This is a genomic window from Klebsiella sp. 54 (genome assembly GCF_018223875.1).
Classification (GTDB): Bacteria; Pseudomonadota; Gammaproteobacteria; order Enterobacterales; family Enterobacteriaceae; genus Klebsiella; species Klebsiella quasipneumoniae.
Genome location: NZ_JAGRRA010000013.1, coordinates 165,336 through 212,413 on the forward strand (window position 1 = coordinate 165,336; position 47,078 = coordinate 212,413).

Consider the following 47,078-nt stretch of genomic DNA (forward strand, 5'->3'; position numbering starts at 1 on the left):
TAATAAACCCGGCGCTGGTATTAACCAGCGCGGCGGGAAATAATCAGAACTTCTCCGGAATAAAGCGGAAGGGGAAATTGGTCTGTTTCATTTTGCCAATTTTGCGCTTCGGCAGCGTGACATGCTCCACTGGCAAGGCTTCGTAGGGTATCTGCGACAGCAGGTGGGTGATGATATTCAGACGCACCCGCTTTTTATCCTCGGAGCGGGCGACGAACCACGGCGCCCAGGCGGTGTCGGTGGCGGCGAACATGGCGTCGCGGGCGGCGGTATATTCATCCCAGCGGTTGAAAGACTTGATGTCCATCGGCGAGAGCTTCCAGATCTTGCGCCCGTCGTCGATACGATCCCGCAGGCGCCGCTCCTGCTCCTGCGGGGAGACCTCCAGCCAGTACTTGAGCAGGATAATGCCCGACTCGACCATGCCGCGCTCCACCATCGGCGCGCCGTCGAGAAACTTCTGCACCTCCTCCGGGGTACAAAAGCCCATCACGCGTTCGACGCCGGCGCGGTTGTACCAGCTGCGATCGAAAATCACGATTTCCCCAGCCGCCGGGAGATGCTTGATATAGCGCTGAAAATAGAGCTGACTTTTCTCGCGTTCGGTGGGCGAGGGTAAGGCGACGACCCGGAAGATACGCGGGCTGACGCGCTCGGTGATCGCCTTAATGGTGCCGCCTTTGCCGGCGCCGTCCCGGCCTTCAAAGACGATGCACACCTTCAGCCCTTTATGCACCACCCAGCGCTGCAGTTTCACCAGCTCCACGTGGAGCTTGCGCAACGCCTTCTCATACGCTTTATTGTCAAGCGGGGCGATCTTCACCGCCGCGTCGACCGGATTACCGCTTTTCTTATTACCCATCGCCATGCTCCGTGTTGCCGAGGTATCCCTTTGAAGTGTAATCCTTCACCGGCGAGGCGGTGGAAAATATTCCGCCCGGGACGGGTTAGCGGGCGCTCCCCGCGGCGATGACTTCCAGTCCCACCCGCTGCCCCCACGACAGCTCAAGGGTGTTACCGTCCGGGTCGGCAAAGAAAGCGAAATAGCCTACCGGATCGCCCAACTGCTCCGGTTCCCGACGCAAAACGCCTTCCCGCCGCGCCTGAGCGACTTTCTCATCGATCTCCGCCTGGGTGGCGCAGGCGACGCCGAGATGGCCGAACGGACCCAGCGGCGTGTCGGCAGGGTCATCACTTTGCACCAGCACCAGGGCGAAAGGTCGGGTGCGATCGCTGAGCCACGCCACTTTACGCGCCGAGGGGAGGTCGGGTTCGCGCTGGTGAATAACGGTCATCGCCGTATAGCGGGTATAAAAATCGATGCTGCTGGCCAGACAGCGGACGGTAAAGGCGACATGGGTAAAGCCGACATCAACATTTTGCATGGATGATTCTCCCGAGGTGAACGATGTCTCGACTTTACAACCTCAAGTAAACTTGAGATCAATCCGCGATGTATCCCTGCGTGCCCACCAATTTTTACAGGGGATTATCCACCGCCAGGCGCCTCTGCCGTCGGCTGGAAAGCCAACAGTGGCGCTGGCGAGCGCATGAACGAATCAGGCCGTTGTATGGAGGATACTGCCGTCTGGCGTTTTTAGCTGGTGTGGCGAGGCGGGATGGTCAATAATGCCGGCCGTCTCTCAATACCCCTAAAAGATGTATGAAAAAAACGATTTTTTCACTGGCGCTGGGCACTTTCGGACTCGGCATGGCGGAATTTGGCATTATGGGCGTGCTGCCGGACATGGCGCGCGATGTCGGAATATCCATTCCCGCCGCCGGCAATATGATTGCCTGGTATGCCTTCGGCGTGGTGATCGGCGCACCGATCATGGCGTTGCTCTCCAGTCGGTTTTCGTTGAAATCGGTGATGCTGTTTCTCGCCGCCCTGTGCATTCTCGGCAATACCCTGTTTACCTTCTCCAGTAGCTACGCCATGCTGGCGCTAGGCCGGCTGGTTTCCGGGTTTCCCCACGGGGCGTTCTTTGGCGTCGGCGCGATTATCCTGTCGAAAATCGCGCCGCCAGGGAAGGTGACCGCCGCGGTGGCCGGGATGATTGGCGGCATGACGATCGCTAACCTGGTGGGCGTCCCCGGCGGCACCTGGCTTGGGCATCACTTTAGCTGGCGCTATACCTTCGCACTTATCGCGGTGTTTAACGTCGCGGTGTTTCTGGCCATCTGCTGCTGGGTGCCCACGCTGTATGACCGGGCCAGCACGCGGCTGCGCGAGCAGTTCCGTTTTCTGGCTTCCCCGGCGCCGTGGCTGATTTTTGCCGCCACCATGTTCGGTAACGCCGGGGTGTTCGCGTGGTTCAGCTATATCAAGCCCTTTATGCTCAACGTCTCCGGCTTTGCCGAAAGCCGGATGATGCTGATTATGATGCTGGCGGGGCTGGGTATGGTGGTTGGCAATCTGTTCAGCGGTAAAATTTCCGGGCGCTACAGTCCGCTGCGCATCGCGGCCATGACTGACGGGGCGATCGCCGTGACGCTGCTGCTGATCTTTGCCTTCGGGGAGCATAAAGTCGCTTCGCTGACGCTGGCGTTTTTCTGCTGTGCCGGGCTGTTTGCCCTGTCGGCGCCGCTGCAGATCCTGCTGCTGCAGAACGCCAAAGGCGGCGAGATGCTGGGGGCGGCAGGGGGGCAGATCGCCTTTAACCTCGGGAGCGCCATCGGCGCCTTCTGCGGCGGAATGATGATTGCCCAGGGGTTCGGCTGGAACAGCGTGGCGCTTCCCGCCGCCACGCTGTCGTTTCTGGCGATGAGCGCCTTGCTCATCTACGGTCGCCATCAGCGCCGACAGGCTTGCTAACGACGCTTACTCACGCCAGGGTTCGCCGAGCGTCAGCATCAGCCGGTTGGCCCAGGCGAAAAAGGCCGCTGACTGCAGCAGATCCAGCTGGGCCAGGGTATCTAAGCCCTGCTCATCAAGCGCAGCCAGATGGCTGGCTTTCAGCGCGGGCGGCGTCACCGACAGCGCGGCGGCGGCATCGATCTCCGCCTGCCAGCGCGGCGACTGCCCGCCGCGCAGATCGTCTCCCGGCGTCACCGCCAGCAGCGTGTCGACGGCGGTCTCGTCCTTCGCCAGCTGCGCCGCTTTGCGGGCATGTACCGAGGCGCAGTAAATACAGCCGTTGATTTTACTGGCCACCGTGGCGGCCAGTTCACGTTCGGCGCGCGGCAACCCCCCTGGGGTATAGAAAATGCCTTTATCAGTCAGCGTCCGCTGCTCCAGCACCGGCTGGTTGCGCGCCAGCAGGCGGAAGTAAGGCGAATCGCTATGGCCATATTTTGCCAGGATCGCCTGTTCTTCAGGGCTAAATTCCGCCAGCGGTTTATCCGCCAGCCAGGGTTCCCAATGCAGTTCATCACGGGTGAAACGCACCGGGGCCGCTTTGCCGCTCTGAGTTTGTGGGGTGGTGTGCCAGTACCCGGCCACCACCGGTGTGTCGGCGCTGACGATGGGCTGATGGTTGAGCGCCCGCAGGCCCAGCAGCAGGCGGCTTTGGAAGCCGATAAAGGCCACCAGCTGCGCCAGGGTGACGATGCCCCGCAGGCTCCAGCCTGCTTTTGTCAGAGCGTGCAGCGCGGCGGGGGTCGCTTCGACAGGAGTGAAGGTCAGCAGGCGGGCAAAGGCCAGCGCCGGAACCAGACGGTCCGTGGTCGGGTCGGCAAGGCCGAAGCCGGCATAGTGCGCCGCCAGCGCGTCCGCCTGGTGCAGTTTCGCCACCTTCGCGGCCACGGCGAAGCGTTCATCAAGAGGAAAGTCAGTATCCTGCTGGCTGAACAGCACTTCATAACTTCCCTGGGCGTGACGGGTGGCGGCGTCGCGGACTGCGCGCGCCTGATCGAGCGGGGAGCCGATGGCGATCTCCGCCAGTTCGGCCAGAATATCCTGACTCAGCGTCATGGTGACTCCTTATCTGATGTGGGGGGCAATATGCTGAGCGATCAGCTCAATGGAACGCAGCGTATCCCGGTGCGAAGGCTCCACCGAGTGCACCTGAAACGAAATATCGGTAGCGCGGGCCAGCACGCTGTCTTGCGCCAGGGAGGCGATAACATGCTCAGGATCGCCGACGTGGGCATCCAGCTGCTGCAGATAGTCGGTGACACTGTCACCTTCTATCCGATGACCCGCTTCCCGGTGCTGTGCCGCCTGTTTGCGCAGGCCGGGTTCGGCGACCTGCAGGGCGTGGGCGTGGCTGTCAGCGACAAAGGCGGTGCGCGAGGCGAGGATCCGCGGCGCAACGCCGTCCGGCAGCGCCGACAGATAGGCGTCGATGATCGGGTTCTGAATGGCGTCCAGCGGCAGGCGCGGCTCACCGGGCGGCCGGGGCTGCGTGCGGGACAGCATCAGCCCGTGTCCCGCCTGACCGGCACGGATGGCGCCCTCCACCGAGAAGGTGGCGATCCAGATTCGCGCCGCCAGCTGCGGCGCCGGCGGATAGAGATGGTTGTCAGGGTGGCTGAGGGTGTCGCCGCGCCAGGCGCTGTGGATCAGGTACAGATGGTCGGCAAACACCGCTCCGCGCTGCTCGCTGGTCAGGCCGAAGGGCAGAAATGAGGTTGGCGTGCCGCCGGAGCCAAACCCCACCTCCAGACGCCCGTCGGTGAGTAAATCCAGCACCGCCGCGTCTTCGGCGACGCGTAGCGGATTTTCCATCGGCAACGTGATAATCGCTGTACCGAGACGAATGCGGTCAGTCTGCGCCGCCACGTGGGCGAGAAACACCAGCGGGGAAGGCAGGCCGCCTTCCTGTTCATGAAAATGGTGTTGGGCAATCCATGCGCTGTCGAAGCCGACGCGCTCCGCGTGGCGGATCTGTTCGGCCGCCAGCCGGTACCGCGTTTGCGCAGAGCCCTGATCGAGCAGACGGGTAAAAAAGCCGAGGCGTTTAGGCATTATGCGTTCTCCGTATAGGGCTGCGCTAAGCGGGGGGAAACCTGGGGGATAGCGGCGATCAGCTCGCGGGTGTAGGCCTGCTGCGGGGCGGCGAACAGGCGGCCAACGTCGCCATGCTCCACCACCTGGCCGGCGCGCAGCACCGTGACGCTGTCGGCAATCCGCCTCACCGTCGCCAGATCGTGGGTAATGAACAGATAGCTCAGACCAAGCTGCTGCTGTAGCTGCTCTAGCAGGGCGAGGATCTGCGCCTGAACGGTGACGTCGAGCGCCGAGGTCGCTTCGTCAAGGACCAGGATCGCCGGCTCGAGGATCAGCGCCCGGGCAATCGCCACCCGCTGCCGCTGGCCGCCGGAAAGCTCCCGCGGCGTCCGCGACAGCAGCTCCGGGGCCAGTGCCACCCGCGCGGCGACGCTCTCCACACGCTGGCGACGCGTCGCCGCGCTGAGGCGCTCAAAGTTTTTTAATGGCTCTTCGATAATCGCGAACAGCGTCTGGCGCGGGTCGAGCGAAGCGAAGGGGTTCTGATAGACGAACTGGATTTTGCGCCGCAGCTGACGCTGCGCCTCGCGGCTAAGATGCCCGGCGTCAATACCGTCGATGGTCACCTGTCCGGCGTCGGCGCGCTCGAAGCCCAGCAGGATCCTCGCCAGGGTGGTTTTCCCGGAGCCGGACTCGCCCACCAGCGCATGGGTGCTGCCGCGCCTGACCTCAAAGCTGACGCTGTCGAGCGCCTGCAGCGCCTGTTTGCCCAGCGAGAAGCGTTTGCTGATCCCGTCGACGCGAATGGCCGGCGTGGCCAGCGGACGAGGACGATCCGCCGTCAGCCTCAGCGGCGCGTCCTGCAGATCGCGGAGCAGCTGGCGGGTGTAAGGGTGCTGCGGACGCCGGACAATCGTCTCGGTGGCGCCTTGTTCCTGAATCTCGCCCTGGCGAAACACCATGATCCGGTCGGCGCGTTCGGCGGCCAGCGCCAGATCGTGGGTGACAAACAGCACGGCGGTTCCCGACTCGCGACGCAGGATATCGAGCAGGTCGAGAATGCGCTTCTGCACCGTGACGTCAAGGGCGCTGGTAGGCTCGTCGGCAATAATCAGATCCGGCTGCAGGGCAATGGCGATGGCGATCAGCACCCGCTGCTTCATCCCGCCCGACAGCTGATGCGGGTACTGGTCAAGACGCTGTTCCGGGTGGCTGAGCCCGACTTTAGCGAGCAGGTTGAGGACCTGCTGCCGGCGTTCGGCGGCGGAGAGGGATTGATGCAGTTGCAGAATCTCTTCCACCTGCTGACCAATGGTTTTTACTGGGTTAAGCGAATTGCCTGGGTCCTGCGGCACCAGGCTGATGCTCACTCCGCGCAGGCGGTTCAGGCGTTTTGCCGACCAGTCGCTAATCACTTCGCCATTGAGAATAATTCGCCCGGCGTCGCGGCGGGCATTATCCGCCAGCAGGCCGATAATCGCCTGCGCGGTAGTGGTTTTCCCCGAGCCGGATTCTCCGACGAAGGCCAGCATTTCGCCGCGCTGAATGGAAAAGCTGACGTTATGCACCACTTCGCGCCATTCGCCCCGCGAGCGGTAGCTGATGCGCAGATCTTCAACAGACAGAACGTTCATGGGCGTACTCCACTCCACTGGCGGCTAAGACGATTGGCGGCAAGGACCACCGCGACCACGGCGAGGCCGGGGAAGGTGGTCAGCCACCAGGCGGTCGACAGGTAATTACGACCTTCGGCGATCAGTAATCCCCACTCCGGGACCGGCGGCGGGGTGCCGTAGCCGAGGAAGCTGAGGGTGGCCAGAGCCAGCATCGCCTGACCAAACTGCAGCGTTGCGAAGGCGAGCACCGCGGTGAGCGAGTTGGGCAGGATATGACGCCAGAAGATGGCGAGAAAGGTGCCGCCGCTGCCCCGGGCCGCTTCGACGTAATCGCTGTGGCGCACGCGCACCACTTCCGCCCGCGCCAGGCGCGCGAAGCTGGCGATAGCCGCGACGCCGACCGCCACCGCCGCATTCACCGTGCCAAAACCCAGCAGAATGATCACCGTCAGCTGCAGCAGCAGCGAGGGGATGGCCAGCAGGACATCCACCAGGCGCATGAGGGTGGATTCCACGCGTCCGGCCAATGCCCCGGCGAGGGTGCCAAGGGCGGTGCCGACCACCAGGCCGATGGCGACGGCGATTAGCGCCGCCGACAGAGAATGTACCGCGCCGTAAACCACCCGCGTCCACAGGTCGCGGCCCAGCTGGTCGGTGCCCAGCCAGTAGTGCGCCTGCGGCGCCAGGCGCTGAGCGCCGGGGATCCCTTCCAGCGGGTTAGCGGAGGTAAACCACTGTGGGGCAAGGGCCATTAACAGGGCGGTGATCATCACCGCCCACGCCAGCCACAGGCCTGGCTGCAGACGCACTCTGCGCCACTCCGGGCGGCGGCGAACCGCGATGGCATAGTCGACCAGGCTCATTTCACACCTCCGGTCTGTAATTGGAGTCGGGGATCCAGCCGCGGCATGACCAGGTCGACCAGCAGGTTGATCAGGACGAAACCGAGGGCGGAGATCATCACCACCGCCTGCAGCACAGCAATATCCTGGTTATTGACCGCCTGCTGGGTCAGCTGCCCGAGGCCGCTGCGGCCGAAGACGGTCTCGGTGATCAGCGCCCCGGCAATCAGCTCGCCCAGCAGCAGCCCGGCTATGTTCAGCGCAGGCAGCAGGGCGTTACCCATCACATGGCGCCAGAGGACGCCGGTTTCGCTCATTCCCTTGGCGCGGGCGACCGCGACGAAGGGCTGAACCGCCACCTGATCCATGCTGCGCATCAGGATCTGCGCCAGCGGGGCGGAGATGGGCAGCGCGACGGCGATAACCGGTAAAATCAGCCCTTCCAGCGGACCGGGGTTGATCACCGGGATCCAGCGCAACTGAAACGAAAAGAGCTGGATCAGGGCGATACCCAGCCAGAAGGTGGGCAGCGAGATAAACAGCACCGGCAACGACTGCAGGAGGTTGCTCAGCCAGCGCAGCCCCGGCAGACGCGAGGCGAAGGCGAGGGTGAACGCCAGGATCACGGCCAGCAGGAAGGCCGGCAGGGCGAGGCTTAAGGTATCCGGCAGGTTGCTGGCAATCAGGCTACTGACCGCCAGACCCGCCTGCAGGGAATAGCCAAAGTCGCCGTGCAGCATTGCCAGCAGCGTGTGCAGGTACTGGCGCCACAGCGGGCTGTCGGCGCCGTAGGCCAGCCGCATGTCGGCGATTTGCGCCGGGCTCAGACCGAGGTCCGGGTTCTGAAACTTGATCAGCACCGCATCCCCTGGCAGCACCTGCAGCAGGAAAAAGGTGAGGGTAAAGGCCGCCCACAGGACCAGCAGCCCCTGACCGAACCGTCGCAGAAGATAAGCGCTCATATCCGGCCTCTTAATGTTTATCCAGCCAGGCGCTGTAGAACGACGGACGACCGACGGCCTCGAAGCTGACGCCTTTCACCCAGGGCGCGCCGGCAAACACCTGCGGCTCTTCGAAAATCGGGATCACATAGGCGTTATCGATCAGATAGCGCTGGGCATCGCCGGTTAACTGCAGGCGCTGCTGTGGCTCCACCGCCGCGGAGATGCCGGTCAGCAGATCGTTCAGCTTATCATCGCGGAAGTGCTGTACTTTATCGCTGGAGCCGCCTTTCTGCAGCAGCGCGTCGCGGTTGTTGGGGAAAAACATGCTTTTTACCACATCCGGATCGGCGCGGCCCACTTCCGAAACGGTGAGCGGCGTTTTCTGCGGGTCGAGGTTGTCAAGCGTACGGCTGCCGGCATCCCCGGCTTTGACCGTTAACGCGACTCCCACCTGGCGCCATTGCTGGGCGATCAGCTGCAGCACCTCTTTATTCTGCGGCTGCGGGAGCGACTCATAGACCGTCAGCGCCAGCCGCTGCCCGTCTTTGCTGCGAATCCCGTCGGCGGCCGCTTTCCAGCCGGCCTCATCCAGCAACTGCCGGGCTTTGGCCTGGTCGAAGGTCAGTTTATCGCTCAGATTGACATAGCCGGCGGCAGAGCTGGCCAGCACGGAGGTGGCTTGCGGGTAGTTAGCGGAGAACAGCGTCTCCACCACCTGTTTGGCGTTGGTGGCATGGAGCAGGGCCTGGCGCACCCGCAGGTCGGCGACCAGAGGGTTATCCGGGCGGAAGCTCAGGCTGTCGTTGACCCCGCGGGTAGGGGCGGCGTAGACCTTAAATCCCTGATTGGTCGCCTGCTTTTCATCGTAGGCCTGCACCTGGCGAATAAAGCCCGCCTGGCCGGCCAGCAGCGCGCCGATGCGCACGCTGTCTTCCGGGGTCACAATATAGGTGATGCCGTCGAGGTTGGCGGGCCCCTGCTGGGCGATGTTTTTCGGCCCCCACTGATAATCCTTGCGCGCCACCAGCGTCAGCTCGCGGCCCGGTTTTTCATCCTGCACCACAAAGGGACCGGAGCCGATGATATGCCGGGCATCGCCCAGCTCCTCAAAATTGCGCTGCAGGGTGCTGAGGGACACCAGACCGGAGCCGATGGTGGCGGTCCCTTGCAGAAAGCCCGGCGACGGTTTGTTGAAGTAAAATTTCACCGTCAGCGGGTCGATCACTTCGCTGCGCTGGTAGTTATTGATCACCTCCGAGACAGGCAGGCGGTGGGCTTTATCGCCCAGCCCATAGGTGTCGAAGTTTTTGGCGACGGCGGCGGCATCCACCGGCGTACCGTCCGAGAAGGTGACCCCTTTGCGCAGGTGGAAAGTGTACTCGGTTTTATCGGCATTACTGGTCCAGCTCTCGGCGATCCACGGCTCAATCTCCAGCGTTTTCGGGTTCTGCCAGGTCAGCTTGTCGGTGATCTGATTGAGAATGCCGCCGTTTGGATAAAAGCCGCCGGCGGGTGGATAGAGATTGGTGTGCGGTTGCTGCTCCAGATAAATTAAGGTACCGCCTTTAACCGGCGTGTCGGCGGCCCAGACGGAAAAGGCGCCGGAAAGAAACAGCGCGGCCAGCGCGGGCAGGCGAAAATGACGATGCATGGTGAATTCCTTTGTTATCTATTGTGTTGCCATCATCGGGCGCGGCTAAAAACAAAGGAACCAAGGAATTGCGCTAAGCATTTGCGGAAATTGCATTTACTTTTCAAGGCGGGAAGCGAGGGGAAGCGCCTCTCCCGGGCGGGAGAGGCGCTGGCGATTAGCTACGCAGATCGATAACCATACGGCCGCGGATCTGACCCTGCTCCATCTCTTTAAAAATGGCGTTGATATCTTCCAGCGGGCGCAGGGTGACTTTCGGCACCACTTTGCCTTCGGCGGCGAACTGGAAGGCTTCCACCAGATCCTGACGGGTACCGACCAGCGAGCCGACCACTTCGATGCCGTCGAGCACCAGACGTGGAATATCGAGGCTCATTGCTTCCGGCGGCAGGCCTACCGCCACCACGCGGCCGCCGGCGCGAACGGCATCCACCGCCGAGTTAAAGGCCGCTTTAGCAACCGCGGTCACCACGGCAGCATGCGCGCCGCCGGTTTTTTCCTGAATCACTTTCGCCGCATCTTCATTGCGCGAGTTGATGGTCAGATCGGCGCCCATCGAGGCCGCCAGCTCCAGCTGGCCGTCGTTGACGTCGATGGCGATCACTTTGGCGTTAAAGACATTCTTGGCATACTGCAGCGCCAGGTTGCCCAGGCCGCCGAGGCCGTAGATAGCGATCCACTGGCCCGGTTTGATGTGGGAGACCTTAACGGCTTTGTAGGTGGTGACCCCGGCGCAGGTGATGCTGCTGGCGGCGGCGGAGTCGAGGCCGTCCGGGACTTTAACCGCGTAGTTGGCGGTGACGATGCACTCTTCCGCCATGCCGCCGTCGACGGTATAACCGGCGTTTTTCACCGAGCGGCACAGCGTCTCGTTGCCGCTGTTACAGTATTCGCAGTGGCCGCAGCCTTCGAAGAACCACGCCACGCTGGCGCGATCGCCCGGCTTCAGGGAGGTGACGCCAGGGCCGACTTTTTGTACTACCCCGATCCCTTCATGACCAAGAATAACGCCGGTTTTATCGCCAAAATCGCCGTTTTTCACGTGCAGGTCAGTATGACACACGCCGCAGCATTCCATTTTCAACAGCGCTTCGCCGTATTCCAGCGGGCGCAGCGTTTTTTCCGTAACGTTAACCTGATGGTCGTGGGTAACAACAGCTGCCTTCATGCCTGTCTCCTTGTGAGGGGAATGATTAATTTTATTAATGCAATACTACCTAATAAGGATTAGACGCTATGGGGAAAAAAACAAGGCGCTTTAGTACAGGATGTGGTTTTTTGCTACAACGATAGCACAAAATTCAGACAATACCTCTAATTTTGGTAGGTAATAATAGCGTCACTGAATGGTCATGTTTTCTTCATCACTCAACACTATTGTTTTGCGCATCAATTTCTTATAACAACAGAGTGATACAACAATGCATCTGGTCAAAACGCTCCTCACTGCCGGTCTGCTTTTTTCCGCCGCCGCACAGGCTCACAATGTGCTGGAATTCCCGCAGCCGGAAAACAATCCCGAAGAGTTTTACGCGGTTACCGAGATCCCGGCTGGCGGGATCATTAAGTATGAAACCGACGCCAAAACAGGATTTATCATCGCCGACCGCTTTCAGTCGATGCCGGTGGCTTACCCGGCAAACTACGGTTCATTAACCCAGTCGCTGGCCGGGGATGGCGACCCGCTGGACGTGGTGTTTTACACCCGCGCGCCAATGGCCCCGGGCACGCTGATTAAGCTGCGGCCGATAGGCGTCCTTAAGATGGTAGACGGCGGTGAGAAAGACGACAAAATCATCGCCGTGCCGGCCAGCAAAATTGATCCCACCTATGACGACATCAAGACCATCGCCGATCTGCCGAAAATCGAGCAGCAGCGGCTGGAGGCCTTCTTCCGGGTCTATAAAGAACTGCCGGAGGGGCGGAAAAAGGTCGAGCTGGCCGGGTTTAATGATGCCGCCGCCGCGAAGCAGGAGATCAAATCGGCCTGGGAAGCCTGGAAGGGGAAGAACCCGCAATAATATTCATCGCGGGCGCAGTCCGGCGCCCGCAGCATTCCATCATCCGATACGCTACCCAGCCGTACTGGAGGGTTTATCCTCTTGACGCGTCCTGCGATAGATGGTTGCATAATACAACTATATCTTGATCTGGACGCATCGCTATGGCTGACACCTCCTTAATCCAACAGATCCGTACCGCCTCACGGTTAATGGTGCGCGAGCTCGGTTTTATGAACACCACGCTGGCCGCCACCCACTATTCGCCGTCGGCGGTGCATACCCTGCTCGAAGTGTCGGTGAGAGGGGCGATGACCGCCGCCCAGCTGGTGACTTTGCTGGGCCTGGAAAAATCGAGCGTCAGCCGGATGGTTGCCCGTCTGCTGGCGGCCGGGGAGCTGGAGGAACGTCCCTGCGCGGAGGACGCGCGGTCTAAATCGCTGGCGCTGACCGCCAAGGGGCACGATACGGTGGCGATGATCAACGCGTGGGCTACCCGCCGGGTGGTGGAGGCGTTAGGCCATCTGGATGAGCCGCAGCAGCGGACCGTCGCCAGCGGACTGGCGGCCTATGCGCAGGCGCTGGCGCAGTGTCGGGATACTGCGCTGGCGGATACGACCCCGCAGATTTCGCTGGTGACCGGCTATCAGCCGGGGATGATCGGTCGGATAGCCCAGATGCACGGGGAGTATTACGCCCGGTACCATGACTTCGGCGCTTTTTTTGAAGGCAAGGTCGCCAGCGGCGTGGCGGAATTTGCCACCCGGCTTTCCTCGCCGGCCAACCAGATCTGGCTGGCGATGCGCGAGGGGAAGATTGTCGGTTCGGTGGCGATCGATGGCGAGGATCTCGGCCAGCAGCAGGCGCATCTACGCTGGTTCATTCTCGATGACAGCTGCCGGGGAACCGGCATTGGCAGGCGGCTCCTCAGTGAGGCGATGGCTTTCTGCGATAGTCGTCAGTTCAGCGCCGTTCAGCTGTGGACGTTTAAAGGTCTGGACGCGGCCCGCAAACTGTATGAGTCCTTTGGCTTCACGTTAACCCGCGAATGGCAGGGGGATCAGTGGGGAAAGGTGATGACCGAGCAGCAGTTTACCCGGCCAGGCAACGCCGGCTAAGGGCGGGGTGCCTTAGCCGGCGGGGGGGGCGAAGATTACCCCAGTTGATTAAGCAGCCGGGCGATCTCCTCTCGCCACTGCGCCTGCAGCGCAGGCTTTTGATGTTTCGGCTTACGGGCCATGTCGTCCGCCAGCCATTGCTCCAGAGCGATCAGGCGCGCCAGCAGCGCTTCTTCATCATCCGCCGCGAGTGACGGCTCCTGAGGTGAGGAGGCCACTGTCGGGGTGGAGGGCTGCGCCTGCAGACGGGCATAAACCTCTTCCAGACTGTGCCACTCCGTTAGCCCGGCGCTGTCGATCAGCCAGAAGCGGTTACAGCTTTCGCTAATAAGCTGGCGGTCATGACTAACCAGCAGCACGCCGCCGGGGTAGTCGCGGAGCGTCTGCGCCAGCGCCGCTTTGCCCTCCATATCAAGATGGTTGGTGGGTTCATCCAGCAACAGCAGGCTGTAGCGCGCCAGCGACAGGCCGACGAACAGCAACCGCGACCGCTCACCGCCGCTGAGGGTGTTGACCTTCTGACCATGCCTCGCCCAGCCAAATCCAGCGGCGATCAGCGCCCGTTTCCGGGTGTCCGCCGACGGGGCGAACGGCGTCAGGGCGTCAAGCAGGCTGGCATCGTCCGGCAACTGCGCCAGCGTCTGGTCGTAATACCCGGGGTGAAGCCGGGGGTGCAGACGCAGCCCCGGAAGAGGCGATGCGTCGTTCATCTGCTGCCACAGCAGGCGCAGCAAGGACGATTTACCGCCGCCGTTGCGCCCCATGATGGCCACGCGATCTCCGCTGCGCAGTCGCGCCACGCCGGTGGTAAACAGGGCCGGCAGTCCCGGCGCGGGGGCCACCGGCAGCCTGTCCATCTCCAGCAGGCGGTCCGCCGGCAGAGCGTCCCCTTGCAACACCAGGCGCCACGGCGGGCCGACGCTGAGCTCAGTCTGCTCGTCTTTCAGGCGGGCGACCTGCTTCTCCATCTGTTTGGCTTTGCGGGCGAGATCTTCGTTGTCATACACCCGACCCCAGGTGGCCAGCCGCCGAGCGCTGGCGCTGACCCGGTCGATCTCTTTTTGCTCGGCCTTATGACGTAATGCGGCGCTTTCATCCTGCTCCTGCAGTGCCTGACGGGCAGCGCTGCAGGGTAAGGCGAAGCTGTGCAGCGTCTGGTCGCGAAGGATCCAACTGGCATTAGTTACAGCATCCAGTAAGGTGTTGTCATGTGACACCAGCACGAAGCTCCCCTGCCAGGTTTGCAGAAAGCTTTCCAGCCACAGCAGGGTGGGCAGATCGAGATGGTTGCCGGGCTCATCCAGCAGCAGCAGGTCAGGCTGGCGGATCAGCGCCCGGGCCAGCAGCAGGCGCGTGTGCTGCCCGCCGCTTAGGGTGCTGGTTTGCTGCGCCATCACCGCCGGCGTGAATCCCATCTGCGCCAGCAGACGTTCGGCCAGCCAGCGCTGGGCTTCCCGGGCGTCGGCGGGTAACGGGGCCAGCACCGCCTGAAGCAGTGACTGCGAACGCAGCGCCTCCGGCAGATGCTGTTCAACGCGGGCCATCAGACACTGACCGGCGAGCGAGACGCTGCCCGAGGTGGGCGCGAGGGTGCCGTCCAGCACCTGCAGCAGGGTGCTTTTGCCGCAACCGTTATGGCCAATGAGACCGATACGGTCGCCTTTCTTCAGAGTGAAGGAGAGGGTGTTAAACAGCGGCCCAAAAGCCGTCTCCACGTGGAGCGCATGGGCAGTTAGTAATGTACTCATAGTCAACTTACTCAAGAGTTACAGGCATGCGAATGCCTCGTCAAAACTCGCTGACGATAACCCGGTAAGCCGGAGAGAAGGGATTCTGTGAAGGGTCTTCGCTCAAGCCAAAGTTATCGCAGCACGATACCGATAACGCTTGAGCTGGCGCCATTGCCTAAGGCATGTGAAACAATAAACATTTCACAATACAGCATGGGGGGCCTCCTTTTATATTCAGTTAGTGAATGGGTGATGGCAGTGTAGTGGGGAAAGGAAAAATGCGCCAGTGACAAAACTGGCAGGGGGCGAGCGCGGCGCCCCTCAGAGTTTAGCGTACAAAGGGAAACCAATACGCTTTTGCCAGTACCGCTTCGGTCAGGGTATTAGCGTCAGTTATTTTTTGGCACTGGGCTTCGAGGACATCAGGTTTACCCTTCGGGAACCAGCGTTGAGAAATGTAAAGCGTCAGGAAAACAGTTTCACGTGTTTGCTCACAGTGATAGGCATTTTTAATGTTATCAATTCTTCGGAATCCATATGGGTCTCTGTATTCTATGTAAGTTTCATAGTGGGATCTGGATTCAAAATAATTATCTGGTTCCATGCTTGCCCAGACAATACTGAGATAATGCTTATCATGAAGGAAGTAACGATAACGGGTTGTCTCTCCACCGGGAATAACGCCGGGGAACAATCCAAAAAAGATGAAAATCAGCAAAGATAGCATAACGGGAATAACCGGATGACGCAGTTTACGATGCGTTGATTTTCTCGTTGATAACAGCCAAATCAACGGTATAACGAGTGAGCAGAGAATAGCGACAAACGGTTTATAGAAGGTGTACAGACTATGTTCGATAAGATCACCAGCAACGGCATCATATGAACTGATTTCAAAGGGGGAATGCAGTGTTTCACCACTCAGTGAACATAAGCCATAGACTAACCCTGTTATTCCTGTCAGTGCTAAATATAAAATGATCATCCTATTCGTCATATTTTTTGTCGCAACCTGGTGGGGCATATTAACGTTCCTTGTTTGTCTTAGTAGTGAGAATCATTGAAAGTATTATCATTGATTTATTTAAAAAATAATGGGAAACCAGCGGGCGTGGTCGCGGGTATATTCCGTCATCGCCTGGGGATCCTTTATCGCCTGGCAGGGGGCGTCGAGAATATTCGGATACGCATCCGGATACCAATCTTCCTCGGTGGTTAAGGTAAAAAAGCGAGACTCCCGGTGGGTTTCACAGGTATAGGCGTTTTTAATATTGTCGGCTTTGCGATATCCCTTGGGATTGCGATATTCGATATACACTTTGTACTCAGAACGGGTACCCCGCCACGCGCCCGGCTCCGGTTTCTGCCAGCGGACCGTCTGGTAGTAGCGCTCCCGCTCGCCGTAGCGATAGACGGTGGTCTCCCCGCCGGGAATAAGGTCGGGCTTCAGGAAGAAGAACATCAGCCCCGCCAGCAGCAGTAACACCGGTGGGAGAGTGTGGGTCAGCAGCCGCGGCGCCCGACGGTTAACCAGCAGCAGCCACAGCAGCGGCGGGATCAGGCTGACGATAACAGCGAAGAGGATTTTCGCCGGCGTATAGAGTTCATGCACCGACACCTCGCCGGCTTTTGCCGCATAAAGCGCCTGCTTATCGCCGAAATACCAGTACTCGCCGTGAAAGGCGCTAATGGCGCTCACCAGCAGCAGCCCGCTAAACAGCCCCAGCCAGACCCGTAATAGCGGTTGCAGAACGATTTTTTGCTGGCTCATTTAGGCTGCCTCACCAGGGAGAGGGGCGATCGGGCGGGCAATCATGATTGCCGTGTCGCTGAGCGCGTTCAGATCGTTTACCGGAGCGCACTGGCGAGCCATGACCTGCGGATCGCGGTCCGGAAACCAGCCCTCATTGAATGACAGGGTGTAAAACTGGGTATGCCGCTGCACTTCACAGCGCCAGGCGCGGCGAAGATTGTTTCTGTCGATAGGCCAGCGGGGATCTTTCGCTTCAACAAAAATCTCATATTTAGAGGGCTGAGTGATACGTTGGTTAGAATTTGTCTTCATCCAGAAAATAGCAGTGTAATAAACGTTGTGTTTCCCGTACTGAATACTGGCATCCCGTCCGGGGGTGACCTCCGGATGGAGGAAAATAAAGGTCCCGGCGGTAATCAGTACCATCAGCGGGAATAGCGGATGCTGTATCGGCCGCCAGGGAATATTACGCACCGCCAACAGCCAGACCAGAGTCAGAAATAACACGTAGAGCAGGGCGAAGAAGAATTTACTCGGCGTATAGATGACGATATCCACCAGATCGCCGGTAGCGGGCTGATACTGCTCAGCGCGCGGGGTGAGCATCCACATATCGCCGCCAGAGAGGCACAGGCCGGCGATGATGGCGATACTACCCGTGAGGAGTAAGACAATCCGGATCAGAATAGCCTTCGCTTTATTCGCGTCAGGGGTTAATTTTTGCATTTCACATTCCGTTGTGAGGGGGTGAGAAACAACTATTTTGCACAGCGGAGGGCGCGCGGCAAATGCTATCCGTTTTCTATTTTTACGATAAATGAATATGGGCGGAAAAGGCGTTTCTGTGGTGGGAAATATTATCCGGACGCTATTAATAACCGGGCCGATCGTTCGGCCCGGTGAGCGCGATTAAATTGAGGTGCGGCGGTAATTACGATATTCCGGCAGCCAGAAATTATCGCTGATGGACTGCAGCAGCGCTTCTGCGGAGGTTTTCACCGCCACGCCCTGCTCCTGAGCCACCTTACCGACCGCGAAGGCGATCGCCCGCGAGACGGTCTGGATATCCTTCAGCTCCGGCAGCACCGGACCTTCACCGTTGTTCACCAGCGGCGAGTGTTTCGCCAGGGTTTCGCTGGCGGCCATCAGCATCTCGTCGGTGACCCGCGACGCGCCGGAGGCGATCACCCCCAGACCAATGCCCGGGAAGATATAGGAGTTGTTGCACTGGGCGATAGGGTACTGTTTGCCTTTGACGGTAACCGGGGCAAACGGACTGCCGGTGGCGACCAGCGCCTCGCCGTCGGTCCAGCTCAGGATATTCTGCGGCGTGGCTTCCACCCGTGACGTTGGGTTGGAGAGCGGCATCACGATTGGCCGCGGGCAATGCTTGTGCATCTCGCGGATAATCTCTTCCGTGAACAGCCCCGGCTGACCGGAAACGCCGATCAGGATGTTCGGTTTCACGTTGCGCACCACGTCGAGCAGGGAGAGCACATCGTTAGTGGTATCCCAGCCCTGCAGATGTTCGCGCTTCTGCACCAGCTTGTTCTGGAACGGCAGCAGATTAGGCATGCCGTCGGTTAACAGGCCAAAGCGGTCAACCATGAACACACGCTGGCGGGCCTCTTCTTCACTGAGTCCTTCGCGGACGATCTGGGCGATAATTTGCTCGGCGATGCCGCAGCCGGCGGAGCCCGCCCCGAGGAAGACAATTTTCTGTTCGCTCAGCTGGCTGCCGGCGCCGCGGCTGGCGGCGATCAGCGTCCCGACGGTCACCGCCGCAGTGCCCTGAATATCGTCGTTAAAGGAGCAGATCTCATTGCGGTAGCGGTTGAGCAGCGGCATGGCGTTCTTCTGCGCAAAGTCTTCAAACTGCAGCAGCACGTCCGGCCAGCGGGCCTTAATCGCCTGGATCACGTCGTCAACGAACTGGTAGTACTCGTCATCGGTAATACGCGGGTGGCGCCAGCCCATATACAGCGGATCGTCCAGCAACTGCTGGTTGTTTGTTCCGACGTCCAGCACGATGGGCAGGGTGTAAGCCGGGCTGATGCCGCCGCAAGTGGTGTACAGCGACAGTTTGCCGATCGGGATCCCCATCCCGCCGATGCCCTGGTCGCCGAGGCCGAGGATACGCTCGCCATCGGTCACCACAATCACTTTGACGTTATGGTTCGGGACGTTCTGCAGAATGTCGTCAAGATTATGGCGATTCTGGTAGGAGATAAAGACGCCGCGGGCGCGACGGTAAATCTCGGAGAAACGTTCGCAGGCGGCGCCTACCGTCGGGGTATAGATAACCGGCATCATCTCTTCGAGATGGTTGCCAATCAGGCGATAGAAAAGGGTCTCGTTGGTGTCCTGGATGTTACGCAGGTAAATGTGTTTGTCGATTTCTGTTTTGAATCCCTGATACTGGATCCATGCGCGTTCCGCTTGCTCTTCGATGGTTTCAACCACTTCCGGCAGCAGGCCAAGAAGGTTGAAACTGCTGCGCTCTTCCATACTGAAGGCGCTGCCCTTGTTGAGCAGGGGGAATTCAAGCAGAACGGGACCCGCGTAGGGGATGTACAGGGAACGGTTTTTCTTATGGGTAAATTGCATCGCACTAACTCCTTGATCGTGTCCACAGTCCCGGCGCGGCGATAAGCGAAGGGCGGGTGGAAAAGCAGCGGGCAGAGTATAGAGCAGAAGGTCTTCAAGCGGGTAAACAAGCCGTCAATTGCCATAAAAAAACACCATCCTGGCAACAGGACGGTGTTGTTTATCATCACTCAGGCTGAAAATTAACCACCGCGGCGTTTGCGGCCGGTAGCATGGATATGGTTGAGGGTGGTTGCTTCATCGCCTTCCAGCACCACTTTTTTCTGCTGGGAAAGCTTGTAGTTCAGACCGAGAAGATGACGTGCCTGATGGTTCGATTTCATTCTGACTCCTTTATCCTGTTCTGGTTTCAAGGGCAAACCCGGTGGTGACCGGATGAAATGTAACCCAAAGTTGGCCGCACGTTTTTTATGCGGCCACAGGTAGGGTGGTCCATTTTCAGGGCAATAGCAACCTCAGTGCGCCAGATTAAGAACAGTCTCCCTCGCGCAGCGCCGGCGTTACCACTTCATCTCGCCGGTATTAACTTTGGCGCTGAGCTCCAGCGAGCTGGTTTCCGCCAGCCCTGGCCACTGTGTCTCCATTGCCTTGATCACCCCGGCGGAATCCTTATGTGTCTGCAGCGCTTGCTCAAACTGCTGGAGGTAGGTTTTGGTAAAGCGCACCGCGCTGTCACCCTCCGGCGGCGTGCCGAGGTAATGTCCCGGGATCACCTGCTGCGGGTGCAGAGCAATCATCTGGTCCAGCGTAGTGCGCCACTGCTGTCGACTGGCCGGCGTCTGGGTGTCGGCGGTCCAGAGATGCATGCCCCAGGCCACGCCGGTGCCGCCGAGGATCGTTTTGTTCGCCCGGATCCAAACGAACGCCGCGTAGTCATGGGGCTGCATAATCGTCACTTTTTCGCCATCGATGGTAAAGCTGTTGGCTTTCAGCGCCTGCGGGACGTATACCTGCGTCGGCGCACCGTCTTTCATCTGTGGTCCCCAGTACGCCAGCTTTGCCGCTTTGGTGGCTGCAATATGTTTAACCACTTCCGGCGTGGCGACCACTTCCGCCTGCGGGAAGGCTTTCACCAGCGGCTCAAGGCCAAAATAGAAGTCAGGATCGCCGGAGGTGATCACAATCCGCGACAACGGTTTGCCGTTTTTCTTGATCATGTCTACCAGCTTTTCGCCGTCTTTGACGCTGAACTGGGCGTCAAACAGCACCGCTTCATGCGGGCCAGAAACGAGGGTGGAGTTGACGGCAAAAAGACCTTTCTCCTGAGGGTTGTAAGTCTGCAGCGTCAGCGGCGCCGCGAAGACCGCGCCGCTGAACAGGGCGGTGGCAATAGCAAGAGCAGATAATTTCATGATTCATTCTCAATGACAGGGGAATGCGTAGCATTGTACGGATTTCGCCATTTGATAGAATTCCTGAAATAAGAGATGCTGAGTTTCATAAATCGTGCAGATAAAGGGGGCGTGATGGACAGGGTAATTGCGGCGCAGGTGTATCTGCGAATTTGCGAACTGGGAAGCCTCAGCGCCGCGGCGCGCGCGCTGGGGATGTCGCGCCCGATGGTCAGCCGCTATCTGGAACAGATGGAGAGCTGGGCCGGCGCCCGGCTGATCCATCGCTCAACCCGGCGGCTGACGCTGACCCCGGCCGGGGAGAAGGTATTGCTCAAGACCCGCGGCCTGACGCGGATCGCCGATGAAATCGCCGGCGAACGCCAGCGTGCCGACCCCAGCGGCACGCTGCGGGTGGCGTGCGCGCATTTTACCGCGATGCAGCTGATCTCCCCGCTACTGCCGGATTTTCTTGCCCGTTATCCGCTGTTGCGTCTGGAGCTGGATATCAATAACCATCCGGTCAGCCTGATCGGCGAGCGCATCGACGTGGCTATTCGCATTACCGATAATCCGGAGGCGGGGGCTATCGCTCGCCGCCTCGGCGTGTGCCGGTCGCTACTCTGCGCTGCGCCGCGCTGGCTCCGCCAGCATGGTCCGCTGACGACCCTTGACGATCTGCAACAGCATAACTGCCTGTTATACAGTCATTTTGCCGGTCAGCGCTGGCAATTCAGCGATGCACAGGGTCAGGAGGCGTCGGTGGCAGTGAACGGTAATCTGAGCGCGGGGATCTCTTCCTTACTGCTGGAGGCGGCGGTCGCGGGGTGCGGCATCGCGATGCTCCCCGAACTGGAGGCGCGGAGCGCGATTGCCAGCGGCGCGCTGGAGGTGGTGCTTCCTGACTGGACGCCGAAGGCGCTGAGCGTTTACGGCATCTATCTTTCCCGCGACTATCAGCCCGATGGGCTGCCGCTGTTTCTGGATGCGCTGCAGCGACGTCTGGGAAAAACGCTCGCCGATGCCTGAGCACTGACGCCGCCTTCAGCGGCAGCGCCGGCGGGCGGTTGCCCTGCCGGAAAGCCGAGGATCAACCTTACTCATTACCCCACTGATTAAGGAAGTTGGCGATATCGTCAATACGGCGTTCGTCAATGGCCGCCTCGCGGGCCATCTCCTGCTGCGCTTCTTCATCAATCTCTTCGTTGTTGGTTAATCGCGCAATCAGCAGCTGAAAATAGCGCGCCAGCGCATCGCGTTCCTCATCCTTAACCGGGGCAGCCGCTTCGGTCTCGTATTCGTCCACGATGTCATAAAATTTCAGGGGAATGTCGTTACTCATCTGTCGTCCTCAGGATTGGCGTCAGGGCCGGGGTTAGCGCACAGCGGCGGGCGAGTATCATAGCACGCAGCCGGTAGGCTGCAGCAGAGGAAAAATCGCCGCGGCGGCGAGGCGAGAGGGCAGATATCGCTCCCCGGGGGACGGAGGGTAAAACCGGCGCGCGATGCCGCACGCCGGTCTGCCAGGAGGCTTAGACTACCCCGTCTCCACCGTCAGAGCACCACACCTGGCCGGAGGTATATGAGCAGGCATCGGATGCCAGGGTGACGTACAGCGGGGCGATCTCGACCGGCTGCCCCGGACGCCCCATCGGCGTGTCTTTGCCGAACTGTTTCACTTTCTCGTCCGGCTGACCGCCGCTGGACTGCAGCACCGTCCAGTAAGGGCCGGGGGCTACGGCGTTAACGCGAATGCCGCGTTTTGCCACCTGTTTGGCCAGCGATTTGGTGAAGATCGCCAGGCAGGCTTTGGTCTGGGCGTAATCGAGGAGGATCGGACTGGGTTTATAGGCCTGCACCGAGGTGGTGTTGATGATCGCGCTCCCGGCCTGGAGATGGGGCAGCGCGGCGCGGGTGATCCAGAACGGCGCGTAGACATTGGTCTTAAAGGTGGCGTCAAAGTCTTCGGTGGTCAGCTCCTCAAGGGTCTCACAATATTGCTGACGTCCAGCGTTATTGACCAGGATGCTCAGGCCACCCAGCTGTTGCACCGCGTCGGCCACCAGCGACTGACAGAAGGACTCGGAGCGAATATCCCCCGGCAGGGCCACCGCGGTGCGGCCTTCGGCTTTGATCAGAGCGATGACTTCATCGGCGTCCTCTTGCTCCTCCGGCAGATAGCTTATGGCGACATCGGCCCCTTCGCGGGCAAAGGCGATCGCCACCGCGCGGCCAATGCCGGAGTCGCCGCCGGTAATTAGCGCTTTCTTACCGGCCAGCCGCCCGGTGCCGGTGTAGCTGGTTTCCCCATGGTCCGGTGACGGCTCCATTTCCGCATCCAGACCCGGCGGGTTCTGTTCTTGCTCCGGGAACTCCGGACGTGGAGCCGTCTCTTCTGGCAACATGGAGGTGGGTAGTTTCTTCATGGGCGGTTTTTCATCTTGCATAGTCATCTCCTTCAGACAGAACGGGCCAGCTGTAAGGATAGGTCAGGTTCCCCCATCGCCAGACCCCGGATGACTCACCCAGGGCCAGTGAATGGCCGCGAAACGACGCATTGTTATTCCTTAACCGACTGATCCCCGGCGTATTTAAGCAAATAGCGCTGCGTTATCATTGCCGGGGATAAATTAGGATTATTCCATCATGATTTAATGCAGGCTGGCTATTTTATTTGCTGCGCGGCGGAGATTTTTTAAAGGCGGAGAGGGAGACGACGTGAAAAGGGGAATAATAGGGTAATCCGCTACGCATGGATAATAATGGCATACCTCTTTGGTGTTAATTTTTGGAAGGGTGGCAGCCCGGGATTAGTAGAAACATTTATTCATCAGATTATTTTCATTAGTTTACAAACGTGAACCAATGTCCACAGTACAGTTCACAAGGTACATATAACCCAAAGCGAATAAGGGAGTTGCGTAAAAATTAATTTTTATTGCCGCTTCGCTGTGGTTAATTTATTTTGTCGATGCGCTGGGTGATGGCCAAAATTAATTTGACTCCTGCGGGTATTCCTCTAGTGTTAGATATCGAGGGCGATGATTTGTAACAGGGTCATTTTCCATTTACCAACCGATATTGATCAAACCAAAGGTGAAAATTATGGCAGAGCATAGAGGCGGTTCAGGTAATTTTGCAGAAGATCGTGAAAAAGCATCCGAAGCCGGGCGTAAAGGTGGGCAGCACAGCGGCGGGAACTTCAAAAATGATCCTGAGCGTGCATCCGAAGCCGGTAAAAAGGGTGGTAAGAACAGCCATGGCGGCGGCCGTAAATCCGGCGACAGCTGATGACTGATGACCCGTGACGCCGTTATGACGGTGTCGGGAAAGAAACCTGTGGGCCTGTGGGTCCGCAGGTTTCTGTTTATTTGCAAACGCTTCCCTCAGCTATTGTCTATTCTCCGCGACGGGAAAAGAGGTGCAGAATAATTTAATTACAGCCATCTTAACAATTAAATACTGATTACCGCAACGGCATTGTGCCGGCGAAGCGCTAAGAGTGAGTAAATAACGGTTCGGAGCAATACGTAACAGTACTGCTTTTTATCGCTGTGCATAAGTAAGCTATTTTAAGCCTGGTGTCAATCGTCGGACGCCAGGGGCGGGTAGCAACACATCCGCTTGCTAAATATTGTTCAGATCTAAGGTAATAAAATGAAACTGACGCCGGTATTTATTAAGCGCTGTCATCTTGTGGCCGCCGTTATGTGGGTGGGCCTGGCGATACCCTCGTTAATCTGGTGGAAAGACAGCGTCCTGTGGGTCATTCTCATCAGTATTTATGCCAATATTGTTGGACATTTATCCGGATATAGCGCAGCGCGAGCTGACCAGGCGGCGGAAGAGAATGAAGATTCCCCGTCAAAATAAATAATTAACGATCAGAGGTGTATATGACGGATAGTGAAAATTACCACAACTGGCTTCGCGATGCCCATGCCATGGAAAAACAGGCCGAGTCACTGCTTATGGCCACCATCAGACGCCTCGATAATGAACCGCAACTGCGAACCCGCCTTGAACAACATCTTTATGAAACTCGTCGGCAACTGTCCGCTCTGCAGGACCTTATCGCCCGCAACCATATTTCCCGCTCGGCGCTGAAGGATGCGATGAGCCGGGTCGCAGCCCTGGGCCAGACTATCGGCATCATGCTACCCGGCGATGAGCTCATTAAACTCATTATCACCGCCTACGTTTTTGCCCATTTTGAGGTCGCCTGCTATACCGCTTTATTAACGGCGGCGAAGCGCGTGGGGGACCATAGTGCGATGCCGACTCTGGAAGGGATCCTTGCCGAAGAGAGAGGGATGGCTGACTGGCTGCTGCATCATCTGCCGGCGCTGACCGGACAATATCTGATGCATAACTCTCTGCCCGGCGTTGAGGCCGGACAATAAGCCGCCGGAGTCAATCATGGTTAAGCGCCACACCATCGCGATCCTCGCCACAGAGAAAGCGGTTCCGCTGAAATTAACCGCCAGGCAGCAGGCGCTGGTGGACGCGGTGGCGAACAGGGTGCCACCTGCAGAGCACGACCCCGTATCGCCAGTCGACAAAACGCGCACGAAAACCAGCAGGGCGCGCTGAGGACGCTGACAGTGGCGGGCAGAACGCAAGGTGATAGTGATGCAACAGGAAGAGTGGTTTCACAGAGCGGTCATCTATCAGGTTGACAGTGCTCTGTTTTACGACGCCAACGGCGATGGGTTTGGCGATCTTGCCGGTATACGCCAAAAGCTGCACTACATTCGTAGCCTGGGGGCGACGGTGCTCTGGCTGACCCCTTTCTATCTTACCCCACTGCAGGATGATGGCTATGATATCAGCGACCATTTGCAGCCCGATCCCCGTTTCGGGACCATCGCCGACGTGATTGAGCTGATTGCCCGCGCCCGGGAGCTGGGGCTGCGGGTGATTGTTGAGCTGGTTATCCAGCATACTTCTGCCCAGCACCCGTGGTTTCAGGCGGCGCGACGCGATCCCCGGTCGCCGTGGCGGCCATACTATCTTTGGGCCGATCGGCCCCCGGAGAACGACGATCCTCCCATGTTTCCCGGCGTCGAGGAGAGCGTCTGGAGCTGGGACGACCAGGCCGGACAATACTATCGCCACATGTTTTATCGCCATGAGCCCGACCTGAATCTCGCTCATCCGCCGGTGATCGCTGAAATTGAAAACATCATCACCTTCTGGCTGCAGGCCGGGGTGTCAGGATTTCGCCTCGATGCGGCGTCACATCTGGTGAAGCAGGCCGGGAAGGGCGACGAGGCGCGGGGCTACCCGCTGTTGACGCATCTCCGGCAGGTCGTGCAGCGCCTCAATCCCGACGCGATACTGTTGGGTGAAGTGGACGTGGAAGTGGAAGATTATCGCCATTATTTCGGCCGCGGCGATCGGCTGCAGATGGTGCTCAATTTTTGGCTTAATAAATATCTCTATGTCAGCCTGGCGCAGCAGCGCGCCACCCCGGTAGTGAAGGCGTTGCAGGCAATGGTGGCCCCGCCGGACGGATGCTGCTTCGTCAACTGGCTGCGTAACCATGATGAACTGGACCTTGAGGGGATTGGCGAACGCAACAAACGCCAGGTTATCCGCACCTTTGCCCCTGATAAATCGATGTCGGTTTACCAGCGCGGCGTGCGCCGGCGGCTGGCGCCGATGCTGGATGGCGATACCCGACGCATCGCGCTGGCTCATGCCATCCTGCTCGCGCTGCCTGGCGTGCCGGTGATGCGCTATGGCGACGAGATTGGTATGGGCGACGATCTGCGCTTACCGGAGCGCTACGCGGTCCGAACGCCGATGCAGTGGTCGGGCGCGCCCAACGGCGGCTTTTCCCGGGCGGCGCCGGATGATTTGCCGGTGAAACCGGTGGCCAGTGGACGGTTTCGCTACCAGCGGATCAATGTCGAAGCGGCGTTGCGCCACCCCCGGTCGCTACTGCATCGGGTACGCAATATGGTGCTGGCGCGCACGGAATATACTGAACCGGGATCCATCCCTTTTACCCTTATTACGGTGAAGCCAGCCGCGGTGCTGGGCTTGTGCTATCGCAGCGAATCGCGGGAGGTGCTGATGCTGGCGAACTGCAGCCAGCAGGCGGTGGAGGTCCAGCTCCCGCCGCTGGCCGAGGGTTACTGGAGCCCGATCCTGGAAGATAAGTTCTACCAGGACGGGCTATACGGCGGGGAAAAGGCGCGGCTGGCGCTCTCCGGCTATGGTTACCGCTGGTTCAGCCGCAGCCTGCTTTAGCGCCGTCTTCCTGGTCGGCGGAAGAACGCCCGCAGGGCCATCGTCGCCACCGCCACACCGACGCCGGCAGCCACTTTACCCGGAAGATCGGCGCTGATGGTCACCGCTTTACGCCGCGCGCCATCGTTAAAGGGGCCGTGTCCGGGATGATTGCCGCGCACTGGCGTGAACAGGTCGTCCTGATGTTCTGCCGGCTTCGGCTGGCCGGTAAACTGTCCCTCCCACGCTTTTTTCACCATCAGCCGATCGAGCAGACGAGGGAAGAAGACCTGGCCGAGGATCGACTGGATGGTGCTTTTCCCCACCCACAGCTCGTTCACCGGCCGCTGGATCACGCTGTAGATGGCCTCAGCGGCGACCTCCGGCTGATAGACCGGCGGTACCGGCTGCATGGCCTGCTCCATTTTGTTGCGCGCCCAGCCAAACTGAGCAGTGTTCATCCCCGGCAGCTGGACCATGGTCAACTGGATGTGGCTTTTCTCATGCATTAGCTCGGTGCGCACGGCATCGGTGAAGCCGCGGATCGCCGCTTTCGCGCCGCAATAGGCCGACTGCAGGGGGATCGAGCGCCAGGCCAGCGCCGATCCAGCCTGAATAATCACCCCCCGATCCCGGGGCGTCATGACCTCGAGCGCCGCGCGGGTGCCGTTGACATAGCCGAGATAGGTCACCTCCGTCACCCGGCGAAATTCGTCGTCGCTCATCTGCCGAAAGGGCGCCAGCACGGTGGTCATGGCGTTATTGATCCAGACGTCGATGGCGCCGAGGGAGGCTTCCACCTCGGAGGCGGCGCGCTGCACGGCCCCGGCATCGGCGACATCGACGCTAATCGCCAGCGTTTTGACGCCGAAACGTTCACAAGCCTGCTGCGTCTCCTGCAGACCCGTTTCATCGCGGGCGATCAGCGCCACGTGATACCCTGCGCGGGCGAAACGCAGCGCGGTGGCTTTTCCTGCCCCGGCGGTTCCGCCGGTAATAACCATCACGGACATAGTGACCTCATTAATTGTTTCGCTATCGTAAATTTAAGCTGCACGGATCGAATCATTATTAAGCATAAATAACGACGGTGAGGTGGGAAATATCCTGGAATAAGCGCAGTGTGAATCAGGCGACATATCCTGATGACTCTGGCCTGTTTCTGCATAAGCAGACGTTAAGGTTCTATAATCTGTAAGATACTTGACAACCCGCGAGGAGGAAAAATGTTGACAGTAAACACGCGTAGCGTTGAAAAAGAAGAGGACGACGCCACCCGCGCCCCGGAATCGGGGGATAAACAACCGGAGCGCGATAAATAGCTAAGCCGGTGTTATTCCTGTTCCGGAATAATGGATATCTGGCCGTTACGTTCGAGAATAGCGAATTTTATCGCTTTCAGTTCATAAATCCCATGGTGCTGCCTGGCCGCCAGCAGGATATCATCGACAGAAATATTGACGAGCTTCATTTTCTCATCGATGACAGCACCATTTTCCACTACGATAACCGGCGTGCCATCCAGAAAATTTTCCGCCTGGGCAAATTTTTTCTTAATATAGCCGAATAAAATATCAATACTGACCAGGGTGACGATAGTCAGCATCGAACCGGTAACGGAATAGTCTGTGCTGAGCATCGCCTGCTGGGTCGCTTCACTGATAATCAGCAGCAGTATCAGGTCAAAATTGGTTAACTGCATCAGGGTTCGTCTACCGGCAATCTTGAAAATAATCAGCAGGATCAGATAGATTGCTGCGGCTCTGAGGACCATTTCCATCGCGACTCCTACGGATAGACAAACTGTTGCCAGCTGACGGCAGGGCGATCGTTGACTGCCGCCTGCAGGGAAATATTGCCTATCGTTTTGGGGGTAATAGATAACCATACCGATTGCGGCGAGCGGCTGGTTGTCCGCTGATACACCAGATGTAATTTCCCGTCGGCACTGTACATCTTATCCGGCTGCGGGCGGATATCGCCAACCTGGTAACGGGTTAATAACGTGGCGGCGAAACTGATCGTCGTGTCATTTTCCTGCGTGGGTTTGATCTGAATATTCAGTTCGGTTTCACTCATCAGTCTGGCATAACGCTGGTAATCGACGCGTAATTCACCATTAGGGCTTTCCCGGTGCGCCTCACTGAAATATCCGGAGGACCACAGGCCGCTCAATGCGGTAAGAATGATGAGGCTGAGAACAATTATCCCATAGCGCCTGAAGCGATATTCAAAGCGGAGGGCCTGTTCATTCTCGTCGACGATGTGACAAGGTTGTTGATGCTCAGTCATTATTATTTCCCCGCGTTTCGTTTCGCCATCAGCGTAACGATAAGGACATTCTTATATTAGACGATATCAGAACAATTGACTTTGTAAAAATGGCCAGCCTCAGCCAGGCTTTAATCTGTTCATCAGCAAAAACAAGGAGGCATGATGAAAAAATTAGCCTTGGCCATGGCCTGTTTGTTTGCCGCCGCGGTCGCGCAGGCGGACGATAAAAGCGGTTTTAGCCAGGATGCCGCGCCGCCGCCGCCGCACAAACTCGATGACGGCTATCGCGGCGTCGAGGAGGGGCGGATCATGACCGTTGAGCAGGCGAAAACCATGCACGACGGCGCCACGGTTTCCCTGCGCGGCAATCTGCTCACCCGACAGGGGGATGACCGTTATCAGTTTCGCGATAAAAGCGGCACCATCACCGCCATTATTCCGGTTGCCGCGTTTAATGAACAGCACGTAGAGCCTGACGATCTGGTCAGTATTAACGGCAGCCTTGATCGCAAAATGACGCCGCCGGTAGTACGTATCGATCGCCTGCTCAAACAGTCGCCTAAGTAAGGGGAGCTTACCGGTATGAGCACAACATCCCACCCGCATGACGAGGAGCGCGGGAAGCACCCTGCGCGCGAGGCGCCTGACGAACATGGCGAAGTGCCGCGTAAACGGGACGACAGCGAGGATGACAAAACCGATCCTTACCATCCTCACGATGGCCGTTAGCGTCATCCGCAACGGGAGCTTTTTGGGAACGCTGATGCGGCGGGCCGCAGAATAGAAGCAGGTTCAGCATCAGGCACTATACTTTTTGTTCGACATCATCACAGGAGGAGTCATATGGCGATTCATAAGAAAGGGCTGGCGCACTGGGAAGGCGATCTCAAGCATGGCAAAGGCACCGTGTCGACGGAGAGCGGGGCGCTGAGCCAGCAGCCCTACGGCTTTAATACCCGTTTTGAAGGGGTGAAAGGCACCAACCCCGAAGAGCTGATCGGCGCCGCACATGCCGCCTGCTTCTCGATGGCCCTGTCGCTGATGCTCAGCGAAGAGGGCTATACCGCGACGTCCATCGACACCACCGCAGTGGTCACCCTCAATAAAACCGACGGTGGGTTTGCAATAACCGACATCGCGTTGCAAAGCCAGATTGTCCTGCCCGGCGTTGCGCCGGCGGCGTTCGATGAGATCATCCAGAAAGCGAAGGCCGGCTGCCCGGTATCACAGGTGCTGAAAGCCAATATCACCCTTGACTACCAGCTAAATCCATAAGCTGTTGTGCCCGCACTCTGCGGGCACCGTTCCCGCGATCTCTCTCCCTGTCACTGCCTCCGCTGCGCAATAGTGGTATCTTTGGTCCTTTGGTAAACGTAAGGGACTCCAGCATGATCGGCATTCGCGGAATGATCGAGGCGCAGGTGCTCGGCCTGACCGGCATGGCGTTAAAAGAGATTGATTTTGAACAGCCCAAAGGGGAGCCGGGGCTTTTTGGTCCGCAATCAGCCATCTGGCAGGTGCATGGCGATTTTACCTCAATGCTGTGCGGCGGCATTAGCGCGCTGTTGCTGCAGATGCTGCACCCCCTGGCGCTGGCCGGCGTCTGGGACCACTCCCGTTTCCGCGAGGATATCTTTGGCCGCCTGCGTCGCACCAGTCAGTTTATTTCCGCTACCACCTTCGCCGCCACCCCCGACGCCGAGCGGCTGATCGCCAAAGTGCAGGGGATCCATCAGCGGATCGCCGGGGTGGACAAGGACGGCACGCCGTATCAGGCAAGCGACCCGGCGCTGTTGACCTGGGTGCATGTCGCTGAGTGCAGCCGCTTTATGGCCTCCCACCTGCGCTACAAGCGGACGGTGGTCAGCGTCCAGCGCCAGGAGGACTATTTTCGCGAGTCGGCGGAGATCGCTCGTCGGTTGGGAGCCAAAGATATTCCCCAGACGCCGAATGAGGTCGCGGACTATCTTGAGGCGATGCGTCCGCAGCTGCGCTGTGACGAACGTACCCGGGAGGTAGCCGAGGTACTGCTCACCACCCGTCTGCCGGGTCGCCTGAGTCAGCCGGTTGGCCAGGTGATGATGCGGGCCGGGATCGATCTTCTGCCGCCATGGGCGCAGGAGATGCTGGGACTGTCGCTGTCGCCGCTGCAGCGGCGCACGACGCGTCTGATGGTACTGGCGATCGCCCGCGTGCTGCGCGCCTCGGTACGTAACGGCGCCTGGCATTGCGCCATGCGCCGGATGGCGGAGGCGTGATTCAGCCCGCCTTGCCCAGGTGCCGGGCAATCAGCGCCTCCAGGCTACCGTCCGCCCGCCATTCGTCCAACGCGTCATTCACCGCGTTAAAGCGGACCACATCATCCCGGGCGACGCAGATGGCCTGCTGGATCTCGGTAAAATTATCCGCTAAGACCCGCACCCCCGGATGGCGGCGCGCTGTCGCCTCCAGCGGCTGACGGATGCCAGCGACCATATCCCCTTCACCGGCGAGGAAGGCGTCGATGGCCTCCTGCGAGGAGGGGAGACGATTCAGGCTGGCGTACTGCAAATGGCGGGTGAGCCACAGATCGTAGGCGGCGTTTTGCCCGACGTTAATCGTGGTTGCCGGGCGATCCATATCGGCCACGCTCTGGCAGGGCGAACCGGCTCTCACCAGCGCGGTCCCCTGAATGGTGATATAGGGAGAAGTAAAGCGCAGGGTCGCCTCCCTCGCCGGGTCGATGGCCAGAAAGGCGATATCCCAGCGTTCGCCGCCGGCGTCGGCCACCACTTTACCGGCGGCAGGATAGGTGACGAACTCGGCGACGACGCCCCAGCGCTGCGCCAGTCGATGGCTGAGCTCGGGGGTAATGCCTGTCGGCTCGCCGTTTTCTCCAGGATGGGCCAGTACCGCATTGCCCAGATTAATGGCAAAACGCAGCCGGGATGGTGTGATTGCTGACATCGCTGACTCCTGTGGTGGCTAAGAGAAGGTGGCCCGACCTGTCGGTCGCCAGTGATAAGATAGTCCATCCGCGCGCGGTTGTACCTCCGGGGCCACACTTTCAGAATACAGTAATTAACGACCGCAGCGATTTCGTTAAACAGCAAGGCAATGGCTTTTATATTGTTAAGCATAAACTCAGCTTGTCAGTTTATTCTTCCCGCTCACTGAGGGAGAGAAATAATGGCACAACATAATTTTGAAAATGATAATAAATATCATCAGCGTTCTGAGCAGGCGCGAAGGAGTACCCTGGTTAGCGTGGTGGTCAATATTTTTCTCTCCGCGTTGCAGATTGCGGTGGGAATATATTCTGGTTCCCAGGGGTTAATTGCCGATGGCATGCACTCTTTTTCCGATCTGCTCGCCGATGGCGTCGTGCTGGTGGCGAATAAAAAGAGTCGCCGACCGTCTGACCACGATCACCATTATGGCCACTGGCGTTATGAGAACGGCGCCTCTCTGGTCCTCGGCGCGATCCTGGTGCTGGTCGGGGTCGGTATGCTGTGGTCTGCCGCGGGTCATCTCGCGCAACCGCAGACGATTCCGCCGGTGCACAGCGTGGCGCTGTGGATGGCGCTGACGGCGCTGGTGGTCAAAGAGGGGCTGTTTCGCTATATGCTGGCGGCCGCCAGGCGGCTGAACTCCTCGCTGCTCATCGCCAACGCCTGGCATGCCCGCTCAGACGCCGCGTCATCACTGGTGGTGGCGCTGGGGATTATCGGTAATCTGGCCGGGTTCGCCTGGTTCGACCCGCTCGCCGCGCTGGCGGTAGGGCTGGTGATTACGCGGATGGGCTATCGTTTCGCCGCCACCGCGCTGCACGATTTAATGGACCGCGCTGTCGATGAAGAGACGCAGCGGGCAATCGCCGGCACGCTGCGGGCCACGCCGGGCGTGGCGGGTCTGCACGATTTGAAAACCCGTAAGGCGGGGGATCTGGTGCTGGTGGATGTCCATCTCGAGGTAGCCGGAGAGCTGTCGGTCGCTGAAGGGCATCAGATTGCCCGGCAGGCGCGGGAGCGGGTCATGGCGCAGCATCCGGTGCTTAATGTGATGGTGCATCTCGATCCCTGCGCGGCGGTTGCCAGTTCGCCGGGGGAGGCAAACTGCCTGACGTCATAAGCGGAAAATAGACTGGCTCAGCGGTTATTTTATCCCTGAGCCATTATTCCTCGCGCCTTCCGCCCGCGCATTGATTGCCTGAACGATAAATAAGGCTCATACTGAGCCGGCCATTACCATCGCTAAATAATGGCGCAGATCTGCCCGTTGCAGTTAACGATAAAATAAACCAATCGGTTCATAGATAATCTCTATTCTTTATTTCGAGATAATGACCAGAGCGGTAATTCAGGAAGTCAGACAATGATCATTCGGCCAGAACAACACTGGTTTCTTCGCCTATTTGACTGGCACGGCTCCGTGCTGTCAAAAATCATCTTTCGTCTGCTGCTTAATGTGCTGATGTCCATCATCGCCATTATCAGCTATCAATGGTACGCGCAGCTGGGGATCCACTTAACGGTGGCGCCGTTCAGTCTGCTGGGCATCGCGATAGCGATTTTCCTCGGCTTTCGCAACAGCGCCAGCTATAGCCGCTTCGTCGAGGCGCGCAATCTGTGGGGGACGGTGCTTATCGCCGAACGTACCCTGGTGCGCCAGCTGCGCAATATCCTGCCGGCGGAACACGATGCCCATCAGCGCATCGTCAGCTATCTGGTGGCCTTCAGCTGGAGCCTGAAGCACCAGCTGCGCAAAACCGATCCGACGGCTGACCTGCGGCGGCTGCTGCCCGAGGAGAGGGTGACGGAGATCCTCGCCAGTTCGATGCCCACCAACCGGATCCTGCTGCTGGCCGGTAACGAAATTGGCCAGCTGCGCGAGGCGGGCAAGCTGAGCGACATCACATACGGGCTGATGGACAATAAGCTCGATGAGCTGGCGCACGTGCTGGGCGGCTGCGAAAGGCTGGCCACCACCCCGGTGCCGTTCGCCTATACCCTGATCCTGCAGCGCACCGTGTACCTGTTCTGCACGCTGCTGCCGTTTGCCCTGGTCGGGGATCTGCACTACATGACGCCGTTTGTCTCGGTCTTTATCTCCTACACCTTTTTATCCTGGGATTCGCTGGCGGAAGAGCTGGAGGATCCTTTCGGCACCGCCGCCAACGACCTGCCGCTGAACGCGATGTGCAACACCATTGAGCGCAATCTGCTCGACATGACCGGTCAACATCCGCTGCCGGAGACGCTGCGTCCGGACCGTTACTTCAACCTGACCTGAACCCCTGCGCGCCGGGCAGTTTCCGCTGCCCGGTCATCACTTTCCCGTCCCCGCGTGACCCGCCGCGCAGAGGGCGGCGATAAAAGCAAAATTTGCAAATAAGTTAAATTTAACACCCGATAGATAACATCAATTATACAGATTTGTGGCGTATGTTATTATTCGGTTAACAAACGCAGTACCTACGCTTTCCCATCGTACTATCCTTGAGAAACAGCATTCTTATCAGGTGACGCCGCGCACACCACGCCTCGTCGCCGGGGTCGTCGCACGCTTTTTTTCGGCCGGCGGCGGCCAGAACAGAGCAGCAGGAGTAAAAAGATGACCAATAAAAGACGCGCGGTTCCCGGTGTTCACCCCTATGACGGTCCGGCAGGCGGATGGGGCGCGCTGAAGGCCACGGCCATTGCCGTGCGTACCCAGATGGATGCCTTCGAGGCGCCCGCCACGCTGCTGCGAACTAACCAGCCGGATGGGTTTGACTGCCCGGGCTGCGCCTGGCCGGATAAAGAGCATAAATCCACTTTTCAGTTTTGCGAAAATGGCGCCAAAGCCGTTACCTGGGAGGCGACCACCAAACGGGTGACGCCAGCGTTCCTCGCGGCTAACACCGTGACCTCCCTGCTGGCGAAAAGCGATTTTGAACTGGAGGGCTATGGCCGCTTAACCCATCCTTTGGTCTACGACCGCGCCAGCGATACCCTGCGACCGGTGGCGTGGGAGGCGGCCTTCGCCCGTATCGGCGAGATCCTTCGCGGCCTTCAGCCAGATGAAGTTGAATTCTACACCTCCGGACGGGCCTCCAATGAAGCGGCGTGGCTGTTTCAGCTGTTTGCCCGCGAGTACGGCACCAATAACTTTCCCGACTGCTCTAACATGTGCCATGAATCTACCAGCGTGGGCCTGCCGCAGTCGATCGGCATTGGCAAAGGCACCGTCTCCCTCGACGATTTTGACCAGACCGAGCTGGTGATCTCCATCGGCCATAATCCGGGCACCAACCATCCGCGGATGATGGGCACTCTGCATGAGCTTTCCCGCCGGGGTGTGCCGATTATCGTTTTTAACCCATTGCGTGAGCGGGCGCTGGAGCGTTTTGCCGACCCGCAGAACGTGATGGAGATGGCGACATATCGCTCGACGCCGATCGCGTCGACCTACTACCAGGTACGGGCCGGCGGCGACGCGGCGGCGCTGAAAGGGATCGCCAAAGCGCTGCTGCAGCTGGAGGAGGAGCAGGGCCAGGTGCTCGACCACGCGTTTATTGCGCAACATACCCAGGGGTTCGCCGCCTTCGCCGAGGATCTGCACGCCACCCGCTGGCAGGATATTGAGCAGGAGTCCGGTCTGACGCGCGAGTCGCTAACCCAGGTCGCCGTGGCCTACGCCAAATCCACGGCCACCATCGTCACCTACGGCATGGGCATCACCCAGCATAATAAAGGCACCTCCAACGTCCGGCTGATTGCCGACCTGCTGCTGATGCGCGGCAATATCGGCAAGCCAGGAGCCGGGATCTGCCCATTACGCGGCCATTCAAACGTGCAGGGAAACCGCACCGTCGGGATCAGCGAAAAACCCACTGCGGCCTTCCTCGACAGCCTGCAGCGGGTGATGGGGATCGCGCCGCCGCGGCATCATGGTCACGATGCGGTGAAGGCGCTGGAGGCCATGATCGCTGGCGACGCCAAAGCCCTGATCTGCCTCGGGGGCAACTTCGCCGTGGCGATGCCGGATCACGAACGCGCTTTCCCGGCGATGCGCAACCTTGAGCTCAGCGTTCACGTCGGCACCAAGCTCAACCGCTCGCACCTGCTGACGGCGAAAGAGACCTTTATTCTGCCGTGTCTGGGCCGCACCGAGCTTGACCTGCAGGCCAGCGGCCGACAGTCGATCACCGTCGAGGATTCGATGTCGATGGTACATGCCTCCTCAGGCAAGCTTAAGCCCGCCTCGCCGACGCTGCGCTCGGAGCCGGCGATTGTCGCCGGTCTGGCGAAGGTCACACTGCCGGCCAGCAAAGTCGACTGGCTGTATCTGGTGGAAGATTACGACCGCATTCGCGATCTGATCGAACAGACCATTCCGGGGTTCGAGGATTACAACCAGCGCATTCGTCACCCCGGGGGCTTTCGCATGCCGCTGCCGCCGACCGAGCGCATCTGGCCTACCGCCACCGGCAAAGCCATGTTCTCGGTTTTCAAAGGCGTGCATGAGAACGTGGTGGTGGAGGGCGAGGATGTGATGCGCTTAGTGACCCTGCGCAGCCACGACCAGTACAACACCACCATCTACGCTATGGATGACCGTTACCGCGGCGTTTTTGGCCGTCGCGACGTGCTGTTTATGAACGAGCAGGATATGGCCGCCCAGGGCCTGGAGCATGGCGATCGGGTGGATATCCACACCGCGCTGCCGGGCAGCGCATTGACGCTCAGAGATATCACCGTGGTGGCCTACGGCATCGCGCCCGGCACCGTCGGCGCCTATTACCCGGAAGCCAACGTGCTGGTGCCCTTGAACTATCTGGATGAAGAGAGCGGTACGCCTTCCTATAAGTCAGTTCCTGTCCGCCTGACGCTGCGCTCGAAAGAGATCCGCCCGCTGGCTGGCGCGCGTTAAAGAAGCAGGGCGTTGGGCGGCGTTGCGCCGTCCTGCGCCCCGTCGCCCCTCCAGTCCTCGCTTGAATTTATCGGTGATGAAACTAACATTCTGATAACCTGTGCGCGGCCCCGGGGGTGAACGGCGGGGTTCAAACGGGAAAGAGAATGGATATTAAGCAACTCAAGTATTTGATCGCGCTCGATCAGACGCGCCATTTTGGCCAGGCGGCGGCAGCCTGCCATATTACCCAGCCAACCCTCTCCATGCGCATTCGTAATCTGGAAGAGGAGCTGAACCTGACCCTTATCCAGCGCGGGCAGCGCTTTGAGGGTTTTACCCCGGAGGGGGAGCGGATCCTCGCGTGGGCGCGGGCGGTGCTTGCCGCCCATGACGGCCTGGCGGCGGAGGCGGCCATCTGTCGCGGGCAGATGGTCGGCCAGCTGCGGGTTGGTATGGTGCCGCTGGCGAGCCTCAACCCGATGCAGCTGATTAAACCCCTCGCGGAGAAATACCCGGCGCTGCAGTTCAGCCTGCTGTCAATGACCTCGGAGCAGATTATCGATGGCGTCAGCCGCAACCAGCTGGACCTGGGGATCTGTTACCTGCAGCATCTGGATGAACGCCTGTTTAAGATCGCCCGGCTGCCGCAAACCCGGATGGGACTGCTGCACGATAAACGCCATTTCGGCTTCAGCTCCGGGACGCCGGGCTGGGATACGCTGGCGGCGCTGCCCCTTGGCTTTCTGACCAAGGGAATGTACTACCGGGAATCCATTGAAATCAGCTTTAAGGCCAAAGGGCTAACCCCGATGTCTGTCTTTGAAAGCGATTCAACGTTTCAGATTATCCAGGCGGTGCAGGCGGGGATCTGCTGCGCCATTATGCCGCTTAACAACGGCCTCGAAGCGCTAAGCGATAATCTTGAGATCCTGCCGATCGCCGAAAGCCAGGTCGATTCGCAGCTGGCGCTGATTATGCGCCAGCAGGAGCCGGTCTCGTCCCTGGCGGAAAAATGCTTCGCCGAGGCGCAGGGGATTTTTGGCTGAGGCCAGCCTCAGATATTCTCCAGTCGAATGCCCCGGGTTCTCGGGCCGAAGATCCCCACCGACAGCATCACCATCAGCATACTGACGACGATAAAGCTAATCACCCCCGGCGTGCCGGCATATTGCAGAATAATGCCGATCAGGATGCTGGTCACCGCGGTCGAGAGACGACTGAACGAGTAGCAGAAGCCGACGGCGCGGGCGCGAATATGGGTCGGGAAGACCTCGGCCTGGTAGGCGTGGTAGCTGATGGTCAGCCAGGCGTTGGACCAGGTGATCATAAACCCGCAGATCACCAGCAGGATAGGATTGTTTTGCAGCGCAAACAGGGTGCCGAAGATGACGGTCATCAGCGCGGAGAGAACGATCTGCCACTTGTTCTCAAAGCGATGCACGAATCGGGTGCAGAACAGGCAGCCCAGCGGATAGGCGAGGGTGATAAAGAAGGCGTACAGCAGACTGTGGGTGATACTGGCCCCCTGACCGGAAAGCAGCGCCGGCAGCCAGTTGCCAAAGCCGAAGAAACCGATCGCCTGGAAGAAATTCATCACCATCAGCATCAGGGTTCGCCGCCGATACTGCGGCGCCCAGATTTCGCCGAAGGTGCCGCGTTTGACGACGCTCTGTGCCGCCTGCGCATGCTTCGGCGACGGCGTCAGGCCGCAGCGGGCTTCCATGGCGCACATCACCGCATGCGCCTCATCATGCCGCCCTTTGCTTTCCAGCCAGCGGGCTGACTCCGGCAGCTTTTTGCGGATAAACCAGATCGCCAGCGAGAACAGCGCACCGAAGATGATCACCCAGCGCCAGCCGCTGAGGCCGAAGAGGGTGGTTGGCACCAATATCCAGGACATCAGCGCTACCGCCGGAACCGACAAGAACTGAATAAAGAAGGCAAAGGCGAAGGCTTTATTGCGCAGGTGGGTAGGTACCCATTCGCTGAGGTAGGTGTCAATGGTCACCAGCTCAATGCCGAGGCCGATTCCCACCAGAAAGCGGAAGAAGATCACCCCTTCCGCACTGCTCTGGGTCGCCATCAGCAGCGAGAAAAAGCCGTACCAGGCGAGCGCCACCATAAAGGTCAGGCGGCGCCCCAGCTTGTCCGCCAGCGGCGCCAGCAGACTCGCGCCGATAAACAGCCCCATAAAGGTGGCGGAGGCAAAGGCCGCCTGATCGGCGATGCCAAAGATCCCCGCCGCGCCGGTGTGGAAAATACCCTCCGCCAGCAGGCCCGCGCTGATGTACCCGGTCTGGAACAAATCGTAGAGCTCAAAGAAGCCGCCGAGGGAGAGTAGGGTGATAAACGACCATAACCCGAAGGAGGCGGGCAGCGCGTCAATGCGTCCGGTTAAGCTGGCGTGCGGTTGTCCTGGCGAAGCATAGGGCGATTCGCCGAGAACCTGGGTGGTAGACATGGTGTTGTGTTCCTCAGGAAGAATGGTTTGCTTGCTAATGTTAAGTGATTGTTAATAGTTTTAAATTTTTAATCTTTAGCGTTAACGGCAATCTTTAGCGCAAGATCGCGCCATGCAGGGTAAAAGATGATATTCATGCTGGTTTTCGCCGCACGCTGAGGGAAGAATTGAAGTAAATCACCGTGGGGGGCAATGTTCTCCGCCAGGCGCTGTCGCGCTGCGCAGGGCCAGGCCCAGGGCCAGACAGAGTAAACGAATCCTCACTGGCGGCGTTTTCCCGCTTTACCCGCTATTGCGCCGGGCTATAATGTGCCCACTTTCATACAGGAGTCATGCGTTGGACAGTCATCCTTATTGTTATTCTCCGGCAAGTTAACGCGACTATTTTCGCTGCTTGCCGAACCGGCGGGCAGCAATCTTTGATTACCGGATTGCCTCCCTGAATGTAGTGATTCGCGACCGAACGCGAGAGGCATCGTTATGTTTCTGTTTCCCACCACCTTATTTCCTCCACCATCATCCGCCCGCTAATTGCCCGGCGCGGCTGAGCGCGACATCAATACATTTTTATTGCTTTCTGTTATCTGGAGGAAGGCGCGATGGTATTTCCTTATATGACACATTTACTCGCGGCAATGCTGCTGGGAGCGCTGATCGGCGCGGAAAGACAATGGCGGCAACGTATGGCCGGTTTGCGGACCAATGCGCTGGTGGCCACCGGCGCGGCGGTGTTTATTCTTAGCGCGATGTCGGCCTCGCCGGACAGCCCGGGGCGCATTGCGGCGCAGATCGTCTCCGGTATCGGCTTCCTGGGGGCGGGAGTGATTATGCGCGATGGCATGAACGTTCGCGGCCTCAATACCGCCGCCACCCTGTGGTGCTCGGCCGGTATCGGTGTCCTTTGCGGCCTGGGGCAGTTCTGGAACGCGACGGCGGCGACGCTGATTATTCTGTGCGCCAACATCCTGCTCCGCGAAGCGGCGCAGCGTATTCATGCCTTGCCGGGCGCCGGTGACGAAGAAAAACGCTATATCTTACGCGTCACCTGTTTGCGCGAGCATGAAAAGGCCGTGCGTCAGCTGCTGCTGAATATTGCTCAGCAGCAGAGGTTCACCCTGCAGGGATTACAGTCGGCGGCAGCAGACACGGCGGATCAGCTGGAGATTTGCGCGGAGCTGATTAGCCATAAGCAGCATCAGAAAACGCTGGCGCAGATTATGGCGCAAGTGGGCGTTCAGCAGAACGTCACCTCGGTACACTGGCGCGTCGGAGAAGCGTAGAGACAGGCGGTGGGGCAGCGGAAACGGCCGCTGGCCGCGCGATTCGCCAACCCGTGGGAAAGCGGCTAGAATGGCCTCCTGCCGGAGGTTATAAAAATGTTAAATAATGGATGTGTGCCGTCGGAATCTGGCCAGACTATGACGACGGCTGATTTTCGCTTTACCCGCGTGATGGCCGAGCAGGCGGCGCGTGCCCGTCTGACGCTGGACGACGATCAGCTGTCGCTCATCGCTCGCCTGGACGCCCTGGGCCAGCAGTTGTTGTCCGCGCCCGGCACGCCGCAGGGACTGTACGTCTGGGGACGCACCGGGCGAGGGAAAAGCTATATTCTCGACCACTTTTTTGCCAGCCTGCCGCTTGCCGCCCGGCGTCGGGTCCATTTTCATCACTTCTTCCGCGAACTGCACCAGCGGCTGAATGCCCCCGGCGCGCCTGGCCTGCAGACGGTGATGATGCAGATGACCTCCGGCTGCCGCCTGCTGTGTTTCGACGAATTTCATCTTCACGACCCCGGCGACGCCATGCTGATGAAGGCGCTGCTGGAACACCTTTTTCAACGGGGCATCGTGCTGCTGGCAACCTCTAACTACCCGCCGGAGATGCTGCTGCCTAATCCGCTGTATCACGATCGCTTTTTACCGTCGATCGCGCTGATCCGCGCCCACCTGGCGGTCGTCGCGCTTAACGGCGAGGAGGATTATCGCGAACGGCATCTGAGCCAGGATAACGCCTTCTGCAGCGGGCGGCTATGGGTTAACCCGGGCGAATCACAGCGTCAGCTGTACGAGCTGCCCTCGCTGCCTGCCGAACCGGTCCCGCTGGAGGTAGGCTATCGCACGCTGCAGGCGGCCGCGGCGTCACCCGCCTTGCTCCATTTCTCTTTTGCCCAGCTCTGCCAGGCCGCTACGGCGGTGATGGACTATCTGGCGCTCAGCGAACGTTATGCCGTCTGGTTGCTGGATGAGGTGCCGCCGCTAGCCACGGTAGGGCCGGCGGCCCAGCAGCGCTTTATCAATGTGATTGATGTGCTGTATGAAAAGCAGATCCGCCTGCTGCTGGTAACCCGCTGCGACCTGGAGACGCTGGTGGCCGGGGTGGAACTGGAGGATATTCAGCGAACGCGGAGCCGCCTGCAACAGCTGCCGCGGGCGGTATAAAAAAGCCCCGGCGGGTGCCGGGGCGAGGGGATCACAGGTCGAAACGGTCGAGGTTCATCACCTTGGTCCAGGCGGCGACAAAGTCATGCACCAGCTTCTGCTGCCCGTCGGCGCAGGCGTACACTTCCGCCAGGGCGCGAAGGACCGAGTTGGAGCCAAACACCAGATCCACGCGGGTGGCGCTGTACTTCGCTTCGCCGGTTTTACGGTCGCTGCCGGTAAACAGCTCCGCCCGATCATCGGCCGGTTTCCAGACGGTGGCCATATCCAGCAGGTTGACGAAGAAGTCATTGCTGAGCACGCCGACGCGGTCGGTAAACACCCCGTGTTTGCTGCCGTCGTAGTTGGCGCCCAGCACGCGCAGTCCACCCACCAGAACCGTCATCTCCGGAGCGGTTAAGGTCAGCTGCTGCGCTTTATCGATCAGCAGCGTTTCCGTCGACACACCGCCCTCGATGCGACGGTAGTTGCGGAAGCCATCCGCCAGCGGCTGCAGCAGGTCAAACGACTCGACGTCGGTCTGCTCAGGCAGGGCGTCGACGCGACCAGGGGTAAACGGCACGTTGACGCTGACGCCGGCCGCCGCCGCAGCCTGCTCAACGCCGACCACGCCAGCCAGCACGATGATATCGGCCAGCGACGCTTTGCCGGAGGCGCGCTGGATCGCCTGCAGGGTCGGCAGCACCCGGCTGGCGATAGCATTGACCGGCCAGTCCTTCTGCGGGGCCAGCGCCAGACGCGCGCCGTTGGCGCCGCCGCGCTTATCGCCGCCGCGGAAGGTGGAGGCAGAGGCCCAGGCCACCGATACCAGCTCACTCACTGACAGGCCGGCGCCGGCGATGGCGGTTTTCAGGCTGGCGATGTCTTCCGCGCTCGGCTGATGGGTGGCCGCCGGCAGCGGATCCTGCCAAATCAGATCTTCTTTTGGCACTTCCGGCCCGAGGTAACGGGATTTCGGCCCCATATCGCGGTGGGTCAGCTTGAACCACGCCCGGGCGAAGGCCTCGTTAAAAGCCTGCGGGTCGTTGAGGAAGCGACGGGAGATCTTCTCAAACTCCGGGTCGAAGCGCAGGGTCAGGTCGGTGACCAGCATGGTCGGTTTGCGCTTTTTCCCCGGGTTAAACGGATCCGGGATAATTTCCGGGGCGTCTTTGGCTTCGAACTGGATAGCGCCCGCCGGGCTGCGGGTCTGCACCCATTCGTATTTGAACAGGTTCTCGAAAAAGTAGTTGCTCCACTGGGTGGGCGTCTGCGTCCAGACCACTTCCAGACCGGAGGTAATGGCATCCGCGCCTGCGCCGCTGCCGTAGCTGGAGTGCCAGCCCAGGCCCTGCGCTTCCAGCGGCGCGGCTTCCGGCTCGGCGCCGACGTGGCTGGTTTCTGCGGCGCCATGGGTTTTACCCAGCGTGTGGCCGCCGGCGATCAGCGCGACTATTTCTTCATCGTCCATCGCCATATTGCCGAAGGTGGCGCGAATGGCCGCGGCGGCGGACAGCGGCTCGCCGCTGGCGTTCGGTCCTTCCGGGTTAACGTAAATCAGCCCCATTTCGGTGGCGCCGATGGCCTGTTTCGCCAGGCTTTCCGGGTGACGGTGGGCCAGCCACTCTTTCTCATCGCCCCAGTCAACGTCCAGATCCGGTTCCCAGACATCTTCACGACCGGCGCCAAAACCGAAGGTGCGGAAGCCGGCGTTTTCCAGCGCCACGTTACCCGCCAGCATGTAAAGGTCGGCCCAGGAGATTTTCTGGCCATATTTCTGTTTCACCGGCCACAGCAGACGGCGGGCCTTATCTAGGCTGACGTTGTCAGGCCAGGAGTTCAGCGGCGCAAAGCGCTGCTGCCCACGACCCGCGCCGCCGCGACCGTCAACGGTGCGGTAGGTGCCGGCGCCGTGCCAGGCCATACGAATAAACAGACCGATATAGCTGCCCCAGTCTGCTGGCCACCACTCTTGCGAATCGGTCAGCAGCGCTCTGAGGTCAGCCTTCAGCGCGGAGTAATCGAGCTTTTTAAACTCTTCCCTGTAGTTAAAATCCTCACCCAACGGGTTGGAACGACTGGAGTGCTGGTTCAGCAGATCGACACGCAGCTGGTTAGGCCACCAGTCGCGGTTGCCGGTGCCGCTGCCGGCGCTCTGCTTGGGCGTCTCGGCGTGGAAAGGGCACTTTCCGGCGGATGCGTTGTTGGATGGGTCGTTAGACGTGCTCATATCAGGCTCCGTTTGCTTTTGTGAATGCCGTTACGATATACACTGCTACCAATAAGCGATATTTGAATGAGTCTACGGATTTAATAGCTAATTCCGTTCAACGAAGGGCGAAACACCCTCTTATATGACCTGGTGGATCCAGGGGTAAAAAATACACCTCACCATTAACCATAGACGTAACGAGACGGCAAAGGAAACGATCTGCGTCAATCGGGCCGAAGGAATGCTAATTGTTTGAGATATGACAATTTTACAATGAGAAAAGGATGAGGGTTTTCCGCTGAGCGAGCGTAACGAATGCCCGGCGCAGGGGTTGTTGGCGGACACAGAATAAGCTAATACTTAGACACCATGTGACGGGCGCTAAAGACAGAATACTGTTGGGGAGCATGGTCGACGTCGCCGCGCGCCTGGGCATTACCGCTATCTGGAGATAAGTTATGCCTGAATTCGCTTCATTAATGGCCTTTGCCGCGGTGGCGCTGGGATTAGTGTTAACCCCCGGCCCCAATATGATGTATCTCACTTCGCGTTCGATTTGCCAGGGAAAACGCGCTGGCTTTATCTCCCTTGCCGGGGTTGCCGTGGGCTTTTTCTTCTATATGCTGTGTGCCGCTTTCGGCATTACCGCGTTGGTTTTCGCGGTCCCTTATGCCTACGATGCCTTGCGTTTATGCGGGGTCGCTTATTTGCTCTATCTGGCGTGGCAGGCGATAAAACCAGGAGGGAGGCCGATATTCGCGGTGCGTGAATTACCTGCGGACAGTGGGCGTAAGCTGTTTCTGATGGGATTTATCACCAGCCTGGCGAACCCCAAGGTTGCTATCCTCTATTTGTCCCTGCTGCCGCAGTTTATCACCCCCGGACTCGGTAGCGTGCTCAGCCAGTCGTTAATGTTAGGCTGTACTCAGGTATTAATCAGTGTGGCGGTGAACGGCCTGATTATCTTGCTGGCCGGGCAGGTGGCGTTATTTCTTAGCCGGCGGCCGGGCTGGCAACAATTTCAACGCTGGCTGATGGCGACGGTACTGGCCGGAATGGCGGTTAAGATCGCTTTTGAGGCCAGAAAATAACCGGGTTTGTCGGGAAAAGGGAGGCCAGCGATATCCGTCGCTGGCTAACCTCGCACCCTGATGCCTTTCTGCCACAGAGAAAGGCTCTCCAGGCTCTAACATGCTGAAACATTTCTGCCAGATCATTAGCAACCTTTCAGTAGGGCTAACGCCGCGATAAGGCTATGCTTCCCGGCCGTTACGCCGTTGGCTTTTCCCGTGATCCAGGTGATGTACCGCTAATGCCCCTTTTGAGAGATGAAATTCGCGACCACTCCGCGGAAGAGATGCTGTTTATCCGCCGGGCCGCAATCGCCTTTCTGCTGGTGGTGGTCTGCTTTGGCGTGCTGATTTTCAACCTCTACCATCTGCAGGTGGAGCAGCACGATTTCTACCAGACCCGTTCCAACCAAAACGATATTAAAATGCTGCCCATCGCCCCCAGCCGCGGGCTGATATTCGATCGCAACGGCATACCGCTGGTGCAGAATATTACCCTGTATCGCCTGCAGGTGATCCCGAGCAAAATTCCCGATATGGCCGCGCTGCTGCAAACCCTGACGCCGATTGTCGACCTGACGCCGGACGACATCGCCAGCTTCCGCGACGATATGCACCACAGCAGCCGCTATAAAGCGGTTACCCTCAAATCCGACCTCAGCGACGTGGAGGTGGCCCGCTTCGCGGTCAACGAATTCCGTTTCCCCGGGGTGACGGTGGAGAGCTATCAGCAGCGTGAATACCCCTACGGCGCAGAGCTGGCGCACGTGGTGGGCTATGTGTCGAAAATCAACGACAGCGACCTGCAGCGGCTGGCGAAAGATGGCGAAGAGGAGAACTATGCTGCCGACCACAATATCGGCAAGCAGGGGATCGAGGGTTATTACGAAAAAGCGCTCCACGGCACCACCGGCTACCAGGAGGTGGAAGTGGACAACCACGGCCGGGTGGTGCGTCTGTTGAAAGAAGTACCGCCGGTGGCCGGGAAAAACCTCTACCTGACCCTTGACCTGCACCTGCAGCAGTATATTGAGTCGGTACTGAAGGGGCAGCGCGCGGCGGTGGTGGTGGTCGATCCCCGGGATGGCGGGGTGCTGGCGATGGTCTCCAGCCCCAGCTATGATCCTAACCCGTTCGTCAAAGGTATCGGCTATCAGGCCTATAAATCGCTGCTGGATAACCCGGACCGGCCGCTGATCAACCGCGTCACCCAGGGGCTGTATCCCCCGGCCTCGACGGTGAAGCCCTATATGGCGCTGTCGGCGCTCTCCGCCGGCGTGATCACGCCGAACACCACCTTCTTCGGGGCGCCGACGTGGACCCTGCCGGGCACGCAGCGTCGCTACCGCGACTGGCTGAAAACCGGCCACGGCATGCTCAACGTGACCAAAGCCATTGAAGAGTCGGCGGACACCTTTTTCTACCAGGTTGCCTTCGAGATGGGCATCGACCGGATCCATGAGTGGCTGAGCAAATTCGGCTACGGTCAGTCCACCGGCATCGATCTCAATGAGGAGTATAGCGGGGTGCTGCCCAGCCGGGAGTGGAAACAGCGAGTGCATAAAAAGCCCTGGTACCAGGGGGATACCATCTCCGTCGGTATCGGCCAGGGATACTGGATCGCCACCCCCATCCAGATGGTGAAAGCGCTCACCACGCTGCTGAACAACGGTAAGGTGCAGGACCCGCATCTGCTCTATTCGATGAAGCAGGGCAATCATGTGGAACGCTATCAGCAGCCGGCGAACCTGCCGCAGGTGGGCGATCCAAAATCCCCGTACTGGGGCATTGTGCGCAACGGCATGTACGGGATGGCGAATTTGCCCAACGGCACCGGCTACAAGCTGTTCCATACCGCGCCGTACCAGATTGCGGCGAAGTCCGGGACTTCGCAGGTGTTCAGTCTGAAGCAAAACCAGACCTATAACGCCAAAATGATCCCGGTGCGTCTGCGGGATCACATCTTCTATACCCTGTTTGCCCCTTATCAGCATCCGAAGGTGGCGATGGCGCTAATCCTGGAGAACGGCGGCGGGGATGGGGTGG

General features: G+C 59.3%; 46 protein-coding genes and 1 riboswitch. Of the genes, 22 read left to right on the plus strand and 24 right to left on the minus strand.

The annotated features are described in order from the left end of the window. Positions 1-43 precede the first annotated feature (43 nt). Both ppk2 and KHQ24_RS22395 read right to left on the minus strand, forming a co-directional pair. Entirely contained in the window at positions 44-862 is an 819-nt protein-coding gene (ppk2, locus tag KHQ24_RS22390; protein ID WP_004202673.1) for a polyphosphate kinase 2, read from the minus strand. Positions 863-947: 85 nt separating this feature from the next. Further along, positions 948-1,385, minus strand: a complete 438-nt coding sequence (locus tag KHQ24_RS22395; RefSeq protein ID WP_004202671.1) for a VOC family protein — start codon at positions 1,383-1,385, stop codon at positions 948-950. Positions 1,386-1,663: 278 nt separating this feature from the next. Between KHQ24_RS22395 and araJ the strand changes: the two genes are divergently transcribed. Continuing rightward, the gene (araJ, locus tag KHQ24_RS22400) at positions 1,664-2,818 is read left to right on the plus strand and encodes an MFS transporter AraJ (protein ID WP_053810337.1); all 1,155 of its coding nucleotides are present in this window, start codon (positions 1,664-1,666) and stop codon (positions 2,816-2,818) included. A 6-nt stretch (positions 2,819-2,824) separates the two neighbouring features. Here araJ and KHQ24_RS22405 read toward each other — a convergent pair whose 3' ends face one another. The 7 genes from KHQ24_RS22405 to adhP all read right to left on the minus strand — a co-directional run bounded on the left by KHQ24_RS22405 (position 2,825) and on the right by adhP (position 11,115). After that, positions 2,825-3,916, minus strand: coding sequence for an alkylhydroperoxidase domain protein (locus tag KHQ24_RS22405; RefSeq protein WP_087812390.1), 1,092 nt, complete (start codon positions 3,914-3,916; stop codon positions 2,825-2,827). A gap of 9 nt (positions 3,917-3,925) precedes the next feature. Further along, positions 3,926-4,912, minus strand: a complete 987-nt coding sequence (locus KHQ24_RS22410; RefSeq protein ID WP_064149955.1) for a putative FMN-dependent luciferase-like monooxygenase — start codon at positions 4,910-4,912, stop codon at positions 3,926-3,928. Beyond that, positions 4,912-6,528 (minus strand): dipeptide ABC transporter ATP-binding protein, encoded by a 1,617-nt coding sequence (locus KHQ24_RS22415; protein ID WP_017900523.1) that lies wholly within the window; start codon positions 6,526-6,528, stop codon positions 4,912-4,914. Before KHQ24_RS22415 ends, KHQ24_RS22410 begins: the two co-directional genes overlap by 1 nt. Then, on the minus strand, positions 6,525-7,373 hold the full coding sequence (locus KHQ24_RS22420) for an ABC transporter permease (protein WP_017900524.1): 849 nt from the start codon (positions 7,371-7,373) through the stop codon (positions 6,525-6,527). The genes KHQ24_RS22415 and KHQ24_RS22420 overlap by 4 nt, the downstream gene beginning before the upstream one ends. Then, positions 7,370-8,314, minus strand: coding sequence for an ABC transporter permease (locus KHQ24_RS22425; RefSeq protein WP_004202661.1), 945 nt, complete (start codon positions 8,312-8,314; stop codon positions 7,370-7,372). The genes KHQ24_RS22420 and KHQ24_RS22425 overlap by 4 nt, the downstream gene beginning before the upstream one ends. A gap of 10 nt (positions 8,315-8,324) precedes the next feature. After that, entirely contained in the window at positions 8,325-9,947 is a 1,623-nt protein-coding gene (locus tag KHQ24_RS22430; protein WP_211777475.1) for a TIGR04028 family ABC transporter substrate-binding protein, read from the minus strand. A 157-nt stretch (positions 9,948-10,104) separates the two neighbouring features. Beyond that, positions 10,105-11,115, minus strand: coding sequence for an alcohol dehydrogenase AdhP (gene adhP, locus KHQ24_RS22435; protein ID WP_004202657.1), 1,011 nt, complete (start codon positions 11,113-11,115; stop codon positions 10,105-10,107). Positions 11,116-11,368: 253 nt separating this feature from the next. Here adhP and KHQ24_RS22440 point away from each other — a divergent pair, with 253 nt between their 5' ends. Continuing rightward, entirely contained in the window at positions 11,369-11,968 is a 600-nt protein-coding gene (locus KHQ24_RS22440) for an inorganic diphosphatase (RefSeq protein WP_004202655.1), read from the plus strand. Between the two features lie 143 nt (positions 11,969-12,111). Further along, positions 12,112-13,065, plus strand: coding sequence for a bifunctional helix-turn-helix transcriptional regulator/GNAT family N-acetyltransferase (locus KHQ24_RS22445; RefSeq protein WP_211777476.1), 954 nt, complete (start codon positions 12,112-12,114; stop codon positions 13,063-13,065). A gap of 35 nt (positions 13,066-13,100) precedes the next feature. On the opposite strand, the gene KHQ24_RS22450 is transcribed toward KHQ24_RS22445, so the two are convergent. From KHQ24_RS22450 to KHQ24_RS22470, 5 genes are all read right to left on the minus strand, one after another. Then, complete coding sequence (locus KHQ24_RS22450; protein ID WP_211777477.1) at positions 13,101-14,813, minus strand: ABC-F family ATP-binding cassette domain-containing protein; 1,713 nt, start codon at positions 14,811-14,813, stop codon at positions 13,101-13,103. A gap of 310 nt (positions 14,814-15,123) precedes the next feature. After that, a complete protein-coding gene (locus KHQ24_RS22455; RefSeq protein WP_023318355.1) occupies positions 15,124-15,819 on the minus strand; it encodes a hypothetical protein in 696 nt (231 codons plus the stop codon). 60 nt (positions 15,820-15,879) lie between these two features. Continuing rightward, positions 15,880-16,566: a hypothetical protein gene (locus KHQ24_RS22460; RefSeq protein ID WP_211777478.1), complete on the minus strand. Its 687-nt coding sequence runs from the start codon at positions 16,564-16,566 to the stop codon at positions 15,880-15,882. Next, positions 16,567-17,274, minus strand: coding sequence for a glycosyl transferase (locus KHQ24_RS22465; RefSeq protein WP_130971840.1), 708 nt, complete (start codon positions 17,272-17,274; stop codon positions 16,567-16,569). A 183-nt stretch (positions 17,275-17,457) separates the two neighbouring features. After that, positions 17,458-19,155, minus strand: coding sequence for an NAD-dependent malic enzyme (locus tag KHQ24_RS22470; RefSeq protein ID WP_004202648.1), 1,698 nt, complete (start codon positions 19,153-19,155; stop codon positions 17,458-17,460). A 78-nt stretch (positions 19,156-19,233) separates the two neighbouring features. Here KHQ24_RS22470 and KHQ24_RS22475 point away from each other — a divergent pair, with 78 nt between their 5' ends. Further along, entirely contained in the window at positions 19,234-19,341 is a 108-nt protein-coding gene (locus tag KHQ24_RS22475) for a hypothetical protein (RefSeq protein WP_032425875.1), read from the plus strand. Here KHQ24_RS22475 and sra read toward each other — a convergent pair. Together sra and KHQ24_RS22485 are read right to left on the minus strand one after the other, a co-directional pair. Beyond that, on the minus strand, positions 19,338-19,478 hold the full coding sequence (sra, locus tag KHQ24_RS22480) for a stationary-phase-induced ribosome-associated protein (RefSeq protein WP_004202647.1): 141 nt from the start codon (positions 19,476-19,478) through the stop codon (positions 19,338-19,340). The two genes, KHQ24_RS22475 and sra, sit on opposite strands and share 4 nt — an antisense overlap. Positions 19,479-19,655: 177 nt before the next feature. After that, a complete protein-coding gene (locus tag KHQ24_RS22485; protein WP_004202646.1) occupies positions 19,656-20,507 on the minus strand; it encodes a Vmh family MBL fold metallo-hydrolase in 852 nt (283 codons plus the stop codon). 114 nt (positions 20,508-20,621) lie between these two features. On the opposite strand from KHQ24_RS22485, the gene KHQ24_RS22490 reads away from it, so the two are divergent. Next, positions 20,622-21,515, plus strand: a complete 894-nt coding sequence (locus KHQ24_RS22490) for a LysR family transcriptional regulator (protein WP_049116411.1) — start codon at positions 20,622-20,624, stop codon at positions 21,513-21,515. 67 nt (positions 21,516-21,582) lie between these two features. Here the strand turns inward: KHQ24_RS22490 and KHQ24_RS22495 are convergent, their stop codons facing one another. Together KHQ24_RS22495 and KHQ24_RS22500 are read right to left on the minus strand one after the other, a co-directional pair. Beyond that, positions 21,583-21,828: a YmjA family protein gene (locus KHQ24_RS22495; protein ID WP_004202643.1), complete on the minus strand. Its 246-nt coding sequence runs from the start codon at positions 21,826-21,828 to the stop codon at positions 21,583-21,585. A 190-nt stretch (positions 21,829-22,018) separates the two neighbouring features. After that, entirely contained in the window at positions 22,019-22,933 is a 915-nt protein-coding gene (locus KHQ24_RS22500) for an SDR family oxidoreductase (protein ID WP_004202642.1), read from the minus strand. A gap of 658 nt (positions 22,934-23,591) precedes the next feature. On the opposite strand from KHQ24_RS22500, the gene KHQ24_RS22505 reads away from it, so the two are divergent. The 5 genes from KHQ24_RS22505 (at position 23,592) to KHQ24_RS22525 (ending at position 26,744) form a co-directional block, all read left to right on the plus strand. Then, positions 23,592-23,777 (plus strand): general stress protein, encoded by a 186-nt coding sequence (locus tag KHQ24_RS22505; RefSeq protein WP_004143718.1) that lies wholly within the window; start codon positions 23,592-23,594, stop codon positions 23,775-23,777. A 366-nt stretch (positions 23,778-24,143) separates the two neighbouring features. Beyond that, positions 24,144-24,359, plus strand: a complete 216-nt coding sequence (locus tag KHQ24_RS22510; protein ID WP_004202641.1) for a hypothetical protein — start codon at positions 24,144-24,146, stop codon at positions 24,357-24,359. Positions 24,360-24,382: 23 nt separating this feature from the next. Next, the gene (locus KHQ24_RS22515; RefSeq protein WP_032456113.1) at positions 24,383-24,889 is read left to right on the plus strand and encodes a ferritin-like domain-containing protein; all 507 of its coding nucleotides are present in this window, start codon (positions 24,383-24,385) and stop codon (positions 24,887-24,889) included. Positions 24,890-24,905: 16 nt separating this feature from the next. After that, positions 24,906-25,079, plus strand: a complete 174-nt coding sequence (locus tag KHQ24_RS22520; RefSeq protein ID WP_048324343.1) for a hypothetical protein — start codon at positions 24,906-24,908, stop codon at positions 25,077-25,079. Positions 25,080-25,118: 39 nt separating this feature from the next. Further along, a complete protein-coding gene (locus KHQ24_RS22525; protein WP_004202637.1) occupies positions 25,119-26,744 on the plus strand; it encodes an alpha-amylase family protein in 1,626 nt (541 codons plus the stop codon). Here KHQ24_RS22525 and KHQ24_RS22530 read toward each other — a convergent pair. The 3 genes from KHQ24_RS22530 to KHQ24_RS22540 all read right to left on the minus strand — a co-directional run bounded on the left by KHQ24_RS22530 (position 26,741) and on the right by KHQ24_RS22540 (position 29,015). Next, positions 26,741-27,736 carry an SDR family oxidoreductase gene (locus tag KHQ24_RS22530; protein ID WP_211777479.1) on the minus strand — a complete coding sequence of 332 codons (996 nt, stop codon included), beginning with the start codon at positions 27,734-27,736 and terminating at the stop codon, positions 26,741-26,743. The two genes, KHQ24_RS22525 and KHQ24_RS22530, sit on opposite strands and share 4 nt — an antisense overlap. Positions 27,737-28,056: 320 nt before the next feature. Then, positions 28,057-28,503, minus strand: coding sequence for a DUF421 domain-containing protein (locus tag KHQ24_RS22535; protein ID WP_004202634.1), 447 nt, complete (start codon positions 28,501-28,503; stop codon positions 28,057-28,059). Positions 28,504-28,511: 8 nt separating this feature from the next. Further along, positions 28,512-29,015, minus strand: coding sequence for a hypothetical protein (locus KHQ24_RS22540; RefSeq protein ID WP_211777480.1), 504 nt, complete (start codon positions 29,013-29,015; stop codon positions 28,512-28,514). A 144-nt stretch (positions 29,016-29,159) separates the two neighbouring features. Between KHQ24_RS22540 and KHQ24_RS22545 the strand changes: the two genes are divergently transcribed. The 4 genes from KHQ24_RS22545 to KHQ24_RS22560 all read left to right on the plus strand — a co-directional run bounded on the left by KHQ24_RS22545 (position 29,160) and on the right by KHQ24_RS22560 (position 31,255). Further along, the gene (locus KHQ24_RS22545; protein ID WP_211777481.1) at positions 29,160-29,564 is read left to right on the plus strand and encodes a YdeI family stress tolerance OB fold protein; all 405 of its coding nucleotides are present in this window, start codon (positions 29,160-29,162) and stop codon (positions 29,562-29,564) included. Positions 29,565-29,579: 15 nt separating this feature from the next. After that, positions 29,580-29,726, plus strand: coding sequence for a hypothetical protein (locus KHQ24_RS22550; RefSeq protein ID WP_017900537.1), 147 nt, complete (start codon positions 29,580-29,582; stop codon positions 29,724-29,726). Between the two features lie 114 nt (positions 29,727-29,840). Next, positions 29,841-30,272 carry an OsmC family protein gene (locus tag KHQ24_RS22555; RefSeq protein WP_004202630.1) on the plus strand — a complete coding sequence of 144 codons (432 nt, stop codon included), beginning with the start codon at positions 29,841-29,843 and terminating at the stop codon, positions 30,270-30,272. 113 nt (positions 30,273-30,385) lie between these two features. Continuing rightward, positions 30,386-31,255: an oxygenase MpaB family protein gene (locus tag KHQ24_RS22560; RefSeq protein WP_032456112.1), complete on the plus strand. Its 870-nt coding sequence runs from the start codon at positions 30,386-30,388 to the stop codon at positions 31,253-31,255. 1 nt (position 31,256) lies between these two features. Here KHQ24_RS22560 and KHQ24_RS22565 read toward each other — a convergent pair whose 3' ends face one another. Beyond that, positions 31,257-31,943, minus strand: a complete 687-nt coding sequence (locus KHQ24_RS22565) for an ABC transporter substrate-binding protein (protein ID WP_048324334.1) — start codon at positions 31,941-31,943, stop codon at positions 31,257-31,259. Positions 31,944-32,165: 222 nt separating this feature from the next. On the opposite strand from KHQ24_RS22565, the gene KHQ24_RS22570 reads away from it, so the two are divergent. From KHQ24_RS22570 to KHQ24_RS22585, 4 genes are all read left to right on the plus strand, one after another. Further along, the gene (locus KHQ24_RS22570) at positions 32,166-33,107 is read left to right on the plus strand and encodes a cation diffusion facilitator family transporter (protein ID WP_004202626.1); all 942 of its coding nucleotides are present in this window, start codon (positions 32,166-32,168) and stop codon (positions 33,105-33,107) included. A gap of 243 nt (positions 33,108-33,350) precedes the next feature. Beyond that, positions 33,351-34,268 carry a bestrophin family protein gene (locus KHQ24_RS22575; RefSeq protein WP_023318342.1) on the plus strand — a complete coding sequence of 306 codons (918 nt, stop codon included), beginning with the start codon at positions 33,351-33,353 and terminating at the stop codon, positions 34,266-34,268. 321 nt (positions 34,269-34,589) lie between these two features. Beyond that, the gene (locus KHQ24_RS22580; RefSeq protein ID WP_211777482.1) at positions 34,590-36,890 is read left to right on the plus strand and encodes an FdhF/YdeP family oxidoreductase; all 2,301 of its coding nucleotides are present in this window, start codon (positions 34,590-34,592) and stop codon (positions 36,888-36,890) included. Positions 36,891-37,036: 146 nt separating this feature from the next. Continuing rightward, positions 37,037-37,918: a LysR family transcriptional regulator gene (locus KHQ24_RS22585; protein ID WP_211777483.1), complete on the plus strand. Its 882-nt coding sequence runs from the start codon at positions 37,037-37,039 to the stop codon at positions 37,916-37,918. An 8-nt stretch (positions 37,919-37,926) separates the two neighbouring features. Here the strand turns inward: KHQ24_RS22585 and KHQ24_RS22590 are convergent, their stop codons facing one another. After that, positions 37,927-39,333, minus strand: a complete 1,407-nt coding sequence (locus tag KHQ24_RS22590; RefSeq protein ID WP_146410842.1) for an MFS transporter — start codon at positions 39,331-39,333, stop codon at positions 37,927-37,929. A gap of 599 nt (positions 39,334-39,932) precedes the next feature. Here KHQ24_RS22590 and KHQ24_RS22595 point away from each other — a divergent pair. Beyond that, positions 39,933-40,613: an MgtC family protein gene (locus KHQ24_RS22595; RefSeq protein WP_004202612.1), complete on the plus strand. Its 681-nt coding sequence runs from the start codon at positions 39,933-39,935 to the stop codon at positions 40,611-40,613. A gap of 96 nt (positions 40,614-40,709) precedes the next feature. Then, a complete protein-coding gene (gene zapE, locus KHQ24_RS22600) occupies positions 40,710-41,771 on the plus strand; it encodes a cell division protein ZapE (RefSeq protein WP_032425868.1) in 1,062 nt (353 codons plus the stop codon). Positions 41,772-41,802: 31 nt separating this feature from the next. On the opposite strand, the gene katG is transcribed toward zapE, so the two are convergent. Next, the gene (gene katG, locus KHQ24_RS22605; protein WP_004202604.1) at positions 41,803-43,980 is read right to left on the minus strand and encodes a catalase/peroxidase HPI; all 2,178 of its coding nucleotides are present in this window, start codon (positions 43,978-43,980) and stop codon (positions 41,803-41,805) included. A 343-nt stretch (positions 43,981-44,323) separates the two neighbouring features. Continuing rightward, a riboswitch (ZMP/ZTP riboswitch) is annotated at positions 44,324-44,403 on the plus strand. A gap of 17 nt (positions 44,404-44,420) precedes the next feature. On the opposite strand from katG, the gene KHQ24_RS22610 reads away from it, so the two are divergent. Next, entirely contained in the window at positions 44,421-45,053 is a 633-nt protein-coding gene (locus tag KHQ24_RS22610; RefSeq protein ID WP_004202603.1) for a LysE family translocator, read from the plus strand. Positions 45,054-45,274: 221 nt separating this feature from the next. Beyond that, positions 45,275-47,078: penicillin-binding protein 2 (mrdA, locus tag KHQ24_RS22615; protein ID WP_164877665.1), on the plus strand; the 1,804-nt coding region annotated here is incomplete at its 3' end.

Coding starts and splice junctions, on each gene's coding strand:
- KHQ24_RS22565 (WP_048324334.1), bottom strand. CDS start 31,943: ATGTCAGCAATCACACCATCCCGGCTGCGTTTTGCCATTAATCTGGGC.
- KHQ24_RS22490 (WP_049116411.1), top strand. CDS start 20,622: ATGGACAGGGTAATTGCGGCGCAGGTGTATCTGCGAATTTGCGAACTG.
- KHQ24_RS22545 (WP_211777481.1), top strand. CDS start 29,160: ATGAAAAAATTAGCCTTGGCCATGGCCTGTTTGTTTGCCGCCGCGGTC.
- KHQ24_RS22570 (WP_004202626.1), top strand. CDS start 32,166: ATGGCACAACATAATTTTGAAAATGATAATAAATATCATCAGCGTTCT.
- KHQ24_RS22540 (WP_211777480.1), bottom strand. CDS start 29,015: ATGACTGAGCATCAACAACCTTGTCACATCGTCGACGAGAATGAACAG.
- KHQ24_RS22590 (WP_146410842.1), bottom strand. CDS start 39,333: ATGTCTACCACCCAGGTTCTCGGCGAATCGCCCTATGCTTCGCCAGGA.
- KHQ24_RS22450 (WP_211777477.1), bottom strand. CDS start 14,813: ATGAGTACATTACTAACTGCCCATGCGCTCCACGTGGAGACGGCTTTT.
- KHQ24_RS22465 (WP_130971840.1), bottom strand. CDS start 17,274: ATGCAAAAATTAACCCCTGACGCGAATAAAGCGAAGGCTATTCTGATC.
- KHQ24_RS22495 (WP_004202643.1), bottom strand. CDS start 21,828: ATGAGTAACGACATTCCCCTGAAATTTTATGACATCGTGGACGAATAC.
- KHQ24_RS22455 (WP_023318355.1), bottom strand. CDS start 15,819: ATGCCCCACCAGGTTGCGACAAAAAATATGACGAATAGGATGATCATT.
- KHQ24_RS22585 (WP_211777483.1), top strand. CDS start 37,037: ATGGATATTAAGCAACTCAAGTATTTGATCGCGCTCGATCAGACGCGC.
- KHQ24_RS22460 (WP_211777478.1), bottom strand. CDS start 16,566: ATGAGCCAGCAAAAAATCGTTCTGCAACCGCTATTACGGGTCTGGCTG.
- KHQ24_RS22420 (WP_017900524.1), bottom strand. CDS start 7,373: ATGAGCCTGGTCGACTATGCCATCGCGGTTCGCCGCCGCCCGGAGTGG.
- KHQ24_RS22520 (WP_048324343.1), top strand. CDS start 24,906: ATGGTTAAGCGCCACACCATCGCGATCCTCGCCACAGAGAAAGCGGTT.
- KHQ24_RS22530 (WP_211777479.1), bottom strand. CDS start 27,736: ATGTCCGTGATGGTTATTACCGGCGGAACCGCCGGGGCAGGAAAAGCC.
- KHQ24_RS22595 (WP_004202612.1), top strand. CDS start 39,933: ATGGTATTTCCTTATATGACACATTTACTCGCGGCAATGCTGCTGGGA.
- KHQ24_RS22525 (WP_004202637.1), top strand. CDS start 25,119: ATGCAACAGGAAGAGTGGTTTCACAGAGCGGTCATCTATCAGGTTGAC.
- adhP (WP_004202657.1), bottom strand. CDS start 11,115: ATGAAGGCAGCTGTTGTTACCCACGACCATCAGGTTAACGTTACGGAA.
- KHQ24_RS22500 (WP_004202642.1), bottom strand. CDS start 22,933: ATGCAAGATGAAAAACCGCCCATGAAGAAACTACCCACCTCCATGTTG.
- araJ (WP_053810337.1), top strand. CDS start 1,664: ATGAAAAAAACGATTTTTTCACTGGCGCTGGGCACTTTCGGACTCGGC.
- KHQ24_RS22485 (WP_004202646.1), bottom strand. CDS start 20,507: ATGAAATTATCTGCTCTTGCTATTGCCACCGCCCTGTTCAGCGGCGCG.
- katG (WP_004202604.1), bottom strand. CDS start 43,980: ATGAGCACGTCTAACGACCCATCCAACAACGCATCCGCCGGAAAGTGC.
- KHQ24_RS22555 (WP_004202630.1), top strand. CDS start 29,841: ATGGCGATTCATAAGAAAGGGCTGGCGCACTGGGAAGGCGATCTCAAG.
- KHQ24_RS22515 (WP_032456113.1), top strand. CDS start 24,383: ATGACGGATAGTGAAAATTACCACAACTGGCTTCGCGATGCCCATGCC.
- KHQ24_RS22415 (WP_017900523.1), bottom strand. CDS start 6,528: ATGAACGTTCTGTCTGTTGAAGATCTGCGCATCAGCTACCGCTCGCGG.
- KHQ24_RS22535 (WP_004202634.1), bottom strand. CDS start 28,503: ATGGAAATGGTCCTCAGAGCCGCAGCAATCTATCTGATCCTGCTGATT.
- KHQ24_RS22395 (WP_004202671.1), bottom strand. CDS start 1,385: ATGCAAAATGTTGATGTCGGCTTTACCCATGTCGCCTTTACCGTCCGC.
- KHQ24_RS22550 (WP_017900537.1), top strand. CDS start 29,580: ATGAGCACAACATCCCACCCGCATGACGAGGAGCGCGGGAAGCACCCT.
- KHQ24_RS22405 (WP_087812390.1), bottom strand. CDS start 3,916: ATGACGCTGAGTCAGGATATTCTGGCCGAACTGGCGGAGATCGCCATC.
- KHQ24_RS22575 (WP_023318342.1), top strand. CDS start 33,351: ATGATCATTCGGCCAGAACAACACTGGTTTCTTCGCCTATTTGACTGG.
- KHQ24_RS22440 (WP_004202655.1), top strand. CDS start 11,369: ATGCATCTGGTCAAAACGCTCCTCACTGCCGGTCTGCTTTTTTCCGCC.
- ppk2 (WP_004202673.1), bottom strand. CDS start 862: ATGGGTAATAAGAAAAGCGGTAATCCGGTCGACGCGGCGGTGAAGATC.
- KHQ24_RS22610 (WP_004202603.1), top strand. CDS start 44,421: ATGCCTGAATTCGCTTCATTAATGGCCTTTGCCGCGGTGGCGCTGGGA.
- KHQ24_RS22410 (WP_064149955.1), bottom strand. CDS start 4,912: ATGCCTAAACGCCTCGGCTTTTTTACCCGTCTGCTCGATCAGGGCTCT.
- zapE (WP_032425868.1), top strand. CDS start 40,710: ATGTTAAATAATGGATGTGTGCCGTCGGAATCTGGCCAGACTATGACG.
- KHQ24_RS22510 (WP_004202641.1), top strand. CDS start 24,144: ATGAAACTGACGCCGGTATTTATTAAGCGCTGTCATCTTGTGGCCGCC.
- KHQ24_RS22430 (WP_211777475.1), bottom strand. CDS start 9,947: ATGCATCGTCATTTTCGCCTGCCCGCGCTGGCCGCGCTGTTTCTTTCC.
- KHQ24_RS22505 (WP_004143718.1), top strand. CDS start 23,592: ATGGCAGAGCATAGAGGCGGTTCAGGTAATTTTGCAGAAGATCGTGAA.
- KHQ24_RS22470 (WP_004202648.1), bottom strand. CDS start 19,155: ATGCAATTTACCCATAAGAAAAACCGTTCCCTGTACATCCCCTACGCG.
- KHQ24_RS22580 (WP_211777482.1), top strand. CDS start 34,590: ATGACCAATAAAAGACGCGCGGTTCCCGGTGTTCACCCCTATGACGGT.
- KHQ24_RS22425 (WP_004202661.1), bottom strand. CDS start 8,314: ATGAGCGCTTATCTTCTGCGACGGTTCGGTCAGGGGCTGCTGGTCCTG.
- sra (WP_004202647.1), bottom strand. CDS start 19,478: ATGAAATCGAACCATCAGGCACGTCATCTTCTCGGTCTGAACTACAAG.
- KHQ24_RS22445 (WP_211777476.1), top strand. CDS start 12,112: ATGGCTGACACCTCCTTAATCCAACAGATCCGTACCGCCTCACGGTTA.
- KHQ24_RS22560 (WP_032456112.1), top strand. CDS start 30,386: ATGATCGGCATTCGCGGAATGATCGAGGCGCAGGTGCTCGGCCTGACC.